The organism is Pseudomonas fluorescens, from assembly GCF_902497855.1.
In the GTDB taxonomy this organism is placed as follows: domain Bacteria; phylum Pseudomonadota; class Gammaproteobacteria; order Pseudomonadales; family Pseudomonadaceae; genus Aquipseudomonas; species Aquipseudomonas fluorescens_BI.
Genome location: NZ_CABVHU010000022.1, coordinates 57,019 through 109,954 on the forward strand (window position 1 = coordinate 57,019; position 52,936 = coordinate 109,954).

38 protein-coding genes and 2 pseudogenes (1 of these 40 cut by a window edge) are annotated in these 52,936 nt (G+C 60.3%); 15 read left to right on the plus strand and 25 right to left on the minus strand.

The genetic code is table 11. From position 1 onward, the window contains the following. Positions 1-545: the end of a cytosine deaminase gene (gene codA / locus F8N96_RS30615; protein ID WP_150800974.1), read on the plus strand. 703 nt of this gene lie to the left of the window's left edge; the window shows 545 of its 1,248 coding nt (coding positions 704-1,248); the start codon falls outside the window, past its left edge; the stop codon is at positions 543-545. A 131-nt stretch (positions 546-676) separates the two neighbouring features. Here the strand turns inward: codA and F8N96_RS30620 are convergent, their stop codons facing one another. Then, complete coding sequence (locus tag F8N96_RS30620) at positions 677-1,669, minus strand: diaminopimelate epimerase (RefSeq protein WP_150800975.1); 993 nt, start codon at positions 1,667-1,669, stop codon at positions 677-679. 166 nt (positions 1,670-1,835) lie between these two features. On the opposite strand from F8N96_RS30620, the gene F8N96_RS30625 reads away from it, so the two are divergent. Beyond that, positions 1,836-2,987 (plus strand): MFS transporter, encoded by a 1,152-nt coding sequence (locus F8N96_RS30625; RefSeq protein WP_150800976.1) that lies wholly within the window; start codon positions 1,836-1,838, stop codon positions 2,985-2,987. A gap of 176 nt (positions 2,988-3,163) precedes the next feature. On the opposite strand, the gene F8N96_RS30630 is transcribed toward F8N96_RS30625, so the two are convergent. The 7 genes from F8N96_RS30630 to F8N96_RS30660 all read right to left on the minus strand — a co-directional run bounded on the left by F8N96_RS30630 (position 3,164) and on the right by F8N96_RS30660 (position 15,689). Then, complete coding sequence (locus F8N96_RS30630; protein ID WP_150800977.1) at positions 3,164-5,587, minus strand: TonB-dependent siderophore receptor; 2,424 nt, start codon at positions 5,585-5,587, stop codon at positions 3,164-3,166. A gap of 97 nt (positions 5,588-5,684) precedes the next feature. Further along, entirely contained in the window at positions 5,685-6,668 is a 984-nt protein-coding gene (locus F8N96_RS30635) for a FecR family protein (RefSeq protein WP_150800978.1), read from the minus strand. A gap of 40 nt (positions 6,669-6,708) precedes the next feature. Beyond that, the gene (locus F8N96_RS30640; protein ID WP_150800979.1) at positions 6,709-7,209 is read right to left on the minus strand and encodes a sigma-70 family RNA polymerase sigma factor; all 501 of its coding nucleotides are present in this window, start codon (positions 7,207-7,209) and stop codon (positions 6,709-6,711) included. 91 nt (positions 7,210-7,300) lie between these two features. Continuing rightward, on the minus strand, positions 7,301-7,651 hold the full coding sequence (locus F8N96_RS30645) for a hypothetical protein (RefSeq protein WP_150800980.1): 351 nt from the start codon (positions 7,649-7,651) through the stop codon (positions 7,301-7,303). A 177-nt stretch (positions 7,652-7,828) separates the two neighbouring features. After that, positions 7,829-12,334 (minus strand): hemagglutinin repeat-containing protein, encoded by a 4,506-nt coding sequence (locus tag F8N96_RS30650; protein WP_150800981.1) that lies wholly within the window; start codon positions 12,332-12,334, stop codon positions 7,829-7,831. Positions 12,335-12,416: 82 nt separating this feature from the next. After that, positions 12,417-14,102 (minus strand): ShlB/FhaC/HecB family hemolysin secretion/activation protein, encoded by a 1,686-nt coding sequence (locus F8N96_RS30655; protein ID WP_412071831.1) that lies wholly within the window; start codon positions 14,100-14,102, stop codon positions 12,417-12,419. Between the two features lie 450 nt (positions 14,103-14,552). Then, positions 14,553-15,689 (minus strand): MFS transporter, encoded by a 1,137-nt coding sequence (locus tag F8N96_RS30660; protein ID WP_150800983.1) that lies wholly within the window; start codon positions 15,687-15,689, stop codon positions 14,553-14,555. Positions 15,690-15,788: 99 nt separating this feature from the next. Between F8N96_RS30660 and F8N96_RS30665 the strand changes: the two genes are divergently transcribed. The 3 genes from F8N96_RS30665 to F8N96_RS30675 all read left to right on the plus strand — a co-directional run bounded on the left by F8N96_RS30665 (position 15,789) and on the right by F8N96_RS30675 (position 19,360). Continuing rightward, complete coding sequence (locus F8N96_RS30665) at positions 15,789-16,553, plus strand: AraC family transcriptional regulator (protein ID WP_150800984.1); 765 nt, start codon at positions 15,789-15,791, stop codon at positions 16,551-16,553. A gap of 96 nt (positions 16,554-16,649) precedes the next feature. After that, entirely contained in the window at positions 16,650-17,771 is a 1,122-nt protein-coding gene (locus F8N96_RS30670) for an HlyD family secretion protein (protein ID WP_150800985.1), read from the plus strand. Further along, entirely contained in the window at positions 17,768-19,360 is a 1,593-nt protein-coding gene (locus tag F8N96_RS30675) for a DHA2 family efflux MFS transporter permease subunit (RefSeq protein WP_150800986.1), read from the plus strand. Before F8N96_RS30670 ends, F8N96_RS30675 begins: the two co-directional genes overlap by 4 nt. Positions 19,361-19,484: 124 nt before the next feature. Here F8N96_RS30675 and F8N96_RS30680 read toward each other — a convergent pair whose 3' ends face one another. Both F8N96_RS30680 and F8N96_RS30690 read right to left on the minus strand, forming a co-directional pair. Then, complete coding sequence (locus F8N96_RS30680; protein ID WP_150800987.1) at positions 19,485-21,347, minus strand: DUF3857 domain-containing transglutaminase family protein; 1,863 nt, start codon at positions 21,345-21,347, stop codon at positions 19,485-19,487. Between the two features lie 230 nt (positions 21,348-21,577). Then, positions 21,578-22,018, minus strand: coding sequence for a carboxymuconolactone decarboxylase family protein (locus F8N96_RS30690; protein ID WP_150800989.1), 441 nt, complete (start codon positions 22,016-22,018; stop codon positions 21,578-21,580). A 206-nt stretch (positions 22,019-22,224) separates the two neighbouring features. Between F8N96_RS30690 and F8N96_RS30695 the strand changes: the two genes are divergently transcribed. Then, positions 22,225-22,650, plus strand: a complete 426-nt coding sequence (locus tag F8N96_RS30695) for a hypothetical protein (protein WP_150800990.1) — start codon at positions 22,225-22,227, stop codon at positions 22,648-22,650. Here F8N96_RS30695 and F8N96_RS30700 read toward each other — a convergent pair. The 3 genes from F8N96_RS30700 to F8N96_RS30710 all read right to left on the minus strand — a co-directional run bounded on the left by F8N96_RS30700 (position 22,598) and on the right by F8N96_RS30710 (position 25,841). After that, positions 22,598-24,040, minus strand: a complete 1,443-nt coding sequence (locus F8N96_RS30700; RefSeq protein WP_150800991.1) for a mechanosensitive ion channel family protein — start codon at positions 24,038-24,040, stop codon at positions 22,598-22,600. The two genes, F8N96_RS30695 and F8N96_RS30700, sit on opposite strands and share 53 nt — an antisense overlap. A gap of 182 nt (positions 24,041-24,222) precedes the next feature. Further along, entirely contained in the window at positions 24,223-24,849 is a 627-nt protein-coding gene (gene ycaC / locus F8N96_RS30705) for an isochorismate family cysteine hydrolase YcaC (RefSeq protein WP_150800992.1), read from the minus strand. Positions 24,850-24,974: 125 nt separating this feature from the next. After that, positions 24,975-25,841 carry a pirin family protein gene (locus tag F8N96_RS30710; protein WP_150800993.1) on the minus strand — a complete coding sequence of 289 codons (867 nt, stop codon included), beginning with the start codon at positions 25,839-25,841 and terminating at the stop codon, positions 24,975-24,977. A 106-nt stretch (positions 25,842-25,947) separates the two neighbouring features. Here F8N96_RS30710 and F8N96_RS30715 point away from each other — a divergent pair, with 106 nt between their 5' ends. Next, positions 25,948-26,856: a LysR substrate-binding domain-containing protein gene (locus tag F8N96_RS30715; protein WP_150800994.1), complete on the plus strand. Its 909-nt coding sequence runs from the start codon at positions 25,948-25,950 to the stop codon at positions 26,854-26,856. Between the two features lie 140 nt (positions 26,857-26,996). Continuing rightward, positions 26,997-27,800, plus strand: a complete 804-nt coding sequence (gene dkgB, locus F8N96_RS30720; RefSeq protein WP_150800995.1) for a 2,5-didehydrogluconate reductase DkgB — start codon at positions 26,997-26,999, stop codon at positions 27,798-27,800. 3 nt (positions 27,801-27,803) lie between these two features. Here dkgB and F8N96_RS30725 read toward each other — a convergent pair whose 3' ends face one another. The 11 genes and pseudogenes from F8N96_RS30725 to F8N96_RS30775 all read right to left on the minus strand — a co-directional run bounded on the left by F8N96_RS30725 (position 27,804) and on the right by F8N96_RS30775 (position 40,085). Next, on the minus strand, positions 27,804-31,037 hold the full coding sequence (locus F8N96_RS30725) for a transporter substrate-binding domain-containing protein (RefSeq protein WP_150800996.1): 3,234 nt from the start codon (positions 31,035-31,037) through the stop codon (positions 27,804-27,806). Continuing rightward, on the minus strand, positions 31,038-31,673 hold the full coding sequence (locus F8N96_RS30730; RefSeq protein WP_150800997.1) for a response regulator transcription factor: 636 nt from the start codon (positions 31,671-31,673) through the stop codon (positions 31,038-31,040). 109 nt (positions 31,674-31,782) lie between these two features. Further along, positions 31,783-32,196: a response regulator gene (locus F8N96_RS30735; protein WP_150800998.1), complete on the minus strand. Its 414-nt coding sequence runs from the start codon at positions 32,194-32,196 to the stop codon at positions 31,783-31,785. 333 nt (positions 32,197-32,529) lie between these two features. Beyond that, positions 32,530-32,905 (minus strand): annotated as a pseudogene (locus tag F8N96_RS30740) (ornithine monooxygenase); the annotation flags it as partial. 19 nt (positions 32,906-32,924) lie between these two features. Next, positions 32,925-33,506, minus strand: coding sequence for an Imm5 family immunity protein (locus tag F8N96_RS30745; protein WP_150800999.1), 582 nt, complete (start codon positions 33,504-33,506; stop codon positions 32,925-32,927). Continuing rightward, complete coding sequence (locus tag F8N96_RS30750) at positions 33,503-34,735, minus strand: PAAR domain-containing protein (protein ID WP_150801000.1); 1,233 nt, start codon at positions 34,733-34,735, stop codon at positions 33,503-33,505. Before F8N96_RS30750 ends, F8N96_RS30745 begins: the two co-directional genes overlap by 4 nt. After that, positions 34,732-35,310 (minus strand): DcrB-related protein, encoded by a 579-nt coding sequence (locus F8N96_RS30755; RefSeq protein ID WP_150801001.1) that lies wholly within the window; start codon positions 35,308-35,310, stop codon positions 34,732-34,734. Before F8N96_RS30755 ends, F8N96_RS30750 begins: the two co-directional genes overlap by 4 nt. Before the next feature lie 18 nt (positions 35,311-35,328). After that, on the minus strand, positions 35,329-37,170 hold the full coding sequence (gene tssI, locus F8N96_RS30760) for a type VI secretion system tip protein TssI/VgrG (RefSeq protein WP_150801002.1): 1,842 nt from the start codon (positions 37,168-37,170) through the stop codon (positions 35,329-35,331). A 280-nt stretch (positions 37,171-37,450) separates the two neighbouring features. Continuing rightward, positions 37,451-37,635 (minus strand): annotated as a pseudogene (locus F8N96_RS35590) (hypothetical protein); the annotation flags it as partial. A 481-nt stretch (positions 37,636-38,116) separates the two neighbouring features. Next, the gene (locus tag F8N96_RS30770) at positions 38,117-39,454 is read right to left on the minus strand and encodes a lysine N(6)-hydroxylase/L-ornithine N(5)-oxygenase family protein (protein WP_150801003.1); all 1,338 of its coding nucleotides are present in this window, start codon (positions 39,452-39,454) and stop codon (positions 38,117-38,119) included. 148 nt (positions 39,455-39,602) lie between these two features. Next, positions 39,603-40,085 carry a sigma-70 family RNA polymerase sigma factor gene (locus tag F8N96_RS30775; RefSeq protein WP_150801004.1) on the minus strand — a complete coding sequence of 161 codons (483 nt, stop codon included), beginning with the start codon at positions 40,083-40,085 and terminating at the stop codon, positions 39,603-39,605. Positions 40,086-40,405: 320 nt separating this feature from the next. Between F8N96_RS30775 and F8N96_RS30780 the strand changes: the two genes are divergently transcribed. From F8N96_RS30780 to F8N96_RS30790, 3 genes are read left to right on the plus strand one after another with little or no spacing between them, the layout of a single operon-like run. After that, positions 40,406-41,578 carry an efflux RND transporter periplasmic adaptor subunit gene (locus F8N96_RS30780; RefSeq protein WP_150801005.1) on the plus strand — a complete coding sequence of 391 codons (1,173 nt, stop codon included), beginning with the start codon at positions 40,406-40,408 and terminating at the stop codon, positions 41,576-41,578. Beyond that, positions 41,579-43,552, plus strand: a complete 1,974-nt coding sequence (locus F8N96_RS30785) for a MacB family efflux pump subunit (RefSeq protein ID WP_150801006.1) — start codon at positions 41,579-41,581, stop codon at positions 43,550-43,552. Positions 43,553-43,559: 7 nt separating this feature from the next. Continuing rightward, complete coding sequence (locus F8N96_RS30790) at positions 43,560-44,954, plus strand: efflux transporter outer membrane subunit (RefSeq protein ID WP_150801007.1); 1,395 nt, start codon at positions 43,560-43,562, stop codon at positions 44,952-44,954. Positions 44,955-45,230: 276 nt separating this feature from the next. Here the strand turns inward: F8N96_RS30790 and F8N96_RS30795 are convergent, their stop codons facing one another. Then, positions 45,231-46,859 carry a PvdJ/PvdD/PvdP-like protein gene (locus tag F8N96_RS30795; protein ID WP_150801008.1) on the minus strand — a complete coding sequence of 543 codons (1,629 nt, stop codon included), beginning with the start codon at positions 46,857-46,859 and terminating at the stop codon, positions 45,231-45,233. Between the two features lie 252 nt (positions 46,860-47,111). Here F8N96_RS30795 and pvdM point away from each other — a divergent pair, with 252 nt between their 5' ends. From pvdM to F8N96_RS30825, 4 genes are all read left to right on the plus strand, one after another. Then, positions 47,112-48,461: a pyoverdine-tailoring dipeptidase-like protein PvdM gene (gene pvdM / locus F8N96_RS30800; protein WP_150801009.1), complete on the plus strand. Its 1,350-nt coding sequence runs from the start codon at positions 47,112-47,114 to the stop codon at positions 48,459-48,461. A 29-nt stretch (positions 48,462-48,490) separates the two neighbouring features. After that, positions 48,491-49,771, plus strand: coding sequence for an aminotransferase class V-fold PLP-dependent enzyme (locus F8N96_RS30805; RefSeq protein ID WP_150801010.1), 1,281 nt, complete (start codon positions 48,491-48,493; stop codon positions 49,769-49,771). A gap of 142 nt (positions 49,772-49,913) precedes the next feature. Further along, complete coding sequence (locus F8N96_RS30815; protein ID WP_150801011.1) at positions 49,914-50,777, plus strand: formylglycine-generating enzyme family protein; 864 nt, start codon at positions 49,914-49,916, stop codon at positions 50,775-50,777. 208 nt (positions 50,778-50,985) lie between these two features. Then, entirely contained in the window at positions 50,986-52,635 is a 1,650-nt protein-coding gene (locus F8N96_RS30825) for a cyclic peptide export ABC transporter (protein WP_150801013.1), read from the plus strand. Positions 52,636-52,936: the final 301 nt, after the last annotated feature.

Consider the following 52,936-nt stretch of genomic DNA (forward strand, 5'->3'; position numbering starts at 1 on the left):
CACGGGTCACCGCCAGCCATACCACGGCCATGGGCTCCTACGATAACGCCTACTGCGCCAAACTGTTTCGCCTGCTCGGGCATTCCGGGATCAGTTTTGTCTCCTGCCCCGCCGAAAGCATTCATCTGCAAGGGCGCTACGACAACTTCCCGAAACGCCGTGGCGTGACCCGGGTCAACGAATTGCTCGAAGCGGGGATGAACGTGTGCTTCGGCCAGGACTCGATCGTCGATCCGTGGTACCCGCTGGGCAATGGCAACATCTTGCGGGTGCTCGAAGCCGGCTTGCACATTTGCCACATGCTCGGTTACCGCAACCTGCAGAGCGCGCTGGACCTGGTGACCGACAACAGCGCCAAGGCCATGGCCCTGGGTGATCGTTACGGTCTTGAACGGGGGCGGCCGGCGAATTTGCTGATTTTGTCGGCGGACAGCGATTATGAGGTGATTCGCAGCCAGGGCTTGCCGTTGTATTCGGTGCGTGGGGGCAAGGTGTTGATGAAGCGGCAGATGCCGGTGGTGGAGTTTTTTGGGGATCAGGGCTGAATCTTGCGTTGATCGAGCGGGCCTCTTCGCGAGCAGGCTCGCTCCCACATTTGATCTTTAGTGAATGCAAATTCCGTGTACGACAGAGATCAAATGTGGGAGCGGGCTTGCTCGCGAAGGCGATCTGGAGTTCAACCCATCAACCGAGCCGTACCAAACAGGCTGACCCGACTCAACTCCCCCTGCTCTTCCTCCAGCAAGATCGGCGCCGTGCCGCCTGGCATGACAACCTTCACTTCCCCCGCCGCAACCCAGCCCACCCGCCAAGCCGCACACGCCACCGCACTGGCACTGGTCCCCGATGACGCCGTAGGTCCTTCGCCACGCTCGAACACCCGGGCAACGATTCGCCCCTCGGATTCAAGCATCGCCCATTGCAAGTTGACACCCGCAGGACAGGGTTCCCCTGCCCCGGTCGGCACGGCGAAGGCAATACGCGTCAGTCCTTCGGACAGTCCCGGTTCACGCATCTGTTCGTTGCTCGGCAATGCATCCGCGCGCTCGACAAGGGTCACGCAGTGCGGATTGCCAACCCGCACAAATTGACTGCGTGTCCACGCGGCATTGAGTGACGACAACGGCTGCACGTGGCTGAGTTCACTTCCGTTAAAAGCAACGCTCTCGACCCCGTGAGCACTGACTGCCCCCGGCCCGAACGAGGGCTTGCCCAGGTCCAGCCAGAACCCGTGTACGCCTTCGACCTGCGCCGGCTTCACCGAGGTCTGCCCTGGTGAATCCACGTCGGCCTTATCGTGATGAACCCTGAGTAAACATGCCTCGCTTGCTGGCCAAAGCCCCTGGTCGCTCAACGCCTGGGAAAAAATCGTCAGCCCGTTGCCGCTGCGCTCGGCCAACGTGCCGTCGGTGTTCACGATCAACAGATCAAAAGGGGGTGACGACTGGAATGGACCCACCAGCAAACCATCGCTGCAATGGTCCTTGCTGCCGGAGGGTTGTGTGCCGGGCGCCCACCCGCAGTAAGCTTCGATTGCCGCCAACGCCCAGGCCTCGCGGGTTTGGGCTGCCTGGCAGGCCTGATCGGGCAATTCGATACCGTCGCGGCGCATGTCCTCAGGCGCCACGACCCTGTAGATATTGCCTCGTGCATCATAACTTCGCGCCATGGCGCCCCCTCTGGTGGAATCGATTCAGGCACAACATATCGCGAAACAGCGCCTGGCTGTGCAAGGATGTCACCCTGCCTGAACGCGATTGCTTCGGGACGCTGATCGAACCCCACCGGTGAGTCACTGTCCCTTGCTGACGCGACGTTTTTTGCCAAGGATAGATATGACCAACCTCAACACCCGGACCTCATTCGTTCCCGGTCGCCTGGAGCAGATGTCCACGCGCATCGCCTTTTTCATCGCCGGCGCAGGCATTGCCGCGTGGGCGCCGCTGGTGCCGTACGCCAAGGCCCGGGCCGGGCTGGATGAAGGCACCCTCGGCTTGCTGTTGCTGTGCCTGGGGGTGGGCTCGATCCTGGCCATGCCGATGGCCGGGATCCTGGCCACGCGCTTCGGCTGTCGCCGGGTGGCGGTCGGCGGGACGTTGATGATCTGCCTGGCCCTGCCGTTGTTGGCGACGGTCTCCTCGATTCCGGCGCTGATTGCCGCGTTGTTTCTGTTCGGCGCCGGGCTGGGCACCGTGGATTCGACGGTGAACCTGCAAGCGGTGATCGTCGAGCGGGCCAGTGGCAAGACCATGATGTCGGGTTTTCATGGCCTGTTCAGTCTTGGTGGCATCGTCGGGGCGGCGGGCGTCAGCGCCTTGCTGGGCCTGGGGGTGTCGCCGCTGGGGGCGACGCTGGTGGTGGACGTGCTGTTGCTGATCGCGCTGTGCAAGGCCGCGCCGCACCTGTTGCCCTACGGCAGCGAAAGTTCGGGACCGGCGTTTGCCGTGCCCCACGGCATCGTGCTGTTCATCGGCGGGATGTGTTTCATCGTGTTCCTCGCCGAAGGCGCGGCACTGGACTGGAGTGCGGTGTTCCTGGCGCAGGAACGCGGGATCGACACTGCCTATGCCGGGCTGGGTTATGCGGCGTTTGCGCTGACCATGACGGTCGGGCGCCTGACCGGGGATGCAATCGTGCGGCGCCTGGGCGCCACCCGGGTGATTGTGTTCGGCGGGCTGACGGCCGCCGGGGGTCTGTTTCTGGCGACGTTTGCACCGGACTGGGAGATGGCGCTGGTGGGGTATGCGCTGCTGGGGGCTGGCTGTTCGAACATTGTCCCGGTGTTGTACACCGCGGTGGGCAAACAGACGGTCATGCCCGAAAGCATCGCGGTGCCGGCCATTACCACCCTGGGTTATGCCGGGATTCTTGCGGGGCCTGCGGTGATCGGGTTTATCGCCCATGGCAGCAGTTTGAGTTTTGCCTTTGGGTTGATGGCGGTGTTGCTGGTGGCGGTGGCGATTGGCGGGAAGGTGTTGAAGGTCTGAAAAGCTTCGCGAGCCTGCTCGCGAAGGCGGCTTTCCTGTCGATAAGATGTCGCCTGATACACCGCTTTCGCCGGCAAGCCGGCTCCTACATTTGATCGATGTCGTACACGAATGTTGTGTGCGCTGAAGATCCCTTGTAGGAGCAAGCTTGCTCGCGATGGATTCACCCCGGTCTATCAGAACCCCACACTGGCCTGCACAAAGAACGTGCGTGGTGCGCCGACGTACATGCCCGAGTTGTTGTCGCTGGAGCGGGTGAAGTACTGCTTGTCGAAGATGTTTTTCACCCCCGCCCCTACTTTCAGGTTCGAAACCGTCGGGCCGAAGTCATAACCGCCGCGCACGTTCCAGGTGACGTAACCCGGGATGTCGCCGTACTGGCCATCTGCAGTGCCTTCGGTGATGTAATTGCCGCTGAAGCTGCCGTCGGCGTTCACTGCAACGCCCGGCGAGCGCTGTTTGGACTGGGCGAAGGCATCGAGGTTGTAGGTCCAGCGGTTGATGTCATACCGCAGGCCGGCGGTCGCCACCTGGCGCGAATAGAACGGCAGGTCACGGCCCTTGAAGCCTGGAATTTCCCCTTCATAGACCGCGCGGGTGTAGGTGAACCCGGCGTTGGCGGTCAGCCCGTCAAGGCGCGGGTCCAGTGCCGCCATGTCGTAGTGCACCGACGCCTCGATCCCCTGGTGCGTGGTCGCGCCCAGGTTGGTCCAGCCCGCGTCGTTGCTGATGTATTGCAACTCTTTATCGAAGTCGATGTAGAACAGCGTCACTTCACCGCCCCACACATCATCGTTGTAGCGCGTGCCGACCTCATAGGTCTTGGCTTTTTCCGGTTCCAGGCCATTGGCGGTTTCGTCACCCGTGCCCCCCTGGCCGAGCTGGAAATACTGCAGGCTGCCGAACGAAGTTTCGTAGTTGGCAAACAGCTTCCAGGCGTCGGACAGGTGATACATCACGCTCAGGGCCGGTAGCGGCTCGTTGCTTTCGATGCTGCGGCGCTTTTCCGGGACCGGCCGGCCCGCGGTGTCGAGCACGGGGCGGTCGTGCCAGTCGGTGCTGATGTGTTCGAAGCGGATGCCCGGGGTGATGGTCCAGTTACCCACATCGATCTTGTCGTCGACATACACCGAATTGGCTTCAGTGCCACCGGTACGATCCTGGTACACATGCCCGTCCGACCCCGGACGCACCACCGGCTCGTTGTTGACCAGCGCCAGGCGGCTGGCCTCTTCGTGCATGGCTTCCTTGAGGTAGCGATAACCGACACTGACCTCCTGGGTGGTCGGGCCGACGTCGAACACACGGGACACCCGCGGCTCGATGCCAAAGGTGTAGTAGGTGCGCGGGAACGAGCCCAGGGTCTTCTGGTCGCGGGCGGCGATATTGCTGCCACGGAAGCTGTCGGTGTAGTAGGTCAGCACTTCGGCCTGGGTGCGGTCGTCGATTTGCCGGGTCCACTTGAACGAGACGTCCTTGCGGCGCCCGCTGAAGTTGTCGTTGTTGCGGTCGGACTGAAACGGATTGGCGTCGTACTGCGCCTGGGTCAGGCCGCCGGGCATGTCGGCGCTGGCGTCGTAGTAGTGAAAATTGAGGCTGAAATCATCCACATCGGTGGGCGCCCAGTGGGTCTTGAGCAGCACGTCGTCGATGTCGTTGCCGTTGTTGCGTTCACGGTAACCGTTGCCGTTCACCCCCGAGTACAACAGCGCCATGCCGATGCCGTTGTCCGCGGTGCCGCCGACGAATGCCGTGTCGATGTGCTTCCAGCCACCGTGCTGGGAGGTTTCCAGGGTGCTGCCGATTTCAGCGGAGGCTTTCTCAGGGATCGCGCGGGTCACGAAGTTGATCACGCCACCGACGTTCTGCGGTCCGTAACGCACGGAACCGGCACCACGAACCACGTCGATGCTGTCCAGGTTGCCGGAAGAAATCGGTGCCATGGACAGTTGTGGCTGGCCGTACGGGGCGAACGCTGCCGGCACACCGTCGATCAACACGGTGGAGCGTGGCGACAGGCGCGAGGTCAGGCCACGCACGCCGACGTTCAGGGAAATGTCGCTGCCGCCGGTGCCGTTGGCCTCCTGCACTTGCACACCGGGCACGCGCTTCAACACGTCGCCCACGTTCATCGCGCCTTGCTCGACCATCGCCTCGCGGCGGATCACGGTACGGGCGCCCGGGTGGTTTTGCACCACTGCCGCATCCGCGTCACCGAGCCAGTCGCCGACCACCTTGATGTCCGTCACGCCCAGTTCCAGCGGGCCATTGGCCGCGGTACTGGGTGCAGGCAGCAAGGTCACCGAACCTTCGTCGATCTGGTAGTGCAGACCGCTGCCTTGCAGCAGCTGGCGCAGCGCGTCTTCTGGCGAAAGGTCGCCATCCACCGCCGGCGCCTGTTTGCCGGCGACCAGCTCAGGGCTGAAAAACACCTGCAGCGAGGTTTGCTGGCCCAGTTCGCTCAAGGCCTGGCCCAGGGGTTGCGCCGGAATGTGAATAGCCTCGGCGGCAAAGGCCTGGGGCAGCGCAAGGTTGACCGCCAGTGCGAGGGCCAGGGGCAGCCAAGGGAATTTGTTGTTGTTAGCGGTGGTTTTTTTCACGTCGAACGGAGTCCTGTGGATCGCAAGAGTGTGCGCTTGTTAATGCAAACCAGTTGCAGTTGGACTAGAAGACGATGAACTCGAAAAAAACCTGAATCTATTTTGAAATTATTTGCTGACTGCCGTCATCGAGGGTTCGCACAGCCACCGGCAGAATGCTCGGCAGGGCCTTGAGCAGCGCGTCGGTGTTGTCGGATTTGAACACGCTGGTCAGGCGCAGATTGCCCACTTTGTCGTTGCTGACGGTCAACGGTTTTTCCCGATAGCGCGACACTTCCTCGGCGACGTCGCGCAGGCTGGCGTTGTTGAACACCAGTTTGCCGCTGCGCCAGGCAGTCAGTTCCGCAGGATTGACCGCATAGGCGGCGGCCACTTTGCCCTGGGTATCGACCCGCGTTCCCAGGCCGGCGGTGAGACTGATGAATTCGTTGTCGGCAGCGTCCCGCCCCTGGACCTTGACCGTGCCCTGCTCCACCACGACCCGGGTTTCGGAGGCGCCGCGACGCACATCGAAGCGGGTGCCGGTGACCGTGACCTTGCCGCTGCCCGCCTCGACCACGAACGGCCGATCACTGTCGTGTTCGACGCTGAACATCGCTTCGCCCTGCGTCAACTCGATGCGGCGCCGGTCATTTTCGTAGCGCACCTGGACACGACTACGGCTGTTCAGGTCGATCACCGAACCGTCCGGCAACGCCACCTGCTGGCGCTCGCCCAGGGCCGTGGAAAACTCGGCGGTGTAGATCGCCGGTTGATGCAACTGGCTGAACACGCCCAACCCGACTGCCACGGCCAACACACTGGCGGCCACCGCATAACGCACCAGCGGGCGACGTTTGCCACGGGCCGGCGGGCTCTCGCACAAGGCCTGCAGACGCGCCGCCGGCAGCAGATCGGCCGCCGTCCACAGCCCCTCGAGCAATTGATATTCGTCGCGATGCTGCGGGTGTTCGTTCAGCCAGCGCTCGAAGCGTCGACGTTCTTCGACGTCCACGGCCGGTTCCTGCAAACGCACGAACCACTGCGCCGCCTCGTCGCGAACCGTTGTTTGCCCGCACGCGCAATCACGAGTATCCATCATGGAAGTTCCTGTCTGGCCGGGGATGAGAAGGCGCGGCCGATCATGGTTGCAACCCGTCCAGACGGTCGCGCAAATGCCGCAGGGTGCGGATCATATACTTTTCCACCATGTTCTTGGACAGCCCGAGGCGTTCGGCGATTTCGGCCTGGGTCAGGCCTTCGATCTTCTGCCAGACGAAAACCTTGCGGCAGTTGACCGGAAGTTCGCTGAGCGCTCGCTCGATGGAATCAGCCAACTGGATCGCATGCATGAAATGCTCCGGGTCGCCGGACGACGACACACTGTGATCGATCGCCTCCGACTCCATGGCGCCCCGCCGATCCTCCCGCCGGTAACCATCCACCGCGATATTGCGCGCAGTCTGGTGCAAGTACGCCCGGTGCTGCACCACCGCTGCCGAATCGGACTCAAGCACCCGCACGAAGGTGTCGTGGGCCAGATCCTCGGCCTGCTGACGATTTCTCAGGCGACGGGTCCAGGTGCCAACCAACTCTTCGTAATGTTCGAAAAAGCCGTGTCTGCGGGGCAGCTTGGGGGTCATTGCGGCGTGCTGTGAAGACGGGACGTGAATAGTAATGCTTCCTATTAACCGGAAGCAATGGATTCCGGAGCGCCGCCCGTCCCGGGTCGAATCAGTGGTTCTGCGCGACCACACGCGGGCCTTTGCGAGTCACTTGCTGGCCCACTTCGAATCGGGCATTGGGCGAGCGCACCGTACTGATATCGCCCTGAGCGTCTTTCACTTCATAAGCGGTTTCCGTGAGACCGGCCGCGTGCTGCACCGAGCCGCCGACAAAGAATCCGGCGCCCGCACCGATCAGCGCCCCCACAGGTCCGCCCGCGGCACCCACCATCATCCCGGTCAGTGCACCGAAGCCCTTGCCAGCCGTGGTGTCAGGCACCTCGCGGACCACCTGATCAGCCTGGCAAAGTGGCGAGAGCAACAAACCCAGCATAAAGCCCAGAGGTATTGAACGAGTCATGACACTTTCCTTTTTTGGTTCCGTTGCCCTCTCGTATCACGATACGTGCCAATGTTTATATCTATAAAATTCAATGACTTATATACGCTTAGGGTCTTTTGGACACCCCGGATAGGGTCTTAATGACCACTGCAGACCGGTCATAAAGACCCTATCCGGGGATAATACGATGCTGGCTTAACTCGCGTCCTCGTCGATCCCCGCTGTCAACGATTGGCGATCGAAACGACCGCCAAGGGTCCCGGGACCGACTTTTAAACTGTGCTCACCGGGAACCGCGACTTCGGGTTTGCTGCCCTCGGTGGCCGGTTTCTGCGGCAAATCCAGTCCGCCCCTGACGCTATAGTCGAGGTTACTCAAGGTCGTGGTGCCAACCCTGGAGTCACCCAGACCCACGCGGCCTTCAGCTGAAGCGATCCTTGCGCCCGTCAGTTGCGTCGTGCCATCGACCTTGAGATTCACCCCCTGTGTACCGCTGATGCCGGAAGCCTGGCCCACGCTGTCCTTGTACGCATAGGTGCCATCGAACTTGAGGGTCGGTTTGTAATCGAGACCTTTGAGCCCGGTGTTTGGCGCCTGTGCGAGCTGGCCGGCCGGCGCGGCTTTCTTGCCGGTCAGCCCCAGGTCGAGATCAACCTTGGCCGAGGTCTGGCGGTCCTGAGGGCTTTGCACGTTCAGATTGCCTGCGACCGTACCGCTCACCTTCCCGGCATCGATCCGCGCTCCCGCCAATTGCACATCGCCCGCACTGTTGAGCTCGACGCTGTCCGCTTTGATCCGGCTGTTCTGCCCGGTCGTGCCGCTGAGGTAATCAACCCCGACCTTGGCCCCGGCATTCAACCCCAGGTCACTGGACGCGACGTTTTCGCTGGCGGTGGGTGTGCTGCTGCCAAGGTTGCCCCCGGCCTTGAGGTCTAGATCCCAGTTGCTGCGGTTCTGTGTGGACTGCGCGGATTGCAACTGGATCCCGCCCTTCTGTGCATCAAGACCCACGTCCGGCGCGCTCACCCGGGTGCCTTGCAGGCGGATCGAATCGCCGCTGAGCCCGATCCGCTGCTGGCTCTGGAGTTGGCCGCCGGTCAAGGTCCGCGACGCTTCATCCACCCGACCGGCATTCAGATTGAGGCTGAGGTTGCCGGCCTTGTCGATACTGTTCTCGGTGCTGGTTTTACTGCCGCCCACCTTCAGGCCGCCGCCGAGATGGCTGTTCGTGACGAGGTGGGTGCCGGTCGCCGCTTGCACATTCAGTTTGCCGCCGACTTCCAGATCTATTGCGCCCGGCAGGTCGATGCGGGTCCCTTGCAGCACCAGATCGCCGCCGCTGCTCAATGTTACCGGGCCTTGACCCTCGATACTGGCGACCCGGGCCTGGCTGTCCCGGGTCTGGTCACCTTTATGATCGAGCTGCACGCCGGCGCCGAGATCGATATTGGTGCCGTTGGTGCCAGGCAGGGTACCGACTTTCAATGAGGCGTTGCCGCGCAAGCTGGACGTGTCGCTGTCCTGACGGTCGTTGGCTTGATTCAGTGCCAGGTTGCCGCCGGCCTTGACCGTCACGCCGCCCACCCCGCTATCGAACTGGCTGCCCTCGAACTGCCCGTCGCTGCCCACGTTGATGCTCACCCCCTGGCTGCCGGCGTAACGGCCGACCACGGCGGTGGATGCCTCCTTATTCGTCCGACGGCTGCCACCTTCACCGCTGCCGGCAACGTTCAGGTCTTCCCCGGTCTTGGTGTAGACCCGCACGTCAACTTTGGCGTCCAGCGCCCGATCATCGCTGCCCTGGGTGATGCTCGCGGCGTTGGCGATCAACCGGTCCGCGCTGATGTTGACGTTCCCGGCAGTGGCCTCATACCGGGTGCCCTGGTCCTGCAACAGACCGGCGGCTTTGACGTCCACGGTGCCGCCCTGGAACTGACTGACTTTATCGTTGCTGTTTTGCAACTGGCGGTCGGCATTCTGATGTGCGACGGCGACGTCGACCCCGATATCAGGCTGACCGACCTTGCCCAATGCGCCCGCGTCCGGGACCTTTGTCTGCGTGACGTTTTTGACGAGAGCGGCGATGGGGCGGGCGATGTCCTTGTACGCGACATCGACACCGAGGCTCGCCGACCAGTTGGTTTCCTTGTGTGTAGTGCTGTCCGTGTCCTGCGCCACGCGGTTGTCGATTTCCCCGGCGTCGACCATCAGCCCTTTGCCAGCGCTGACCTGCGCACCTTCAGTGATCAGTTTTTCCGCGTTGAGGTTCAGTTTGCCGCTGCTCTGGACCTTGCCGGTTTGGGCGGTGGTGGTGTCGCGGATGTCCTGGGACGTCGAATGCGCGAAGTCCAGGCCGCTGCCTGCGCGATCGAGGCCGCCGGTGTAGTAGAGACTGCCGCCGGTGCTGCGCTGCTCCGTCGACGTGCGCTGACGGTCCTGTTCGGCCAGCAGTGCCACGGTTTTGCCCGTGAGGGACACATCGCCCGCGGTGGCCTGGACATCGGCGCCCTTGAGCGTCAGGTTGCCATCTGCGGTCAGTTGCACGTCAGATCCGGCCAGGCTGGAGCCTTGCTGGCGCACTTCGTTGCCGGCCCGGGTTTGTGTCTTATCCTCATAACTCACGCCTGCGCGGTACTGGCCGGCGTCCGGCGAATTTTCTTTGGCGTAGGCATCGAAGCCACGGCTGGCGGTGGTATTGCTGCTGTCGACCGTGTTCTGCGCCGACTGCACATTCAGATCGCCCGCCGCCTGCGCATTGAGCGTCCCGCCCGCCTTGACCGTGGAGCCCGCCACTTCTATGTCCCTGGCGCTCTTGAGGGTGAGGTTGGTGTCCGACGTCAACTCGCTGCGTACCGTGGTGCTGTCCTGAGTCTTTGAGCGAGTTTCATTTTGGCTGATGCCGAGAAATTTGTTGTCCTTGTTGTGGGTGCTGATGCGGGATGTGTCCTGCACGCCATCGATGATCAGCGAACCCTTGTCGCTGATGACGCTGGCCTCTGTGCCGCCGCGCACCTGGCTACCGCTGATGCGTACGTCGTCGGCCTTGACGATCAATTTGCCGCCGGCATTGATCGCGCTGCCCTGGTGCAGGGTCTTGCCCTGATCGGAGTCCCCGGCCTTGCCAAAGAATCCGCCGCCGACCAGGTCGCCGGAGTAGTGCTCTTCACGTTTGAACCCGGTGCCGGGGGCAGTGGTGATTTCCACCCGTTTGGCGGCTATCTGGACATCGTTGGGGCTGGTCACTTGTGCGCCTTCAGAGCGCAGCAACCCGGCCGCGGTCAAGGCGATGTTGTCGCCCTTCAATTGCGTGGTGATACTGCGCGGCTCCTCACTGCGACTGTCCCAGCTTTCTGTCCATAGGTGTTTGCGGCGTTTGCCCTGATCGGATTCAGTCTTGCTTTCAATGGCCGCCGTGAGGCGCAGATCGCCGCCGCTCTTCACCCTGAGATCCTTCGCCGCCTCGACCCGGGCAGCTTTGAGCTCGGTATCGCCGCCCGAAGAAAGATCAACGTCACGGCGGGCAATAATCTGGCTGCCGTGCTGCCGCGACTCGCTCCCGGTCTGGATCTGCTCGTGGGTTTCCCAGGTGATGCCCAGGGTGTCCTTGCTCCAGTCGTTGCGTTTCTCCTGGAGCCGGAGGGCTTCGACAGTCGTCAGGTTCAGGTTGCGCCCGGCATCGACCTTGACGTCACCACCACTGACATCGATGGCCGCCAGCGTCAGGTCCCTGGCGCTGTGCAACCCGACATCGCCCTGGCTGCTATGAACGCCGGCGCGTACCACCCCGAGACTGTCCTTCACGTGCCCGCCGCTGATGACCAGATCGCCGGATGAACGAATCTGCACACCGTCCCGACCTGCAACCTGCACCGCGCCGACCCGCACGCCGGCGCCTTGCGCGGTACTGACAATGTTGATGCGCCCGGCCTGCATGGCGCCGAACAGGAACGCGTCGATACGGCCATCGCTGCTATGGCCGCTCGGGTTGACGGCCCGCACCTGCCCGCTGGCGTAGTCCACCGAATTGCGCCCGAGCGTGAGGTTCAAGTCATCGCGAGCGCCCAGCTTGCCGTTACTGTCGATACGCGGAGCTATCAGGTTGATCGAGCCTTCATTGTTCTGCGCCCCCGCGCCCCGCACGTTCAGCTCACCCGTGGCATCGCGGGTGCTCAGGGCTTGCAGCTTGCCTTCGTTCAGTTCGGGACGTCCGACCACGAGGCTGGCATTGGGTGTGTTGATAAAACCTGCGCCATTGAGCGAAATGCCGTTGGGGTTGGCCAGGACGTAATCGGCGCTACGGCCGAAGATTTCCTGGAGGCCATTGATGGCCGAGGCGTTGCGACTGATCACTTCGTTGAGGATCACGCTCGCCGCCTGCCCCTGGAACTGCGGGTTGGCGGCCAGTTGCCCGGCGAGTTGCGACTGCCCGGCTTGCAGGGCGTTGTTCAGTACCAGGCCCTGACGGTCGACGTTGTAGTCGAGAAACTGGTTATGGGACAGGCCGGAACCGTTGGGCGCAACGATATTGACGATGGGCACGCCGTCCCGGGTTTGCAATTGCGCGGTGCCGCCGGGCCCGGGCGCGACCACGACCCCCGCCGCCAGGGCGTTGGGCACGGGTGCGATGAGAAACAGGCTGGCAATCGCCCAGCGCAATTTGCCGCCGGGGGCGAGATGGAACGCAAAGGGTTTTGCTGACATAAGAACCTCAAGTGCATATCACGGCGCGCTGAATGGACTGCCGTGGCTGGCGCGCACAGCACCCTCGGCAGTTTTGTTGTATTCAGATCTGCCATCCCACGCGCATCAGCCAGGTCCGCGGCTCGTGCTTGAACCCCTCGGGCATGCTGACGCTGCGTTGGTAATCGAGGTCCAGGTGCAGGTTTTTCCAGCTCAGGTTGACCCCGATACCTGCGCCGCTCAGGTAGTGGTTGCGGGCGCCGCGATCGGCCTGGACCCAGCCGCTGTCCAGCCCCAGGCGCGGGGTGATCTGCACCGGCAAACCGGTTTGCAATGGCAGGCGCAAAGTGTTGCGCCAGATCGCCCCGCTGGCGCCGGACGCACTGTTGATCCGATATCCGCGCACCGCCGAATCGTCGGTGACCAGCAGTTGCTCGATGGCCGGCAAAGGGTCAGGGCTGTATTGCACGTTGAGCTGGCTTTGCCAGTGCCAGGCCTGCTCGCCGAAGCGGCCGTTGCTCCACCGACCGAGGCTGGCGCGATACTTGCGAAACTGCGCCTTGGGCAGACGGTCGTACCGACGCTCGGCATCATCGTCCGCGCCAAACCAGCGCAGGCCCTGGGCGTAATTGAGGTCCAGGTTCCACACCGCACTGTCGAGCCAGAACAGATTCAGCCCGGCTTCGGCCACGGTCAGGGTCGGGCTCTGAATCGACAGGTGCAAGGGCCCCCAGTAGCTGTCGACATCTTTGTGGGCCAGTTGCAGGTTGGCGCTGAGCTGATGGCTTTGGCCGCGCCATAACACTCGATCGGCGCGCAGGCTGAGCTGGTCGGTCGTGCCGGTGGTATGAAACGTCAGGTAGCTCAGTTTGAATGGCGCACGGTATTCGGCATGGCTGGCCAGGACACTCCAGGTCCAGTAGCCGTAGGGAATGGCGTAATACAGGCTGGCGCTGCGACTGAAGCGATCGCCCTGATTGAGGGTGTCGCTGAAGCTGACATTCAACAAATCATTGATTTGCAGCGGCGAGTCCAGACCCAGACTGAGCGTATTACGGTCGCGCCCGGTGCTGGCGCTGCCGAGATTGTCCAGGCCCAGGTTCAACGCCCAGCGCGATTGATCCCGGGAGCGCGAGCGCAAGATGATCCGCGAGGCGCCAGGCTGGCTGCCGGGGGCGATGTCGGCGCTCAGGTCCACGGAGCGCAGACGGTTCAATTGATCCAGCCCCTGCTCCAGGTCCCGCAGATTCAGCGCCTTGCCGAGCATCCCCGGAAACGCTCCGCCGAGGGCAATCGGCAGGCTCTGGTCGCCCAACTCAATAGACTCGACGTAGCCTTCATCGACCAGAATATCCAGCGACTGCCCGGCCTCTGGCGTCGTACTGAGGTATGGCCGACTGGCGATGTAACCCGCCTGCACATAGAGTTCGGTGATGGTCGCCAGTACATGGTTAATCTGGTTTGCGCCCATGCACGGCGACAATTTCGGGGTGATGCGCAGGTTGAGTGTCTTGCGGTCGATCAGCGTGACACCACCGACGCGCACCCCGCTGATGGACCAGCATCGCTCATCGACAGCCATTGTCTCTGATGTCTCTGGCGCGGTCGGCGTGCCACTGAAACTGCCGCGTTCCAGTTGTCTGCGGCGTTGATCCAGTTGTATCTGATGCAGGTCGCGTTGTTGCTGTTGCTGCTGGCGTAATACTTCCTGTCCGGGGGCGGAAGATTCGGCGGCATACAGCGGAAAAACACTCAAACCGAGCAACAAGGCAGGCAAGGACGAGCGAATATGGGGACGACGAGGTACAACGCGAATAGTATTCGGCACCTGACTTCCTGGCGTTTTCGAAAGGGCGTTATGCCGGTTCGTCTATGCGTTTAATAGTTAAAGCATCGTTGTATTTCTGCAATACGCTGATTACGGGTTTTAAACGCTTTCAAGTCCATTAATTACTCGCGCCTTACTTTACTCCTCCACAAATCCTACCCATCTACTCCTACTTATTACTTTCAAACTAGCGCTTTTCAACAGTCAACCTCCTACTTCCTACATACTAGTTCACTGCTTCCTACTGCCGATTTCTTACTTGCAACTTTCAGCGCCCTGCTTCCTACATAAACAGAGAAAACTAAAATCAATTGGTACAAAATATTAATGGATGGTGATCTTCATACTTAAAGGCAGTGAACCTGTTCGCGATGGCGAGCGCTCAGGCAATCGAGACGACCATGAATAAAATCACTGCCCCCTGTGCTGTTGCCCCGTCCTGGCCAACAGCAACGCCAACGCACCGCACAGCATCAAGGTTTCACCCAACGCCTGCCCCCAGGCCACAAGCAACAGCCCACCACCGATCAACAGGTAATAAAGCAAACCAAATAACGCGCCAGCCGTGCCCAACCGGTCGCCATAATTCACCAGGGCCGAACCCAGGATGTTCGGGATCGCCATGCCGAACGCCAGTACCACCGGCAACATTGCCAGTACCAACAGGACACTGTCCTGCATCAGCCAAACGCCCATACCACCCAGCAGCGCCGACACCGCCGCAAGCCGAATCAGCCGAGGGCCACTGTGCCCTCGACCCAACAGCCGTTTGTTGAGCCAGGCACCGAGGCCGGACCCCAAGGCCAGGACCACGCCGCTGTAACCGAACCATGACGCACTCAAGTCCAGGCGCTGAAACACAAAGGGGCCGAGGCTGTAGTAGCTGAACAGGGCAATGTTGAACAGCGCCACCAACAGCGTCGAGCGCCAGATATCGAGGTCCTGGAGCATTCTCCACAGCGTCTCGAACAGCGCAGGCACGGTCACGGTCTGTGGCCGGGTTTCCGGCAAGGTGCGCAGACACCACAGCCATAACATCGCAGCCACCAGCAATAGACACCCCACCACACCGCGATAGCCAAAGGCCTGTACCAGGCTCGCCCCGGTGAACAGGCCAATCGCCGGGCTGGCCGCCAGCGCGATGCCCATCAACGAAAAAACCTGGGCCAGTTCCGCACCCTTGAAGCGGTCGCGCAGCAGGGTTTGCGTGACGACCGAACCCACCGCGGCACCGAAGGCCGCCAGTGCCTGGGCTGCCAACAAGGCAGTGAAGTGACTGACACTCAGCGCCAGTACCGATGCACCGGTGTACAGCGCCAACCCGATAAGCATCGTCGGCCGGCGCCCGATCCGGTCGCACAAACGACCCCACACCACCACGCCAAAGGCGAAGGCCAGGAAAAACACCGACAGGGTTTGTGCCGCTCGCTGCGGCCCGACGGCAAAGGCCTGGCCGATGTCGGCCAGGGCCGGGCTATACAGGGTTTGTGCGATTTGCGGAAACATCAGTGATGCAATGGCCAATGCCAGCAGGTTTCTGGAATTCATCAACACGTCGCTCTTCAAGACAATTGCCGAGCAGCATACGAATTCACGTCTGGCGTATTATCCAGATCCTGACAATCTATCAATGAAATCGGACAAACCATGGCATGGCTCGATGCCCGCGCTCGATTCAATCCCGACAGCTACCCGGCGCCTGTCATCGGCATCGCTGCAATCCTTGGCGATCACGATTCAGGCGTGCATCAACACCAACGGGGGCAGCTGCTGTTCACCCGCCAGGGCTGCACGCGCATCACCCTGGCGCAACAGTTGTGCCTGTTGCCGCCCTCCCGCGCCGCCTGGATTCCGCCCGGGGTGACCCACCGCGCAGTGATGCAGCAGAGCGTCGACTACCGCTCCATCTACCTGATTCCCACGTTGTGCGCCGAGCTGCCGCAAACGACCTGCGTGATTGAAGTCAGCCCATTGCTGCGAGCCGTACTGGAGCCGATGGCCGACGCCCACTTCGACAGCGATTGGCAACAGGGCAAGTTCATGCATTTGCTGGGGCTGTGCCTGAGCGAAATCCGCGACGCCGCGCACCAACCGATGCTCTTGCCATTGCCCTGGGACAAACGCCTGTCACCGCTACTGGCAACGCTCGAACAGCTGCCACCGGAACTTCAAGTCCTGGAACGACAGATCGGCGCCAGCAGCCGAACCATCGGGCGAATCTTCCAGCGGGAAACCGGGATGGGTTATCAGCAGTGGCGCCAGCAATGGCGGCTGATGCGCGCCATCGAACTGCTGGCGACCGGGCGCAACATCAGTTGCAGCGCTTTCGAACTGGGGTTTGCCAGTGACAGCGCATTTATTGCTTTCTTCAAGGACATGACCGGCATTACGCCTGGTGCCTGGCTGAAATGAACACCTGACGACCGGCCGCAAAAACCAATTGCGACAAAATATTACATACGTCATATTATATATGTAATATAGGCCCGTTCCCCACAGGTAATCACCATGACCAGCATGCCCACTCTTGAACCCGACCTTGCTGTCTCGGTGACTACCGCCAAGCCTCGCCTGCTCAAGCGCCTGCTCCTGCTGACGGCCGCCGTAGCCGCTGTGGTCTGCGCCGGTCTGTACGCGAGTCACTGGTGGACCGCCGGCCGTTTCATAGAAGAAACCGACGATGCCTACATTGGCGGCGACGTGACGGTGATCGGGCCCAAGGTCGCGGGTTATATCGAAGAAGTGCTGGTCACCGACAACCAGCAGGTCAAGGCCGGCGACGTATTGATTCGGCTCGATTCCCGTGACTACCGCGCCCACCTGGCCAAGGCCGAAGGTGCGGTGGCTGCCGAGCAAGCATTGCTCGCCAATCTCGACGCCACCGAACAATTGCAACACGCGGTGATCGGCCAGGCTCGTGCCGGGATCGATGCCGCTGGCGCCGAGACGGCTCGGTCACGGGATGACAACGCACGCTACAAACGCCTGGTCGGCAGCAATGCCGTCTCGGTCGAAAGTGCCCAGCGCGCCGACGCCACCTTCAAGACGGCCCAGGCATTGAGTGCAAGGGCCCAGGCCGAACTGCTGGCCGCACAACGCCAGCTGGCCGTGATCGAAACCCAAAAACAACAAGCCCGCGCCGCGTTGATCCAGGCCCGGGCCGAGCGTGACCTGGCGCAGTTGAATGTCGGCTACACCGAACTGCGGGCCCCCATCGATGGCGTGATCGGCAATCGTCGGGCGCGGGTCGGCGCTTATGCCCAGGCCGGTTCACAACAGCTGTCGGTCGTGCCGGCCCGCGGGCTGTGGGTTGACGCCAACTTCAAGGAAGATCAACTGGCGCGCATGACGCCCGGCCAGCGGGTAATCATTCATGCCGATGTTCTCTCGGGACAGGAATTCCACGGCCACCTGGACAGTCTCGCCCCGGCCAGCGGCTCGCAATTCAGCGTGCTGCCGCCGGAAAACGCCACGGGTAACTTCACCAAGATCGTACAGCGGGTGCCGGTGCGGATCCTGCTTGACCCGGCCGACGGCGTGCTCGGCCATCTTCGTCCGGGCCTGTCGGTGACCGCTGAAGTGGACACCCGCCAAGGGCCTGAAACCCCAGCCGTGGCCAGCGCACCATGAGCCGCGCCCTCGCCGCTCCCGCGCCACCATTCGATGCCGCGAGCATGGCGACAGCGACCAAGGTCTTCGCCTTCGCCAGCATGTGCATCGGCATGTTCATCGCCCTGCTGGATATCCAGATCGTCTCCGCCTCGTTGCGCGACATCGGCGGCGGACTTTCGGCGGGCACCGACGAAACCGCGTGGGTACAGACCAGTTATCTGATCGCTGAAATCATTGTGATTCCGCTGTCCGGGTGGCTGTCCAGGGTGTTCTCCACCCGCTGGTTGTTCTGCGCCTCGGCGGTGGGTTTTACCTTGGCCAGCCTGCTGTGCGGCGCGGCCTGGAACATCCAGAGCATGATCGCCTTCCGCGCCCTGCAGGGGTTTCTCGGCGGTTCGATGATCCCGTTGGTGTTTACCACCGCGTTTATTTTCTTCAGCGGCAAACAACGGGTGATCGCTGCTGCAACCATCGGCGCGGTGGCCTCACTGGCACCGACCCTGGGGCCAGTGATCGGTGGCTGGATCACCGACATTTCGTCCTGGCACTGGTTGTTCTACATCAATCTGGTGCCGGGGATTTTCGTCGCGGTGGCGGTGCCGATGCTGGTGAAGATCGACCAGCCGGAACTGTCGCTGCTCAAAGGCGCCGACTACCTGAGCATGCTGTTCCTGGCGCTATTCCTCGGCTGCCTGGAATACACCCTCGAAGAAGGCCCGCGCTGGAACTGGTTCAGCGACAGCACCATCCTGACCACCGCCTGGATCAGCGGACTGGCCGGTCTCGCCTTCATCGGCCGCACCCTGCACGTGGCCAACCCGATCGTCGACCTGCGTGCCCTGAAAGACCGCAACTTCGCCCTCGGCTGCTTCTTTTCATTCGTCACCGGGATCGGCCTGTTCGCCACTATTTACCTGACCCCGCTGTTTCTCGGCCGGGTGCGTGGTTATGGCGCGCTGGACATTGGCCTGGCGGTGTTCTCCACCGGCGTATTCCAGATCATGGCGATTCCGCTGTATGCCTTCCTGGCCAACCGCATCGACCTGCGCTGGATCATGATGACGGGCCTCGGGCTGTTCGCTTTGTCGATGTGGGATTTCAGCCCGATCACCCACGACTGGGGGGCCAGGGAATTGATGCTGCCCCAAGCCTTGCGCGGGATTGCCCAGCAACTGGCGGTGCCGCCTGCGGTCACCCTGACCCTCGGCGGCCTGGCACCGTCGCGGCTCAAGCATGCCTCGGGATTGTTCAATCTGATGCGAAACCTGGGGGGTGCCATCGGCATCGCTGCGTGCGCGACCATCCTCAATGACCGCACCAACCTGCATTTCACCCGGCTGGCCGAAAACCTCAACAGCAGCAACGAAGCCCTGAACCAGTGGCTGGCCCAGGTCGGCAACAACTTCGCCGCCCTGGGCCAGAGCGGCGACGTCGGCGTCACCGCCAGCCTGCGTCAACTCTGGTTGCTGACCTACCGCGAAGCCCAGACGCAAACCTACGGCGACGCGTTCCTGATGATCATGGTCGGCTTCATTATTGCCACAGCGATGGTTCCTTTGATGCGCAAGGTGCAACCACCGGCCGCGCCGAGTGCGGACGGGCATTGAGAACGCTCGTGGGTCTATACGTTAGATCAATATCACTGAAGGTTGTGCGGTCGCCAATCAGGCGGTCAACATCTACGCACCCTCTTGATACCGGCTCTTTCGCGACACCATGAACTCACCAACCCTATTGAACCTGAACCACAATCTGTGATTTCAAATCGCTAATCATGGAGCCAATCACTGAACTCATGCCTTTGAAATCTTCAGGACTGCATAACGCACTGGGGTTGTGAAACTTCAGATATCGACGAACGACCACTGCGCCAGGCTCTTTTGAGTAGTTGGAAATGTACTCAAACTTTTCATGGCGCAAGGTAATCGACTTAGGCACCGCGACAATACTGACCTCTTTTGTAAACTCAAAACGCGCCTGCTCTTCAGTCTCTACCGAGATGCAGGTAAAGGCCTGAACACGATTGCTCTCCGCTGCGAAAATAAAAACGTTCTGCGCAATACCTCCCACGAAGCTGCTCATAGTGGAAAGACCCGTAGGCCCTGGAAAGGCAACCAGATTCTCTGACAGACCGACCATTTTTATTGAAAGTTCGTTATTGCCAGCCTCAAGTTTGGCAGCGCTGAACTCTCCTCTACCCGTCTGTCCATAGCTCGCCAAGACTTTTTGCACCAACTGGTTCCTATCAACGGCGCTCATGGAGTTAACAGCGTAACGGTTGGCTTCTGCTGCCCAACCTGTGATTCGGGATGAGTGAGTAAACTCAGCTTCACCATTTGCGCGAACCTTGAACACCGTATTACTCTCAACCTTTCCGTCCTGGATGGAAGGAGTACGTCCCAGCGTTCCTGACTTGCTGAAAACGACAGGTTTATCCAGATTGAAAATGGGCAGATAACCGCCAGCAACCCCTTCTGCGGTGGAGTCCAGATAAAGATCGAGAGTCGGAATATAGGTAATAGCATGATTGATCACGCCCAGAGTTGGAACCTTGGGCAAGGTATACGCATTCTCGGCGTTAAGAAGCGCAGGTGTACTCTCTATCCCCACCGCCGAGAGCAATGACTCCAACAACGCCACGTGATCTTTGCAGTCTCCATAGCGATTCGCCAGAATCGTTTCGACCGGATTAGGAACGACGCTCCCCGCCCCCACATAGACGGCGACGTAGCGGATATTTTTTCGTACCCAATCATTCAGGGCAATTGCTTTGTCCCGAGGGTCAACCAGATGGGCGGTTATCGTCTGCGCCAACTGACTGATGTCTGCTGTTACACGACTCTTGGCCCGGGCATCGTAAGCCTGGGCAAAGGCCTTGAAGTCAGGAAAGGTAGAAACTGCCAGATACTGGCCGTAATCCTGATAGGCGACAGAGCCATTTTCGATACGCGCTTTTTTATCAGGGATATTGTCCCAGCGGTAAATGGTTCGCCCCGCCACAGTGACAGGATAGACAGCCTTGAAACCCCGAGCATCGGCGTACAATGGCATGCTCTGCGGCAAGTCATAAACAAGCGTGTACTGCTTGGTAGGGTGAAACGTGGGATTGGATAACGACTCGAAGTGCTGCGCAAACAATGCAGTGTGGCGATGTGTCCTGGATCGAATAATAAGGCGGTCACCCACAGCGACGTCGGGAAAGATGACCACCTTGACCAAGGTATCCTGGAACATTGGCGCGTCTGCTGATCCTCGCTCCTGTTGCTCTTTGATCTGGTCAGGCTGGACCGCAAATTTTCGACCATCCGGCTTTTGCGTGAATGCCTCGACAACCTCAAGATTTTCAAGGCTTCGGTTGTAGTTCAAATAATATTGTGCATAAACCTTAACGGCCCGTTCTTCATTGATCAAGACCACTACGTCATTGGTGGCTATAAAGCTGCCGTCTGCGTTAATGACATACTTGCGAATATCTTTTTCGATTGTGACCGAGGTGTCTGCGCCATCGTTGTTTGCCAACGCTGAGGTTACTGCCATAAGACAGCAGGCGATGAAACCAAGCAATCGCAAACACTGAAAGATATAAAGTCGCATATATGAACACACTTGATAAATAAGATGTGTTCGCAATATACCGCAGCATTACAACAAAAATTCGTTTCCCTCGACGCCGAAAGTAGAATCAGAACACTCCTACATAAGTCCTACAGAAACGTCCTTCAGACGACCATAGTCCGTTTCATCCTCGCCACGGCGATGGTGCCCTTGATGCGCAAGGTGCAACCACCGGCCGCGCCGAGTGCGGATGGTCATTAAGCGGAGTGTTACTCCTGCGGCATCTTGCGAAAACCCACCGCCAACCGGTTCCAGCTATTGATTGTGCAAATCGCCACAGTCAGGTCAACCAGTTCCTTAGGGGCGAACTGAGCAGCTGCCAGTTCGTAGTCTTCGTCTGGCGCGTGGGTCTGGCTCAGCTGCGTCAGGGATTCGGTCCAGGCCAGTGCCGCGCGTTCGCGGGGGGTGAAGAACGGTGTTTCGCGCCAGACCGACACCGCGTACAGCCGGCGTTCGGTTTCGCCGGCCTTGCGGGCATCGGCGGTGTGCATGTCGATGCAGAAGGCGCAGCCGTTGATCTGCGAAGCGCGCAGCTTGACCAGTTCGATCAGCGGTTTTTCCAGCGGCAGCTTCGACACGGCGGTGTCCAGCGCGATCATGGCTTTGAGGGCGTCGGGGGAAGCGGTGTAGAAATCGATACGAGGTTGCATGGTGGGCTCCAGTAACAAAAGGTGTGGAGCTACGTTAATCCCGCACCGACAACCAGCAAATAGCCAATTATTGGGAAGTCGAGTATGCCAATGGACGGGTTCGAAAATAATTCATATGGGTAATTGCCATCACCGCACCGACATCATTAGAATGCGACTCATTCTTGATAACTCGGCCAGGATGCCGGACACGAGTATCCTCGTCCATGTCGCCCTCACCCGAAACGCGTTTGCCAGCTGCCGCTTCGCCGAATGCCGAATCCCGTTGGCACCTGGAGTCTTTGTTGTGGGAAATGCCGGAACAGGCGCGTGAAGCCTTCCTGCTCTCGCAGATCCATGGGCATGGCCGCGCCCGGATCACGTCGCAGCAATCGGCGCACAGAAAACCGCCGACGCGTCGACAGACCTTGGCTTATCTGGGATTGATACTGATAGCCGGCCCCGTTGGCATGGTATGGCAACATGCGCCGTTCGAGGACTGGAACAGCGATGACCGCACCCTGATCGGTGAACCGCTGGTTCGTCAGGCGCCGACTGACGGCCCACTCGATTGCAGCCGCCCCCGTGACTTGCAAACTCCTACGTTCGATTGCGCAACCACTGCAAAAACCCCTTCTTCGCCACAACCTTAGGTACTTCCTCGGTCAGCGTGCGCGCCTTGTTCAAGCGGAAATCCAGCAGCGCCTTCATCGCCTCGCTGATGTCATGCCGCGCATCCAAGCAGGGTTTGAGATATTCCTTCTCGATCCGGTACAGGCTGCAGAATGTCTTGGCGGTAAACTGCGCCGGGAGCGCCGTATCGGACAATATCCCGCCCTCGCCGATCACCTCGCCCGGCCCCATGCGCCCGGACTCGAACATGACGCCGCCACGGCTCAGCTCCACCGAGATCACGCCGGATTCGATGATCAACAGATGATCGCTGACCTCACCTGCCGGCAGAATCAGTTCGCCGGCGCGGAAGGTTTGCAGTGTCATGTTCTGGCTGAAGGTTTCCTTCTCTTCCTGACGCAGGGTCGAGAAAATGTTCGAGGTGTCGAGCAATGCCCGTGGCCGTGACAGGTTGGCCGGTGCATTCGATTCGACGCTCGACAACAGGCTGACACCGGATGCATGCAAGTGCCGGAACGCCAGGTCGAACAGCTGATTGCGCACCATGCGTTTCTGATCCATCGACTCGACGAAACCGCTGATCTCGTATTCCATCCCGGTGCTGCTGGAGCTTTTCAACGAGACACTGGGCGCCGGTTTGCTCAGCAACTGGCGACAGCCCTGCATGGCCCGTTCCGGGGCTTCGATCACCGTGTTCGGACGGGCGTGGGGGCTCAGTTGCAAGCTGATCGAGACGCCGAAAATGTCGCTCGGGCGGCTGAAGTTGATGATCTTGGCCTTGGCCGCCAGCGAGTTGGGGATCACCGCCATGCTGCCCTGGACGGTTTGCAGGCGCGTGGCGCGCCAGTCGATGTCGGTGACCCGGCCTTCGGTGCCGTCGATGGAGATCCAGTCATCCAGTTGGTAGGGTTTGGTGGTGTTGAGGACGATCCCGGAGAACACGTCACTGAGGGTACTTTGCAGGGCCAGGCCGACGATGATCGCCAACGCACCGGACGTGGCCAGAACGCCCTTGACCGGGAGTTCGAGCACGTAGGCCAGGGCGGCGATGATGGCGATCAGAAAGATCACCGCACCGAGCAGATCCTGCAATAACCGCCCGGTGTGCCCTACCCGCTGCATCATCACGGCGCCGATCAGCACCGTCAGGGTTCGCGCGGCGAACAGCCACCAACCGATCTGCAAACCGACCGCTGCCAGGTGCAGCGGGATATTGTCAGCCCAGGGCGCCGGCTCCAGCGGGTTCAAGCCTTCGTTGAACAGCACGACGCTGAACAGCGAGAAAATCACCAGCCGCACCACCAGTTTCCAGTGGCTGCCATTGGCACTGATCAACCGCCACAGGCCGAGATCGATCAGGATCAGGACCAGGGCGCAGAGCAAGGGGTGATCGGTGAGCAGGGACAGCATCGAGCGACTCCAGACACGTGCGGATGGGCACAGTGTAGGAGCAAACGCGGGCTCGAGAACAATACAAAAACCTGTAGGAGCCGGCTTGCTGGCGATGGCGGTCTGTCAGTCACTGAATCGGTGACTGCTCTACCGCTATCGCCAGCAAGCCGGCTCCTACAGAGGGCGATGTGTGTCAGGGGTTACTTGCTGTTGGTCAGCGCGTTGTAGCTGGTAAACAGGTTGCGATAGTCCGGGATGTGGTTGGAGAACAAGGTGCCCAGGCCTTCCACGTCGTTGCGCCAGTCGCGATGCAGCTCGCAGGCCAGGCCGAACCAGGTCATCAGTTGCGCACCGGAGGACGACATGCGGTCCCAGGCCGATTGACGGGTCAGTTCGTTGAAGGTGCCGGAAGCATCGGTCACCACAAACACATCGAAGCCTTCGGCCAATGCCGAGAGCGCCGGGAACGCCACGCACACCTCGGTCACTACGCCCGCGATGATCAGTTGTTTCTTGCCGGTGGCCTTGATCGCCTTGACGAAGTCTTCGTTGTCCCAAGCATTGATCTGGCCAGGACGGGCGATGTACGGCGCGTCCGGGAACAGCGCCTCGAGCTCGGGCACCAGCGGACCGTTGGGGCCGGTTTCGAAACTGGTGGTGAGGATGGTCGGCAACTTGAAGTACTTGGCCAGGTCCGCCAGGGCCAGCACGTTGTTCTTGAAACGGTCCGGTTCGATGTCGCGCACCAGAGACAGCAGGCCCGCCTGATGATCCACCAACAGAACGGCGGCGTTATCCTTGTCGAGACGTTTGTAAGAAGTAGTCATGGCAATTCCTCGCTTTTAATCGATGCCGAACGGTGCCGGCGTGAGTGAACTCTGTTTTTTCGTCAAACGCGGCCAGACAAGCGTAGTCATCCACGCCTGGCACGCCACAGCGCTGTTGCGTTGAATCAACCGCTCATCCGACCGAAACGGCCCGATTGGAAGTCGGCAAAGGCTTGATGGATTTCCTGCTCGGTGTTCATCACGAATGGACCGTGACCGACGATCGGCTCGTCGATCGGTTCGCCGCTGAGCAGCAACACCACGGCGTCGTTGTTGGCTTCCAGGCTGAGCTGATGGCCGTCGCGCTCGAACAGCGCCAACTGCCCTTCCCGCACCGGCTCCCGACCGTTGACCTGAACCGTGCCGCGCAGCACCACCACGGCGGTGTTGCGCCCTTCGTGCAGGTCCAGGGTCAGCCGCTTGCCGGCGTTCAAGCGCAGGTCCCAGACATCGATCGGCGTGAAGGTCCGCGCCGGGCCGGTTTGGCCGTCGAACTCACCGGCGATCAGGCGCAGGCTGCCGGCGTCGTCCTTGAGCGCAATGCTCGGGATGTCACCATCGAGAATCGTCTGGTATCCGGCGTCGGCCATTTTGTTCCTGGCCGGCAGGTTGACCCACAGTTGCACCATTTCCAGGGTGCCGCCGCTCTTGGCGAAGCCTTCGGAGTGGAATTCTTCGTGGAGAATCCCCGACGCCGCGGTCATCCACTGCACGTCGCCTGGGCCGATCTTGCCGCCGCTGCCGGTGGAATCGCGGTGCTCCAGTTCGCCCTTGTAAACGATAGTCACGGTTTCGAAGCCGCGGTGCGGATGCTGACCAACGCCACGACGTTCGGTGGTCGGGGTGAAATCAGCGGGGCCGGCGTGATCGAGCAGCAAAAACGGGCTGATGTGTTTGCCCAGGTTGTCGTAGGAAAACAGCGTACGAACCGGAAAGCCGTCGCCGACCCAATGGGTACGTGGGCTGGTGTAGATACCGATGATGTTTTTCATCCTGCCTCTCCAATTCTGTTGTGTGACGCGATGGACAAAGCTTAAAACCGCAGCCTTTGATGCACTAGACTGCAAAAATCGGCTTTAGCGTTCTATATGGAGAACGATGGTGGAAGACCTCAACACCCTCTACTACTTCACCCAAGTGGTGGAACACGGCGGTTTCGCCCCGGCCGGACGGGCGCTGGACATGCCCAAGTCCAAGCTCAGCCGGCGCATCGCCGAGCTCGAAGAGCGCCTCGGCGTGCGCCTGCTGCACCGCACCAGCCGGCATTGTTCGCTGACCGAAATCGGCCAGGCCTATTACCAGCGCTGCCTGGCCATGCGCGTGGAAGCGGAAAGCGCCGCCGAACTGATCGAACGCAACCGCTCCGAACCCCAGGGGCTGGTGCGCATCAGTTGTCCCACCGCCCTGCTCAATGCCTGGGTCGGGCCGATGCTGACCCGCTACATGCTCAAGTACCCTCTGGTGGAGTTGTTTATCGAGAGCACCAACCGCCGGGTCGACCTGATCCACGAAGGTTTCGACATCGCCCTGCGGGTGCGCTTTCCGCCGCTGGAAAACACCGACATGGTGATGAAGGTATTGGGCAACAGCACCCAGAGCCTGGTGGGTAGCCCGGCGTTTTGCGAACGCCTGTCGGCACCCGCGGCCCCGGCCGACCTCAGCGGTTTGCCGAGCCTGCATTGGGGTGGGGCGCAGCGTGAATATCAGTGGGAACTGTTCGGCGCCGATGGCGCCAGCGCGGTGATCCGACACGCGCCGCGCATGGTCACCGACGACCTGTTGGCGCTGCGTCACGCGGTGCTGGCGGGGATCGGCATCGCCCACCTGCCCAACGTGGTGGTGCGCGAAGACATCGCCGCCGGACGCCTGGTGGAACTGGTGCCGGGCTGGGCCCCCAAGAGCGGGATCGTGCACGCGATATTCCCGTCACGCCGCGGGTTGCTGCCGTCGGTGCGGACGTTGATCGACTTTTTGGGGGAGGAGTTCAGCCGTAGCGATATTGCCTAGGGCGGCGGGAGGGGGGTTAAGATCCGTAGAGGTTGATTCGTGACTTGCGGTAAACATTGCTTTGCCGATCCAGCGGTTTTTCTCAAGGATGCAGCCGGGGATACTCCTGTCCATTCCCACTGCAACCCCTGGAGTCATTGATGTCTATTCCCGCATTCGGTCTGGGTACGTTTCGCTTGCAAGGCCAGGTGGTCATCGATTCGGTGAGCACTGGCCTGGAGCTCGGTTATCGGGCCATCGATACCGCGCAAATCTACGAGAACGAAGCCGAGGTCGGCCAAGCCATCGCCGCCAGCGGCATTGCCCGTGAACACCTGTTCATCACCAGCAAGATCTGGGTCGCCAATTTCGCCAAGGAACGCCTGATCGACAGCCTCAAGCAAAGCCTGGAAAAACTGCAGACCGACTACCTGGACCTGACCCTGATCCACTGGCCGTCGCCGGAAGACCAGGTGCCTGTGGAAGAGTTCATGGGCGCCCTGCTCGAAACCAAAAAACTCGGCCTGACCCGGCAGATCGGCGTGTCCAACTTCACCGTCGACCTGATGAAGCAGGCGATCGCCGCCGTCGGTGCCGAGAACATCGCCACCAACCAGATCGAACTGCACCCGTACCTGCAAAACCGCAAGGTCGTCGAGTTCGCGCAAAGCCAGGGTATCCGGATCACCTCGTACATGACCCTGGCCTACGGTGAAGTCCTCAAGGACCCGGTCATCCGGCAGATCGCCGATCGACTGCAGGCGACACCGGCCCAGGTCGCCCTGGCCTGGGCCGTGCAAATGGGTTACGCCGTGATTCCCTCGTCCACCAAACGGGCCAATCTGGCGAGCAATCTGAAAGCCAGTGCGATGAAATTGAGCGACGCCGACATGGCCTTGATCGCTGGCCTGGATCGCGGCCAACGGTTGACCAGTCCCAAGGGCATTGCCCCGAATTGGGATTGAACGTCAGCCCTGTGCAAGACGTTGATCCAGGCGCGTCATGGCCTGTTGCAACTGATCGACCGCCTCGTCGATCAGTGCCGCGCGGCCCTCGCCACAGGCCCGTTCCAGTTGCTCGCAGCACTGGATCAGGCTGGCCGCGCGAACCATCAGCGCGCCGCCCTTGATCCGGTGCGCCAGTATCGGCAAGTTGTGGAGATTGTTACTGGCGTGCAACTGCAGTAGAAGCTCGCGATCAGCGCGGTTGGCCACCGCCAGATCGCGCAGCAATTGTTCGATCAGCTCACGGTCTTCACCGACGTAGTGCTCCAGGCCGCTCAGGTCGATCTCGGTCGTGGCAGGGGCTGCGATCACACTGGGCAATTCGTCGGCAAATCTCGAGGCCAGCCAGGCACTCAGATCCGCCAGCCGGATGGGTTTGAACAGGCAGTCGTCCATCCCCGCTTCAACGCAACGGATCTTTTCCTCGGGCTGCGCGTTGGCGGTAAACCCCAGAATCAGCGTCGGTTGCAATCCCTGGGTCCGCTCGTCATCGCGTATCGCTCCCGCCAGTTCATAACCACTGATCACGGGCATGTTGCAGTCGGTAATGATCAGGTCGAACTCATGTTCGCGCCATCGCGCCAAGCCGCGCTCGCCGTCCTCGGCCGCGAGCACCTGGTGGCCGAGGACGCTCAGCTGCCGTGACAGCAACAATCGATTGGCCGGGTAATCGTCCACCACCAGGATCACCAGCGCCCGGGTGGGCACCTGAACTTCGGCGGGCAACTCGCGCGAAGGCAACGGTTGCAAAGCCACCAGCTCAAGGCTGACGTCGATCCGGGTGCCCTCCCCCAGAACGCTGGCGAGCTGCAAGCGACCGCCCATCATTTCACACAAGGAGCGGCTGATCACCAATCCCAGGCCGGAACCGTTGCGGCCGGACTGCTGGCTGTTGCCGCCCTGAACGAACGGACTGAACAACCGCTGCCGATCCACGGTGCCGATGCCGATACCGCTGTCTTCAATACACACACTGACCGCCAGATGCCCCGACCGGGCAGGCTCGACCCGCAGCGTCAGGCTCACTTCACCTTTATGGGTGAACTTGATGGCATTGCTCAACAGATTGGACAGCACCTGCTTGAAGCGCGTGGGGTCGATCAACACGTCGCAGTCGCTGTTCCGGTCCAGATCGACGCGCCACGCCAGGTGCTTCTGGCGTGCCAGGCCCTCGAAAACCCGACACACCGATTCCACCAGCGTGCGCAGGTTGGCGCGGTCAGGAGCCAGCGACAAATGCCCGGATTCGATGCGGGCGATGTCCAGGATGTCGCCGATCAACGCCAGCAACTGTTGCCCGGCAGTCGATGCCACTTCAATCGCGGCACGGTCGGCAACGCCCTCCTGCGCCTGCTTCTGCGCCAATTCGAGCATGCCGATCAGAGCGTTCATCGGCGTGCGGATCTCATGGCTCATGGTTGCCAGAAACGTGGTCTTGGCCCGATTGGCCTCGTCGGCGGCGTCCTTGGCGTCCTGCAGTTGCCTGAGCAACAGCTGGCGCTGGCGGATCTGCCGGCGCTGATAACCGATCCAGACCAGGGCGAGCACCAGCAAGGCGCCAGCGCCGGCAAATGCCTGGAAAATGGCCTGGCGATGACGCAGCCAGAAGCTTTGCTCCACCATCAGATCATTGCGCCAATAGAGGGTCAGGTCATCGATTTCTTCGGGCGCGATGCTGAGCAGCGCCTTGTCCAGGATCGAATGCAGCTCAACCGCGTCGCGACTGGTGGCCAGGGTACTGCGGGCCGGATCGGTACCGACGGTGCTGGTCACCCGCAGCTGATCCCGGTAGCGCCGGGAAATCATGTAGCGGGCAGCGATCAACGAGTTGATGGCGCCGTCAGCCTTGCCCCGGGCGACCATGTCCATCGCATCCGCGGTCAAGGGTGCATTGACCAGCCTGATCTGCGGGAAATGCTGACGAATGAATTCACCGGCACTGTTGCCCTGGGTGACCGCCAGGGTTTTGCCGGCCATTTCATCCAGGGTCGTGGGATTGTTCGGCCCCGAGCGAGTCACCAGCACATTCGGGCTGGTGAGGAATGGGCGAGTGAAGCGCAACCCGGCCTCACGTTCGATACTGGGGCTGATCCCCGCCACCAGATCGACCTTTCCGGTCTTGAGCGACTCCAACATGTCGGCGATTGATCTGGCGGGCCGTATATCGAACTGCAAGCCGGTGCGCAGACTGATTTTGTCCAGTACGTCAGCACTGATGCCGCGGAACTTGCCATCGCTGTCGATAAACGAAATCGGCAGGATGTTTTCGTTCATTGCCACGCTTGCACGGGGATGTCGATCGAGCCAACGCTGCTCGGCCTCGCTCAATTGCAGCGCTTGCGTACCTGGCATGGAAGGCCCGTTGGCGCCCCATCGACGCAGGATATTCATTTGTTCATTGGTGCTCACCGCCGCAAGCGCGCTGTTGACGATGCGATGCAAGGGTTGATTGTCGCGGCTCATCGCAAACGCAAAGCGACCGGACTCCATGGACGAAAAATCGGCCAACTGCACGTTGTTGAGATAGTTCTTGCTGATCAGGTAATGGGCGCTGATCGCATCGCCCAGATAGACGTCCGCTTGCCCGAACGCTACGGCCCCCACGGCACTCAGGGTAGAGGGAAACAATTGGACGCTGGCCAGGGGATAAAACGCCTGCACCCTGTGTTCAGGCAAATAGTGGTACAGCGTCGCCAGCCGTTTGCCAGCCAGGTCCGGGGTCAGCGGCGGCGAAGACGCTGTGCGTGTCACCAGCACCGGTTGGTCGACGGCATAGGCACTGGACATGCGCAGCTCAGTGTTTTGGGCCTCATAACTGTTGGCCGTGCCGAGCAAGTCCGCGGCACCTTGCTTGATTGCCCGCACCGCGTCCTCTCGCGATGGGTAGCGTTGAACGTCGATCGCTACGTTCAGGAGCTGCTGCAGCAGACCGGCATAGTCAGCCGTCAATCCCTCGTAGTCAGTGCCCGTGGTCGTGATGTCGAAGGGGGGATAATCCGGTGCGGAGACGGCGAGCACCAATCGGCCCTTTTGCCGCAGCCAGCGCGAATCGGTCTCTGACAGTTTGACGGCAGGCCCCTCGGCACTGGAGCGACCCAGCAACGTCAGAGTCTGCGGCTGCGCGCAGACACTCGATGCCCAGAGACACCCCGATAGCAGGAGGGCTGTCAGGCTGCACCAACGCCGCAAGATGCTCATTCAGATAAGATGATTGCGCAGGGCGAAATCCCTCAGGTGCACCGGGGATTGCACATTGAGTTTTTCTATTGTCCGGGTCTTGTAGGTGCTGACCGTCTTGTGGCTCAAATTCATGATTTCGGCGATGGCCTTGTTGCTCATGCCATGGGCCAGATACTGAAAGATCGTCAACTCCCGGTCGGAGAGTTTGTCGATCAACTCTTTTTCGCTGCGTTGCAAGCTGTTGAGCGACACCGAGCTCGAAGGCAGCCTGGCGAAATAACTATAACCGGCCATGACCGCCTGCACGGCCTTGTGCAGATGTTCCAGATCATTGGCCTTGGACACATACGCCGAAGCACCGGCACGCATGCAACGGTCCTGATAAAACAGGCCTTCCAGGGAGGTAAACACCACGACCCGGCACGACACTTCACCGGACTGGATCCGTGCCAGCACCTCAAGCCCGTCCAGCGAGGGCATGATCAGATCCTGCACCACCAGATCAGGTTTATGTTCGCGGATCATCGACAAGACCTCGTTACCGCTGGACACCTCGTAGATCTGTTTGAACCCCTCCTGTCTGAGCAAGATTTTCACTGCAGCGCGAACCACCGGATGATCGTCCGCTATCAGCGCTGACTTCGCTGACTTCATGGCAACTCCCTGTGCAAAGGCACTACGAACGGGCAATCAATGCCCTTGGGCCAGGCCCGGGTTAACACAACGGCTGCGCAGAGACTGTTGCATGGAATTTCGGGTGAATCTACCTGACAGAAATGACAGTGCCGACCAACGGTAGTGAGCGATCAATGAGCGTCATCATCCTTTCTATGGTCGCCAGATCGGGCAGCGAAGCATGGCTCACTTGAACCTTCTGCTGCCCGCAGGCCGGGATCGGCGGCAGATGCGCCTGTTGACCGTCGTAGATCAGGGCATAATCGACCTGCGGGTTATCGAGGAAAAAATCGAGCAGGTCCAACGCGCCGCCGGCCAACGAGGCATGGATGACCACCAGATCGAATGGCGTGGCACTGTATTCGACCAGCGTCAGCAGCTCCGCCAGGTTTTGCACCGGCGCCACCCGGTAATAGCCGAGCCGGTTGAACAGGCGCTCGATTCTCATCCGCTGAAAATGTTGCTCATCGGCAATCAGGATACGTAACGCTTGGTTCGACAACGGAGGCCCCCGGCAGGGTGTTTCGTGAGGGCACAAGGCTACGGAAGAGCGGACAAGCTTTCTGTAGGACTATTCCGAAAATCGGGAGCGTCTGATCTGGTGTCGGGTAGGGATGTCGGGTGGCGAGTGAGTAAATGCTGCACTGGGGGTGGGGGAATTGCGAGGTTCGTAAGGTAGGGGCTGGGTGCAGAATTTGTATTGTTCTTTCGGGCCTCTTCGCGGGCAAGCCCGCTCCCACAGGGGATCCCGGTCGTACACAAAATTTGTGTTCACTGGTGATCCAGTGTGGGAGCGGGCTTGCTCGCGAAGGCGGCTTGATAGGCGCTACATATTTTAGCTGGCAGTCGCGAGCAGCAAATCCATCACCGACCGCCCCTGCCCCCGCGCCTTGCCATGCTCGTACAACGAACCGGCAATCTCATCGGCACGAATCGGCAGGATCGGTGTCGCTCAAGCCATGGCTGGCCTGGCAGAAGCCCTGCATATAGATGCCGGCCTTGCAGCGCTCGTCGGTGATGAGTTTGTAGTTGCGATCCACTTCGAAATCGCCCAGGTATTGCTCCAGCGGGGCCAGCAGCTTGCGGTGCATCTACCGCTCGTAACCGGTGGCCAGCACCACGGCATCGTAATGCCGCACCGTGACTTCGCCGGTGGCGTTGTTGCTCACGGCCAGTTCGGTGCCGCGTTCGGTGGCGGTGGCTTTTTCGATACGCTCAGATCATAAGGCATCAAACGATCTGACTAATGGCGCAAGACAAATACCACTCCCAAAACCCGCGCCGTAATTCAGAGTTCCCGTTCTCTTCCAAACCACCCGCAAACGCTGATGCTATTAAATAACTTGGTTCAAAAGCATTGGGATCTAGGTCGCGATCATTACGAAGATCAGATGGATCGTATATAAAATCGGCGGTTGCAGTGACAATCGTATTAGCAGCAGCATGCCCGACAAACATTACCGGATACTCGTCAACTTGATAATCCTGATTTTCGACAGTTTCGACATAAAATTCATCACGCTTGTTTAGCGCCGTGACTTCTGGGATCTTACCATTCGCAGCATCAAGCGCTATCGATAACATCGTCGCGATATCCTGAGATTCCTTAAACTTTTGCGACCACATAAATGAGGCATGATTTACACAAGCGACATCCAAGCTTGTGAGAATTAGCTTCTGCATCAAGCCGGACTCTTCTTCAGTAATTGTCTTCCACAAAAGCTTCCTTAGAGGGAGAACTAAATCACCGGAGGGTGACCGCCTGACTTCATTTAGAAGCTTACTAATAAGCACTTTAGTTTTCTTGTTCATTCAGACCTCAAAATTGTCTCAACGGTACCATCTGACTTAAAAATCCGAACAGCCTTAGGATCGGCGACTATCTGATCCGCATTATTGTATTGTGCTAATTTTGAAAAATAGCCTTTACAGTCATTACACATAGGCTTGGAAACACCAATCGGATGATTCGGACTAATTATAGACATTTGTTTTTCCGCATGCGACGAAAAATATTGCCCATCATAATCTCTATCATAAGGATGTGCTTTAACTTCATGCCCGATTGCTTCGGATTTCGCCTTTACTTGCTCCGCAGGGACCTTTTCATACCCTTCAGGCTTTTTATTGCCCCATCCACTTAACGTTTTTTTGTCATTCGACGATACGGTTTTTACGTTGTATTCCTTATTTGGAGGGAGCTCAAGTTTTGCTAGATGGGCCCTACCTAAAGCTGCCTCCGATTCCGCAATACTAGCGACCGTGCCAGCATTTCTTGGGACGATAGTAACATTCCCAAAAAAAGACCCAATTCCCTGAAGTTTTATCTCATACCGCGCGTCAAACCACTTGCCCCCTTTGGCCCCTAAACCACCACCCAGCAACGCCCCACCGAAGGCCATCAATTTCTGCTCGTCGGAGCCCTCACCAAATAACTCCCCTCCAGCCCAGTTTCCCGCCAACCCGCCAGCAACACCTCCGGCAAACCCTGCAATGACGATCACCGGGCTTGCCAGCACGAACGCACTCGCCAAACCGACGACAAGTATTGCTCGCTCAAGCCATACAGGAACTTCAGGATTTATCGGGTCGGTAGTATCGGTGCCTCCACCGATGAAAACGTTGCCAGACCCCGAACTGATTTTTGCATCGCATACGGTGCGATCGCCTACACGGGCGGCAGGCTGACCGTTGATATGAACAGTACCGCTCCCTTGTGCAACGATTTGCGGCGCAGAACCATGCTCATTGCAACCTGCCTTGTCCAAGTGAGCTCTGGCGGCGGATTTTCCATTAATGTATACATTGCCGGAACCACTGACTATCTGGCCGGTACCGTGGTTGAAATAGGAAAAACTTCCGATCAGTTGCCCGATACCGGCGCCCGCAGCGGCAGTGGCGCCAACTATCGCGACGGCTGCCAATCCTCCCGTTCCTACGATCAATGCAGCAGCAATTGCTCCAACGGCAAGCCCTGCGAGCAGCCCCGTAAGCGACCCGGTGTGTTCGATAGGATCAGCCAAACGCGCAGCCGCACTCATGCCGGCTCTATCGGCAGGTCAGTCCCTCGGATTTGCCGTAGTTCAAGGGTATTTAGAAATGCGTAAAATACGCTTCTTTGGTCAGGCGTCATGCCTTTCGGGTTGTTGCTGGTTCCTGTGATCTGTATCAAAAGCGGCTGCAGATGTTCATTCTGATGTAGAAAGATCAACTGGAGTTGGTGAACCGGTTGACCTCGTTGTCTCCATTTGAACTCGATACGTCGTGCTTCTACACCTGCGACTTCGGCAGGGCCCAGATGCTCCACCCACTCCAGATGGGATAGTGCTTTCTTTAGATCGGCCAATAACTGTTGCGCCATGGTTTCAAGGTCACTGTCTTCCTCGATTGGTGTTCGACCTATCACCACGGACAAGGGACTTGGCCCTATATCTGTTAGCGTGAATACATGAAACGTCTTGTCCTTGAAATTGGCCGGCCGAACAAAACTCAGCTCGTTGGTTTGAAAGCGCTTGGGCGGCGGAGGTAGCGCCTCTTGTCTCAAACGCTCTTCTTCGAGGCGTTTTTCCTCACGAATTCGTTTCTCTGAAATACGATCGTAAATACTGGTTCGCATGCGGCAGTCCTTTATCCGTCAGTTTGTTTTGTTCAGGTTGATGATGGTTGTTCCTTCCACATCAACCGCTATGCCAGCCAAAGTAATAGTCCCGTCATGGTTCATGACCAGCTTGCTGGCGCCCACTTCCAGAGTGATGGAAGTTGCGGCCTTGATCTTCACTTCGCCTTTATCGACAGTGACGTAGTACGACCCATCCTCAACGGCAATGCTGGTCTCGAGCTTGATCGTTTCCGAGTGCTTGCCTTCCACTTTGATCTGACGATTTCCACCGACTTTGTGGCTTTCATCAGCCTCGATTTCGGTGTCCATGTTGCGCTCGGCGTGGACAATCACTTGCTCGGCACCGGCCTTGTCTTCGAAGCGGAAAAAGTTGGCGTTGCTACCCTTCCCCTTCATCGACCGCGTCAAAAACCCGCTCTGGGTCTTGCTCGCCGGCAACGACCACGGCGGCATGTTCTGGCTGTTGTAGAGGCTGCCCATGATCAGCGGGCGGTCGGGGTTGCCGTCGAGGAACACCACCACCACTTCATCGCCGACCCGCGGAATGAGGATGCTGCCGAAACCACCGCTGGCACCGGATTGGGCGACGCGGATCCAGCAGGAGCTTTTATCGTTGAAATCGCCGTAACGATCCCAGTGGAACTGCACTTTTACCCGGCCGAGTTCGTCGGTGTAGATCTCTTCGCCTGGAGGCCCTACGATGCTGGCGGTTTGAGGACCACTAATTAAGGGCGTCCGCGTGTTGAGTTGAGGGCGAAATTTTATTTTTTTACGCACGCAGTTAATCTTGTTGGCATAACCAGCCTGTTTACCAGATAGGTAATTGTTACTGCCTCCATGCTCAATACTCATCAAAAGAAACTTTCGGTTCTCAGAAGAACCATTATCGTGTTCATAGTGCTGCGTGAGCTCGAACGAATAACCAGGACGCATCGCTCGGCAGTTGCTCTCCCCCAGAAATTCCTTGCCTCTAAGTTCTAGAGCTTCAACTCTGTTTCTCACCAACACTTCGCCATCATCGTAAGAGCCATGGGTATATTGGCCCATGAAGTCGTAGATCTCGTACGCAGCAACATCGCCCTGCTGATTGATACTTTTCATACTCACTGGAAGTCGGTTTCGAGGCTGGCGATAATCAAAGGTCTGGATAGAAATTATGCTGGACTGCAGTTCCCGCTCAGCGCTCCAATGGGTGATTGAATCAGCTGTTTCAGTAACTGAAGCTGTGTGAAAGCGCACTTGAGGCTGTTCTGGCAGAGGGGGCAATAGCGTTGAGTCATCCATGATGATCATCGTGTGACTATCAGCGGTGTGCTCGAAATAAAAGAAAAGCCCTTCGCCTTCCAGCAATCGCATCACGAAATGTCGATCGCTTTCTCGATACTGTGTGATATAGCTATATTTGTTAAGTGAACGATCAATGCGAAATTGAAATTTGGCAATTCCTTCATAACGGCCAAACACCTCTGAAACGACTTGTTCTACCGTTTGCTCCTGATAAATCCGAGAGTCAAACCGCTGCTCAAGCAAGCTAAGCCAGGAACCGATTAGCGCCGAATAGCGACACATACCGCCGTCGCTACCATTACTGCCGAAACGCAATACATGGCCGTTGATGTATCGACTCGAGCCTGTAACCAATTCGATCTCGATCGTCGCTGACTGCCCCATCGCTGTTTTCAATTTTACGCCAGCATCGTCGGATAGCAGATCCAACTGAAAACCAAAGTCTGTCGACAGTCCTTCATGCCCTGTAAAGGACTCCAGCAATAGCGCTTCCCCGCCTTTCAGTCCCATCGTCAATTTGAATAAACGGCGGTTCTGCGCCGTAAGCAGAGATAAAAACTCCATTGTCATGCGCAACTCCTTGTTTTTATTCAGACATGTAGCCATCTTTCGCGGTATGCAAACGCTGAAGTCATATACGCAAAAATTGCGCCCGCTCCTGCTCTTCAGTTGGCGTTATAACCGCTTCAGCCGAAGCCGTTTCATGGATCACCGTAACGAAACGACACAAAAGTTGATGTAGGAAACGTCCTTGAATCCTGTCCGACGTCTCCGCATTTCAAAATTACGCTAATAAGCGAAGCGGCCCCAATATCGCAGTCCGCGCCGCTCCCTGCATTTGGCAACATCACTACCGGCGAAAATAAAACCCCCTCACCGCTTGGGTCAGCGCCAGGCACGCAGCAGCAGAACCACTGGCAACAAAACGAACTACAGCAACAGCAATCCTTGCAATTTGCAGTAATGCGCCAACAGCCCTATTGGCAGGAAGATGTCCATGGCCATGATGATTCCGGTCATCACCAGCTGAGGTATGGGCTCGACTTCGTTGAGGCCGTACTGCGCGGGAGCACAGGTAACCGCCGAAGAACTCCTTGAGTAGAGTCAGGTTCATGACAGTTTCCCCCGGGTCGGCCGGGAAACCGCCGAGCAGGCCTGTCTTTGCGCCGCGATGACGACAAGGGGGTCGAATATCACGCACGATTCAGTGTGAATGAGAGGATGTCGGAATGCAGACCAGGACTGGCCGCGTTCGGGAGTTGCTCGCTTTGCAGCGAGACAACGGCACAAAAAGTTGTGCGTTATCTTGCGGGGTAAAAGGGGAGGCTTGCGGGGGGTCTTCAGGAAGAGGGCAGGATTGTGGATATGTGGTGTTTTTCAGGGCCTCTTCGCCGGCAAACCGGCCTCGCTCCCACAGGGGGATCTTCTGTGGACACAGAATGTGTGTACGACAGCGATCAACTGTGGGAGCGAGGCCGGATTGCCGGCGAAAGCGGCTTACCAGGCGCTACATATTTTAGCTGGCAGTCGCGAGCAGCAAATCCATCACCGACCGCCCCTGCCCCCGCGCCTTGCCATGCTCGTACAACGAGCCGGCAATCTCATCGGCACGAATCGGCAGGATCGACAACAAGGTGTCGCTCAAGCCATGACTGGCCTGGCAGAAGCCCTGCATGTAGATACCGGCCTTGCAGCGCTCGTCGGTGATGAGCTTGTAGTTGCGATCCACTTCGAAATCGCCCAGGTACTGTTCCAGTGGCGCCAGCAGCTTGCGGTGCATCTGCCGCTCGTAACCGGTGGCCAGCACCACGGCATCGTAATGCCTTACCGTGACTTCACCGGTGGCGTTGTTGCGCACGGCCAGTTCGATGCCGCGCTCGGTGGCGGTGGCTTTTTCGAGGGTGGTCAGGGTGCGGAACGCATGACGGGCGATGCCCGAGACTTTCTGCCGGTAGAAGATGCCGTAGATGCGTTCGATCAGGTCGATGTCGACCACCGAATAGTTGGTGTTGTGGTACTCGTTGACCAGACGCTCGCGCTCGTTGCTCGCCTGCTGGAACACCAGGTCGGTGAATTCCGGCGAGAACACTTCGTTGACGAACGGGCTGTCATCGGCCGGTTTCAGTGCCGAGCCGCGCAGGATCATGTCCACCTGCACCGAGGGGTAGCTGTCGTTCAGGTCGATGAAGGCTTCCGCCGCGCTCTGCCCGCCGCCGATGATCGCAATGCTCATCGGTTGGTTGTTCACACAGGGCTGTTTGGCCATCTGTGCCAGGTACTGGGAGTGATGGAATACGCGGCTGTCGTTCTTCAGTGCCTTGAACGCTTCGGGAATGCGCGGGGTACCGCCGGCGCTGACCACCACTGAACGGGTGGTGCGTACGTGCTGCTGCCCCTGGGTATCGCGCGAGATCACCCGCAGCGCTTCGACCTTCTGGTTGTGCAACACCGGCTCGATCGTCAGCACTTCTTCACCGTAGCGGCTCTGCGCTTCGAACTGCGCGGCGACCCAGCGCAGGTAATCGTTGTACTCCATGCGGCACGGATAAAAGGTGCCGAGGTTGATGAAGTCCACCAGACGACCGTGGTGCTTGAGATAATTGACGAACGAGTAAGGGCTGGTCGGGTTGCGCAGGGTCACCAGGTCCTTGAGGAAGGAAATCTGCAACTCGCTCTGGGTCACCAGGGTGTTGCCGTGCCAGCGATAATCGGCCTGCTTGTCGAGAAACACGACATCCAGCTCGCCCTGGCTCGGCCCACGCTCTTGCAAAGCGATGGCCAGCGCCAGGTTCGAAGGGCCGAAACCGACGCCGATCAGGTCGTGAACGATGGGCGATGCAATTGCCTGTGTCATTTCCAGTGTCCTCTGGATAAACCCCCCAGCAGCGGGGCGTAAGCCTAATGACCTGACCGGCCTGGAGCAGGACAGCAGATCGTCTGTTGATAGGGAACGAGGACAATGAAACAAAATTTAATATAGTTTTTTCATGAACCGGAAGCGGTCAATGGGCATCCCACTGCCGCATCCGTAAGCGGCAATGCTTCATGGCGTTGACGATGTGCTTCTCCACCAGCGCCCGGGAAATCCCCAGCTGTTGGGCGATCTCGGGGTGGGACAAACCCTCGATCTTGCGCAGCAGGAAACTCTCGCGGCACAGCCGCGGCAGTTCCGCCAGGGCGCGCTGGAGCATGTCCAGGCGCTGGCCGTGATCGAGACTGTTATGCGGCGAGGGGGTGAAGTAGCGCTCTTCATTGTCGAGCACGTCCAGCGACTCGACCTGACGCAGGGCATTGCGCCGATGGTCATCGATCACCAGATTCAGCGCGGTGCGATACAGGAAGGCCCTGGGCTGCTCGATCGGCGTGTCGCTTGCGCGCTCCAGTATCCGTAGATAAGCGTCATGCACCACATCTTCGGCCACCTGACGGTTGCCCAGCTTGGCGTTCAGGAAACACACCAGCTCGCGATAGTAGTTTTCCAACATGACTCCCGGCCGCACCCGTGCGGTTTCTATCCTTGAGCCACCGCGACAACCGCCGAACAGGCAGTGGCACGATAGTGGCAACTTGAGTCGCGTAATTTATAGTAATTCTCATATAGATTTAAAGTGTTGCTTTGTCTTGCCCGATAAATAGTCATCGTCTATACGTGTTGCGCGATGTGTCGGAAGCTAAATTCCCCGGTACTTTCCTCGTTTACCACACAGCTCCCCGTCTCTGCCGATCCTTCGGCAGCGTTCTGCCGCTGCCTGATAAATCCGTGCAGGTAGAACGAGGGGCCGATATTCATTGGCCGGAACCCTGCATGAAACGTCCCCGACAGACCCGCCGCGCCCTGCTTGCAGCACTGTGTCTGATCCCTGTTATCGCCATCGCCGCCTGGCAGATCATCCCGCCCGGTCGCGACCAGTTCGCCACCATCCCCGTGACCCGGGGCGACATCGAAAGCAGCGTCACGGCCCTGGGCACTTTGCAACCGCGGCGTTATGTCGACGTGGGCGCCCAGGCGTCGGGGCAGATCCAGAAAATCCACGTGGAAGTCGGCGACGTAGTCAAGGAAGGCCAACTGCTGGTGGAAATCGATCCCTCCACGCAACAAGCCAAACTCGACGCCGGACGCTATTCCATCGAAAACCTCAAGGCACAGCTGCAGGAGCAACGGGCACAGCACGACCTCGCCCGACAGAAATACCAGCGTCAGCAGCACCTCAAGGCCGGCGGCGCCACCCGCGAGGAAGATGTGCAGACCGCCGAGGCCGAATTGCGCGCCACCCAGGCCCGCATCGACATGTTCCAGGCGCAGATCCGCCAGGCCCAGGCCAGCCTGCGCAGTGATCAGGCCGAGCTCGGTTACACCCGGATCTATGCGCCCATGGGCGGCACCGTGGTCGCACTCGACGCCCGGCAAGGCCAGACCCTCAACGCCCAGCAACAAACACCGCTGATACTGCGTATCGCCAAGCTGTCGCCGATGACCGTCTGGGCCGAGGTGTCGGAAGCCGATATCGGTCACGTCAAACCCGGCATGACGGCCTGGTTCACCACCCTCAGCGGCGGCCAGCGGCGCTGGAACAGCACCGTGCGGCAAATCCTGCCGGTGCCGCCCAAGCCACTGGACCAGACCAGCCAGGGTGGCGGCAGCCCGGCCAGCTCGAGCAAAAGCGGCAGCGCGCGCGTGGTGTTGTACACCGTATTGCTCGACGTCGATAACGCCGACAATGCGCTGATGGCGGAAATGACCACTCAAGTGTTCTTTGTCGCCGACCAGGCGAAAAATGTCCTCACCGCGCCGATTGCAGCCCTGCAAACCGGCACGCAGGCGCACAGCCAGACCGCCCGGGTGGTCGCGAAAAACGGCAGCATCGAGCAACGCGACGTGCGCACCGGTATCAGCGATCGCCTGCGGGTACAGATTATCGAGGGCTTGCAGGAAGGCGATCATCTGTTGATCGGTCCGGCCGATGGGAGTGGCGGCTGAATGCTGACGCCCCTGATCGACCTGCAGGACATCCGCAAAGCCTACGGCGGTGGCGACTCACCTGAAGTTCACGTCTTGCGTGGCATCGACCTGTCGATCCATGCCGGGGAATTTGTGGCGATTGTCGGCGCGTCCGGCTCCGGCAAGTCGACGCTGATGAACATCCTCGGCTGCCTCGACCGCCCCACGTCGGGCGAATACCGTTTCGCCGGGGAAAACGTCGCCGCCCTCGACAGCGACGAACTGGCCTGGCTGCGCCGCGAAGCCTTCGGCTTTGTGTTCCAGGGTTATCACCTGATTCCCTCCGGTTCGGCCCAGGAAAACGTCGAGATGCCGGCGATCTATGCCGGTACTCCAGCGGCGGAACGCCACGCCCGCGCCGCCGCCCTGCTCGACCGCCTCGGACTGGCCTCGCGCACCGGCAACCGCCCGCATCAACTCTCCGGCGGCCAGCAACAACGGGTGTCCATCGCCCGCGCCTTGATGAATGGCGGCCATATCATCCTCGCCGACGAACCCACCGGCGCCCTCGACAGCCATAGCGGCGCCGAGGTCATGACCCTGCTCGACGAACTGGCGAGCCAGGGCCACGTGGTGATTCTCATCACCCACGACCGCGAAGTGGCGGCCCGGGCCAAACGCATCATCGAAATTCGCGACGGGCTGATCATCAGCGACAGCGCCCGCGATAACCCATCCGCCCAGACCTCGGCCAATCCCGGTGCGCTGCAGGCGGTGGATTTGCGCAAGCGCCTCAGCGAAGGCGCCGAAGCCACCGGGGCCTGGAAAGGCGAACTGGTGGACGCGGTGCAAGCGGCCTGGCGGGTGATGTGGATCAACCGCTTTCGCACGGCGCTGACGCTGCTCGGGATCATCATCGGCGTCGCGTCGGTGGTGGTGATGCTGGCTGTCGGTGAAGGCAGCAAGCGCCAGGTCATGGCGCAGATGGGCGCGTTCGGCTCCAACATCATCTATCTGAGCGGCTCGTCGCCGAACCCGCGAACGCCATTGGGCATCGTCACCCTGGACGACGTGGCCGCGGTGGGCAGCCTGCCGCAGGTGACACGGATCATGCCGGTCAACGGCCAGGAAGCCGGGGTACGCTTCGGCAACCTCGACCACTTGAGTTACGTCGGCGGCAACGACACCAACTTCCCGGCGATCTTCAACTGGCCGGTGGTGGAAGGCGCCTATTTCACCCAGGAAGACGAACGCAACGCGGCAGCGGTCGCGGTCATCGGGCACAAGGTCCGGACCAAGCTGCTCAAGGATGTGGCCAACCCGATCGGCCAGTACATCCTGATCGAAAACGTGCCGTTCCAGGTGGTCGGCGTGCTCGCCGAAAAAGGCGCCAGCTCCGGCGACTCCGACAGCGACGACCGCATCGCCATCCCCTACTCCGCCGCCAGTGTGCGGCTGTTCGGCACCTACAACCCTGAATACGTAGCCGTCGCCGCCGCCGACGCGCGCAAGGTCAAGGAGACGGAACACGCCATCGAGCAATTGATGCTGCGCCTGCACAACGGCAAGAAGGATTTCGAGCTGACCAACAATGCGGCGATGATCCAGGCCGAAGCGCGCACGCAAAATACCCTGTCGCTGATGCTCGGCTCGATTGCCGCGATATCCCTGCTGGTGGGTGGCATCGGCGTGATGAACATCATGCTGATGACCGTGCGCGAACGCACCCGCGAGATCGGCATTCGCATGGCCACCGGCGCCCGTCAGCGGGACATCCTGCGCCAGTTCCTCACCGAAGCGGTGATGCTCTCGGTGGTCGGCGGCCTCGCCGGGATCGCCCTGGCGCTGATCGTCGGCGGCGTGCTGATCTTGAGCGAAGTCGCGGTCGCGTTCTCCTTGATAGCGGTGCTCGGCGCCTTCGGCTGCGCCCTGGTCACCGGTGTTGTCTTCGGCTTCATGCCGGCCCGCAAAGCTGCCCGGCTCGACCCGGTCACGGCCCTTACCAGTGAATGATCTCTTGATGAAGCCGCGCTTAAGTTTGCTGACCCTTTGCCTGTTGCTCGGCGCCTGTGGCAGCACTGCCCAGCGTCCGGACAGCGGCATCCAGCCGCCGTCGTCCTGGCAATCGCCGCACACGCAAAATGCCACCCGCAGCAACCTGCAATGGTGGACGCAGTTCGGCAGCCCCGAACTCGATCGCCTGATCGAACAAGCCCGGGTCGGTAGCTACGACCTGGCTGCCGCCATCGCCCGGGTACGCCAGGCCCAGGCCGACACGGTGATTGCTGGCGGCTCGCTGTTGCCGGAGGTCACCGCCGCGCTGAATGCCAATCGGCAAAAACTGCTGCGCGGCAATGGCTACAGCCAACTCGATGCCGACAGCAGCAACAAGGCGGTGGACTACTTCGACGCCAACCTCAGCGCCACCTACGAGATCGATTTCTGGGGCGGCCAACGCGCCTCCCGCGACAGTGCGCAGTTTGGTTTGCAAGCCAGCGAATTCGACCAGGCGACGGTGGAGTTGACGTTGCTCAGCGGCGTCGCCAACAGTTACGCGCAAGCCTTGTCATTGCGCGAGCAAAGCCGCATTGCCGGGTTGAATCTGGCCAATGCGCAAAACGTCCTGAACCTGGTGCAGACCCGGTTCGATTCCGGCTCGGCAACGGCCCTGGAACTGGCCCAGCAGAAGAGTCTGGTGGCGGCGCAACAACGGCAATTGCCGCTGGTGCAGCAACAGGCCCAGGACGCCTTGATCAGCCTCGCCGCCCTGCTCGGCCGGCCGGTTCAGCAACTGCGCCTGGGGGCAGAACGCTTTGAGCAGCTGTCATGGCCGACCATCGCGGCCGGGGTGCCCAGCGAGCTGCTCACCCGCCGACCGGACATCGCCCGGGCCGAAGCGCAACTGGCCGCCGCCCAAGCCGATGTCACGGTTGCTCGCGCCGCCATGCTGCCGGCCGTCACCCTGAGCGCCGAACTGGGCTCCGGTGCCGACCGCGCCGCCGACATCCTGCGCAATCCGTTCTATAACCTCACGGCCGGATTGCTTTCCCCTGTGTTCAACAACGGCCGCCTGAGCGCCGAGCGCGACAAGGCCACGGCGCGCCAGGAAGAACTGCTGGAGAACTACCGCGGGGCGATCATCAATGGGTTCGCCGACGTGGAAAAGGCCCTGAACAGCATTCGCGGGCTGGATGAACAGCGGCAATGGCAAGGGGAAGAGCTGAACCAGGCGCAGACGGCGTTCAACATTGCCCAGAGCCGCTACGAGGCCGGGGCCGAGGACTTGCTGACGGTGCTGGAGACACAGCGCACCTTGTATGCGGCGCAGGATTTGAATGTGCAGCTGCGGTTGTCGCGGTTGCAGGCGAGTATTGCCTTGTACAAGGCGCTTGGGGGGGGGTGGCAAGGTTTGTAATGTGCGGTGGATGTTCCGGTCTCTTCGCGAGCAGGCTCGCTCCCACATTTGATCAGCGCCGATTACAGATTCTGTATTCGCTGGAGATCAGTGTGGGAGCGAGCCTGCTCGCGAAGAGGCCGGAACATCCAGCATCAATGTCACCTGCAAGACCGCCTTCGCCGGCAAGCCGGTCTCGCTCCCACAAGGGTATGTGTCATGCCCCAATCATCCGGCACACCCAAGACCTGTGGGAGCGAGCTTGCTCGCGATTGAACGATAACGCGGTGATCCTGCTTAACTGATAATCGGCTTGGCCTTCAAATGCCGCGCATACCAAGGCCGCTGCGGCACTTTGCGGAACAGGTCCGCCAGCTTCTTTTCATCCTCGCCAAAGGTAATGCGCAACGCCAGCTTCATGGTTTCCGGGTCCATTTCCACCGACTTGCCCGCCTGCAGCCCCGGCGTGGTGTTGCAGCCGTGGGTGCCCGGGCCCAGCCACGGGTCGTCGATCTCGACCCAGCGACCCGGCGCAAACCACGCTACGCCATTGACCTCCAGCCGACTGACCTCCCCCGGATGAAAACGCTCATGGGCGCGGAACCAGTCTTCCAGGCGATCGTCGATCCAGCCGTGGAAATGCCAGAACACCGGGCTCACGTGGGACGAAAACGGATCCCCGAGGAAGTCGTTTTCCGGCGCAAACCAGCGCGCGGAAAAGTCCGACGGATCCCGGGCGAATGGCACCGGCTGGCCGTTGGACGGATCACGCGGCACCGAGGCCCAGCGCATGTGCAGCCAGTCGTGCAGCCCCAGTTCCACCTCTGAACCGAACTGACCCAGGGTCAGCTTCGACAGATAGCGCGGATCGCGGTAGCGCGACTCCCAGACCTGGAAATTGCTGTGGTAGGTCTCGGCAGTCTTGATGTCGGCGACCCATTGCGAATACTCGGCATCGTCGTCCGCCCGCCAGGTGGGCGGCAGCGCTGTGCCGTCGTGGTTGTCGCAATAATTGGCGAAGCCAATGCGATCGCGCGCCAGCTCCGGTTGTGGCAACGGGAAATGCGGCCAGGACGGCAGGTCCTGCAGGGAGCGCGCCTTGCCCAGCATCTGCCGGTGCATGAAGAAAAAATCCACACCCGAGCCGTTGCGGTCCTTGCGCGCACCCCGGGCGTCACGCTCTTTGTCACGAGGGCCGGGCTGCCAGCCGATGCCGCGCAAGGCATCGCGCTTGTCTTCGGGCAAGGTGTGCCACTTGTCCCGTGAGGCATGCCAGAGCTGGTGAAACAGACGATGCTCCGCGGACACCAGCCAGGCCAGCAGCGCCGGGTTGAGGCCGGTGCGCTCGCGGGCTTCGGGGAACACACGCTTGACCGCGATGAAACGGTTGTCCTGGGCGGTCATCATCAACGGCCGATCCAGGTTCAACACCCGACCACTGAGGGTGCCGCTGCCCGCGTTGCCGAAACTGGCCCAGACTTCGTCCAGCGCCATGCTGAATTCGTAATCCGGCGTGCCGCTGGCAGCGTTGGCGCTGACCAGCCGCCAGCTCAATTCTGCGGGCTTGGCCTCGGCCATGTCGCCGAGTACCCGGTAACGGGGTTCTTCGCTCGCGCGCAGGCGCTCGGCGGTGTCGAGGAAGCCGATCAAGCCGCGTCCTTTATGACCGACGTCGAGGAACACTTCCAGCCCGTCCCGGGGCAGGCCTTCGATGCCGGCGTCCCGCCCCTCGAAACGAATCTGCCAGACCCCGCGCAAGGTGTTTGCCAGGTGCTGGCCGGCGACATCCGCGACATCGAAGGACGCTTCGCCGGGGGTGATCGTCGGATCCGGTTTCGTCCATTCACGATGCCCATAAAAAGCCGCAGGCACGGCGGCGCCGGTGAGCGCCAGACCTGCCATGAACCATCGTCGAGAAATCCTCATTGCCCTACCTGTGTCAGCCATGAAGCAGGCTTTATCCAAGCTAGAACGGTTGCTCCTGCCGAAAATTTAAGAGCTTCGCTGGCAAGCCAGCTCCTACAGGGGATTGTGTGAACACCGAAAATCCCCTGTAGGAGCTGGCTTGCCAGCGAAGGGGCCAGTACGAACACCTAAATTTCTGGAAGGATCACTCGTTCCTCCCAGATAGCAAAGGCCCCCACTCACGCCGGGCCAACGAACCTGACTGAGACGGCAATGACAAAACCACGTTCGAAAAAGGCGCTCTACATCGGCCTGCCGCTGGCCCTGGCGATCTGCGCCGGTGCAGGCTATGCGGCCTGGGATTACTGGTTCAAGGACAACCCCGGCTACCCGGTCAAGGTGATGAAACAGGCCGATGAACTGCAAGAGCGCATGCTCTCGTTCGACAGCCACATCACCGTGCCCATGGATTTCGGCACCGCCGGCAACGAAGCCGACAAGGACGGCAGCGGCCAGTTCGACCTGGTCAAGAGCGGGCGCGGACGGTTGTCCGGTGCGGCCCTGACCATCTTTGGCTGGCCGGAAATCTGGAACGGCGACAACGCCCCCCACCGCCCCACCGAAGGATTCGTCGACGAAGCACGTTTCGAACAGGAAACCCGCTACAAGATCATCAGCACGATGGTGCGCGACTTCCCCAACCAGGTCGCCATCGCCTACACCCCCGACGATTTCCGCCGTCTGCACGGCGAAGGCAAATTCGCGATCTTCCTGAGCATGCTCAATGCCTATCCTCTGGGTAACGATCTCAACGCCCTGGACAAGTGGGCGGCTCGCGGCATGCGCATGTTCGGCTTCAGTTACGTGGGCAACAACGCCTGGGCTGATTCATCCCGACCACTGCCGTTCTTCAACGATTCCCGGGACGCCCTCGGCGGCCTGTCGGACATCGGCAAACAAGCCGTGCACCGCCTCAACGACCTCGGCGTGATCATCGATGTGTCGCAGATGTCGACCAAGGCCCTGGAGCAAGTCGCCCAATTGAGCCGCACCCCCATGGTCGCCTCGCACTCGGCGCCACGGGCGCTGGTGGACATCCCGCGCAACCTCAGCGACCAGGAAATGCAGCTGATCAAGAACAGCGGTGGCGTGGTGCAGATTGTCGGCTTCCCGACCTACATCCGCCCATTGAGCCAGGCCACCCAGGACAAGCTCAACGCCCTGCGCGCCCGCTTCGACCTGCAACCGCTGCAAGGGCTGGAGATGGCGCTGATGCCGGGCGATCCGGTGATCACCGTCTGGTCCGCGCAACGCTTCGGCGAGTACGCCAGCGAGCTCTACGCGATTGTCGACGAAGAACCCAAGGCCACGCTGAAGGACTACGGCGACGCCATTGATTATGCGGTGAAGAAGATCGGCATCGACCACGTCGGCATCAGTTCCGACTTCAACGACGGCGGCGGCCTCGATGGCTGGAAGGACGTCAGCGAGGGGCGCAACGTGACGGCCGAGCTGCTCAGTCGCGGTTATAGCGAAGCCGATATCGCCAAGCTCTGGGGCGGCAATTTCCTGCGGGTCTGGGACCAGGTGCAGCAGTCCTCCAGGCCCGTGGCCAAACACTGACTCCTCTTTTGCACAAGCGAACCGAGCTCATGACCAACCGTCGTTCATTCCTCAAACAGGCCGGCATTCTCGCAGCGAGCCTGCCCATGGGCGCCGCCGTGAACCTGCCGGCGCTGGCCGCCAGCCCGGCACCGCTGGCCACGGACAAATGGGCGCAGTTGCGCCAGCTGTTCAATCAGGACCCGAACTACCTGCACTTCGCCAACTTCCTGGTGACCTCACACCCAAGACCCGTGCGCGAGGCGATCGAGATGCACCGCGCCAACCTCGACCGCAACCCCGGCCTGGCCATGGACTGGGACCTGGGCGAAACCGAAAAACGCGAGCACCAGGTGCGGGTCTGGGCCGGGCGTTATCTCAAGGCCGCACCGGACCAGATCGCCCTCACCGGCAGCACCACCGAAGGCCTGTCGCTGATCTACGGCGGCATTCATGTGCGCCCCGATCAGGAAATCCTCACCAGCGAACACGAACACTATGCGACCCACTATGCCCTGGCTTACCGCCAGCAAAAGGATGGGGTCAAGGTGCGCAAGCTCAAGTTGTTCGAGCACAGCCACAGTGTTTCGGTGGATGAAGTTGTCGGCACAATTGCCAAAGGGATTCGCCCCGAAACCCGCGTACTGGGCATGACCTGGGTGCAATCGGGCAGCGGCGTGAAACTGCCGATCGGCGAGATCGGCAAACTGGTGGCAGAGCAGAACCGCAATCGCGCCGAGAAGGACCGCATCCTGTATGTGGTCGACGGTGTGCACGGCTTTGGCGTCGAGAACCTCGACTTCCCCGACATGCACTGCGACTTCTTCATTGCCGGCACCCACAAATGGATGTTCGGCCCGCGCGGCACCGGGATCATCTGCGCCCGTTCGGCCGAGCTCAAGGACGTGACACCGACCATCCCGACCTTCTCTGAGGCCACCACCTTTTCGACCATCATGACCCCCGGCGGCTACCACAGCTTTGAACATCGCTGGGCGCTGGACGAGGCCTTCAAGCTGCACCTGGAATTGGGCAAGGCCGAGGTCGAGGCACGCATCCACGCGCTCAATACCTATGCAAAAAACCGTCTGCTGGAGCAGCCGCAGATCGAATTGGTCACCCCGAAAAGTCCGGCAATGTCAGCCGGTTTCACCTTCTTCCGGATCAAGGATCGGGACTGCGAAAAAGTCGCGCTGCAGCTGATGCAGAACCGCGTGGTCTGCGACTCGGTGGACCGCGACGTCGGCCCGGTGATCCGCATCGCCCCCGGCCTGCTCAACACTGAAAACGACATCGACCGGTTCATGGCCTTACTGAACAAGACCACATGACGCCTCCCCCCTGTAGGAGCTGGCTTGCCAGCGAATGCGTCAGGTCAGCCAACATCAATGTTGAATGTGCTGACCTCTTCGCTGGCAAGCCAGCTCCTACAGGTTCGTTATCGCGCCGTTATTCTTTGAATCGAGATGCCTCATGAACCGAAATCTGCTGACCATGACCCTGACTGCAATCCTCGCAGGTTTGCTGCCAACCGCCGCCCAGGCCACCACCCCGCCGTCACCGGGCAAGGTGTTCAAGGACTGCCGCGATTGCCCGGAAATGGTGGTACTGCCCGCCGGCACTTTCACCATGGGCACGCCGGCCGATGAAGTCGGGCGCGAACCCGATGAAGGTCCGATGCACGAAGTGACCTTCGCCAAGCCGTTCGCCATGAGCCGTTTCCAGGTCACCGCCGGCGAATGGGACAGCTACGTGCGCGAAAGTGGGGTAACCATCGCCAATGGCGACCCCCGCCCCGGTCGCGAATGCGTCGCCAGCAAGCCACGTTATCCGCAGAGCCCGCGCCAGCCGGCGGTGTGCATGAATTTCGACGACGTGAAAAACTACGTCGCCTGGCTGTCGAAAAAGACCGGACAGAAGTACCGCATGGTCAGCGAAGCGCAACGCGAATATGCGGCACGCGGCGGCACCAAGGGCCCGTTCCCCTTCCCGTTCGATGAAGGCAAGGAATACAGCATCGCCAAGCACGCCAACACTTATGGTCCGGCGGACGGCTTCAGCTACAGCTCGCCGGTGGGCAGCTACCCGCCCAACGCGTTCGGCATGTACGACATGCACGGCAATGTGTACGAGTGGGTCGAAGACTGCGAACACCCGGACTACGTCGGCGCCCCCACCGATGGCAGCGCCTGGGTCGAGGCCAGTTGCGAAGCCGTGCGCATACGCGGCAACGACTGGGGTGAGGCCCCGGTGTTCTCGCGCTCCGGCAACCGCAACAGCCAGTACCCGCAAGAGCGCGGCGACTGGATGGGCTTTCGCATAGTGCGCGACCTCTAACCCATACGCGCCCCCTGTAGGAGCCAGGCTTGCCGGCGAAGGCGATCTCTAGGACGCCTTCGCCGGCAAGTCGGATCGCCGCACCGCTGGCTCCTACAGGTCCGCGTAGTGTCAGTTACCTCACCACCAGTCGGCGCCCTTGTAAATTAAGCATCCCACCAGACGTTCTACTGGGTATCTGCCTTTACGACCCAAGGAACCGTCTTCCATGACCCAGCCAACCCGTGGCGCCATCGGCGAATTGTTCGCCCTGTTGAAACCCTTTCGGCTCATCGTCGCCGCCTCCATTTTCCTGGGCATGGTCGGCGGTCTGAGCGTCACGGTATTGCTGGCGACCATCAACAACGCCCTGCATTCGGAAACCGGCCTGACCCAAGGCGTCGTCGCGCTGTTCGCCGGCCTGTGCCTGCTGGCGCTGGCCAGCTCGATCTGCTCGGACATCGGCACCAACTATGTCGGCCAGCACATCATCGCCAAACTGCGTAAACAGCTCGGCGAAAAGGTCCTGTCGGCGCCGATCGAACAGATCGAGCGCTATCGCAGCCACCGCCTGATCCCGGTGCTGACCCACGACGTCGACACCATCAGCGACTTCGCCTTCGCCTTCGCACCGCTGGCGATTTCCGTCACGGTCACCTTGGGTTGCATGGGCTACCTGGCGATCCTGTCGTGGCCGATGTTCCTGATCATGGTCGCCGCGATCCTGATCGGCACGGCGATCCAGGCCTATGCCCAGAGCAAGGGTGTGCAGGGTTTCATGGCCGCCCGCGACGCCGAAGACGAATTGCAAAAGCACTACAACGCGATTGCCGAAGGCGCCAAGGAACTGCGCATTCACCGCCCTCGCCGCCAGCGCATGTTCGTCTCGGGCATCAAGGCCACCGCCGAGTTTATCTGCAACACCCAGGTGCGCTCGATCAACACCTTCGTCATCGCCAAGACCTTTGGCTCGATGCTGTTCTTCGTGGTGATCGGCCTGGCCCTGGCGCTGCAAACCTACTGGCCGAGCGCCGACAAGACCGTGATGAGCGGCTTCGTGCTGGTGCTGCTGTACATGAAAGGCCCGCTGGAGCACCTGATCAGCACCTTGCCGATCGTCAGCCGTGCGCAGATCGCCTTCCGCCGGATCGCCGAGTTGTCCGAGCAATTTTCCACCCCTGAACCGCACCTGCTGCTCAGCGATCAGGGCAACGTCCAGCCAGTGGTGCACGAACTGAAACTGGCCGATGTGCGTTTCGCGTTCCCGGCTGCCGAAGGTGCCGCGCCGTTCCAGTTGGGGCCGGTCAACCTGACCATCAAGCAAGGCGACATCACCTTCATCGTCGGCGAGAACGGTTGCGGCAAGACCACGCTGATCAAGTTGCTGCTGGGGCTGTACACGCCGCAGCAGGGTGAAATCCGCGTCAACGGCGTGGGCATCGACGCGCAGAATCGCGACGACTATCGCCAGTTGTTCACCACCATCTTCGCCGACTACTACCTGTTCGATGACGTGGTCCAGGGCGATACGCACATCCCCGAAGACGCCAACAAATACCTGCAACGCCTGGAGATCGCGCACAAGGTCAGCGTCAAGGACGGCAATTTCACCACCACCGACCTCTCCACCGGCCAGCGCAAGCGCCTGGCCCTGGTCAATGCCTGGCTCGAGGAACGCCCGGTGCTGGTGTTCGATGAATGGGCGGCCGACCAGGACCCGACCTTCCGCCGGATCTTCTACACCGAGCTGCTGCCGGACCTCAAGCGCCTGGGCAAGACCATCATCGTGATCTCCCACGATGACCGTTATTTCGATGTGGCGGATCAGTTGGTGCGCATGGAAAGCGGCAAGGTCATCACCGAAATGGCCCCTGTCTGATACCCCGCCCGCCCCGGTAGGAGTCAGGCTTGCCGGCGAAAGCAATCTTGCAAACGCCCTCCCCCGTGGGAGCCAGGCTTGCCGGCGAAAGCGCTCTTGAAAACGCCCTCCACCGTAGGAGCCAGGCTTGCCGGCGAAAGCGCTCTTGAGGACGCCCTCCCCCGTAGGAGCCAGGCTGAACTGGTCAAGTAATTCCGGACACCGGTTACGGTGTTTATGCCGCCTTTTGCTCCATAGCTATCGGTGATAGGTAACCGTTGTAGCTGTGGAGCCTTGTGCGGTTGTAATACATGAAGAAGCG

Excerpts from the sequence above, each read along its gene's own strand:
- F8N96_RS30620 (WP_150800975.1), bottom strand. The coding sequence starts at position 1,669 with ATGGCGCGAAGTTATGATGCACGAGGCAATATCTACAGGGTCGTGGCG.
- F8N96_RS30625 (WP_150800976.1), top strand. The coding sequence starts at position 1,836 with ATGACCAACCTCAACACCCGGACCTCATTCGTTCCCGGTCGCCTGGAG.
- F8N96_RS30635 (WP_150800978.1), bottom strand. The coding sequence starts at position 6,668 with ATGATGGATACTCGTGATTGCGCGTGCGGGCAAACAACGGTTCGCGAC.
- F8N96_RS30640 (WP_150800979.1), bottom strand. The coding sequence starts at position 7,209 with ATGACCCCCAAGCTGCCCCGCAGACACGGCTTTTTCGAACATTACGAA.
- F8N96_RS30645 (WP_150800980.1), bottom strand. The coding sequence starts at position 7,651 with ATGACTCGTTCAATACCTCTGGGCTTTATGCTGGGTTTGTTGCTCTCG.
- F8N96_RS30650 (WP_150800981.1), bottom strand. The coding sequence starts at position 12,334 with ATGTCAGCAAAACCCTTTGCGTTCCATCTCGCCCCCGGCGGCAAATTG.
- F8N96_RS30660 (WP_150800983.1), bottom strand. The coding sequence starts at position 15,689 with ATGAATTCCAGAAACCTGCTGGCATTGGCCATTGCATCACTGATGTTT.
- F8N96_RS30665 (WP_150800984.1), top strand. The coding sequence starts at position 15,789 with ATGGCATGGCTCGATGCCCGCGCTCGATTCAATCCCGACAGCTACCCG.
- F8N96_RS30670 (WP_150800985.1), top strand. The coding sequence starts at position 16,650 with ATGACCAGCATGCCCACTCTTGAACCCGACCTTGCTGTCTCGGTGACT.
- F8N96_RS30675 (WP_150800986.1), top strand. The coding sequence starts at position 17,768 with ATGAGCCGCGCCCTCGCCGCTCCCGCGCCACCATTCGATGCCGCGAGC.
- F8N96_RS30680 (WP_150800987.1), bottom strand. The coding sequence starts at position 21,347 with ATGCGACTTTATATCTTTCAGTGTTTGCGATTGCTTGGTTTCATCGCC.
- F8N96_RS30690 (WP_150800989.1), bottom strand. The coding sequence starts at position 22,018 with ATGCAACCTCGTATCGATTTCTACACCGCTTCCCCCGACGCCCTCAAA.
- F8N96_RS30695 (WP_150800990.1), top strand. The coding sequence starts at position 22,225 with ATGTCGCCCTCACCCGAAACGCGTTTGCCAGCTGCCGCTTCGCCGAAT.
- F8N96_RS30700 (WP_150800991.1), bottom strand. The coding sequence starts at position 24,040 with ATGCTGTCCCTGCTCACCGATCACCCCTTGCTCTGCGCCCTGGTCCTG.
- ycaC (WP_150800992.1), bottom strand. The coding sequence starts at position 24,849 with ATGACTACTTCTTACAAACGTCTCGACAAGGATAACGCCGCCGTTCTG.
- F8N96_RS30710 (WP_150800993.1), bottom strand. The coding sequence starts at position 25,841 with ATGAAAAACATCATCGGTATCTACACCAGCCCACGTACCCATTGGGTC.
- F8N96_RS30715 (WP_150800994.1), top strand. The coding sequence starts at position 25,948 with ATGGTGGAAGACCTCAACACCCTCTACTACTTCACCCAAGTGGTGGAA.
- dkgB (WP_150800995.1), top strand. The coding sequence starts at position 26,997 with ATGTCTATTCCCGCATTCGGTCTGGGTACGTTTCGCTTGCAAGGCCAG.
- F8N96_RS30725 (WP_150800996.1), bottom strand. The coding sequence starts at position 31,037 with ATGAGCATCTTGCGGCGTTGGTGCAGCCTGACAGCCCTCCTGCTATCG.
- F8N96_RS30730 (WP_150800997.1), bottom strand. The coding sequence starts at position 31,673 with ATGAAGTCAGCGAAGTCAGCGCTGATAGCGGACGATCATCCGGTGGTT.
- F8N96_RS30745 (WP_150800999.1), bottom strand. The coding sequence starts at position 33,506 with ATGAACAAGAAAACTAAAGTGCTTATTAGTAAGCTTCTAAATGAAGTC.
- F8N96_RS30750 (WP_150801000.1), bottom strand. The coding sequence starts at position 34,735 with ATGAGTGCGGCTGCGCGTTTGGCTGATCCTATCGAACACACCGGGTCG.
- F8N96_RS30755 (WP_150801001.1), bottom strand. The coding sequence starts at position 35,310 with ATGCGAACCAGTATTTACGATCGTATTTCAGAGAAACGAATTCGTGAG.
- tssI (WP_150801002.1), bottom strand. The coding sequence starts at position 37,170 with ATGACAATGGAGTTTTTATCTCTGCTTACGGCGCAGAACCGCCGTTTA.
- F8N96_RS30770 (WP_150801003.1), bottom strand. The coding sequence starts at position 39,454 with ATGACACAGGCAATTGCATCGCCCATCGTTCACGACCTGATCGGCGTC.
- F8N96_RS30775 (WP_150801004.1), bottom strand. The coding sequence starts at position 40,085 with ATGTTGGAAAACTACTATCGCGAGCTGGTGTGTTTCCTGAACGCCAAG.
- F8N96_RS30780 (WP_150801005.1), top strand. The coding sequence starts at position 40,406 with ATGAAACGTCCCCGACAGACCCGCCGCGCCCTGCTTGCAGCACTGTGT.
- F8N96_RS30785 (WP_150801006.1), top strand. The coding sequence starts at position 41,579 with ATGCTGACGCCCCTGATCGACCTGCAGGACATCCGCAAAGCCTACGGC.
- F8N96_RS30790 (WP_150801007.1), top strand. The coding sequence starts at position 43,560 with ATGAAGCCGCGCTTAAGTTTGCTGACCCTTTGCCTGTTGCTCGGCGCC.
- F8N96_RS30795 (WP_150801008.1), bottom strand. The coding sequence starts at position 46,859 with ATGAGGATTTCTCGACGATGGTTCATGGCAGGTCTGGCGCTCACCGGC.
- pvdM (WP_150801009.1), top strand. The coding sequence starts at position 47,112 with ATGACAAAACCACGTTCGAAAAAGGCGCTCTACATCGGCCTGCCGCTG.
- F8N96_RS30805 (WP_150801010.1), top strand. The coding sequence starts at position 48,491 with ATGACCAACCGTCGTTCATTCCTCAAACAGGCCGGCATTCTCGCAGCG.
- F8N96_RS30815 (WP_150801011.1), top strand. The coding sequence starts at position 49,914 with ATGAACCGAAATCTGCTGACCATGACCCTGACTGCAATCCTCGCAGGT.
- F8N96_RS30825 (WP_150801013.1), top strand. The coding sequence starts at position 50,986 with ATGACCCAGCCAACCCGTGGCGCCATCGGCGAATTGTTCGCCCTGTTG.